This window comes from Methylobacterium sp. 13MFTsu3.1M2, assembly GCF_900112625.1.
Taxonomy (GTDB): Bacteria; Pseudomonadota; Alphaproteobacteria; order Rhizobiales; family Beijerinckiaceae; genus Methylobacterium.
In genome coordinates this window covers 113,194-157,511 of the sequence record NZ_FOMM01000019.1, presented here as the reverse complement: position 1 = coordinate 157,511, position 44,318 = coordinate 113,194, and the positions used below count along the sequence as shown (strand labels likewise).

General features: G+C 72.1%; 41 protein-coding genes, 1 tRNA gene and 1 riboswitch (1 of these 43 running past the window's edge). Of the genes, 27 read left to right on the top strand and 15 right to left on the bottom strand.

Annotation, left to right across the window (positions count from 1 at the left end; translation table 11 throughout):
• The coding region (locus BM314_RS19810) for a PAS domain-containing protein (RefSeq protein ID WP_139237844.1) at positions 1-176 on the bottom strand (176 nt) is incomplete at its 3' end.
• A 260-nt stretch (positions 177-436) separates the two neighbouring features.
• Between BM314_RS19810 and BM314_RS19805 the strand changes: the two genes are divergently transcribed.
• Positions 437-856, top strand: a complete 420-nt coding sequence (locus tag BM314_RS19805; protein ID WP_244539986.1) for an RNA polymerase subunit sigma-70 — start codon at positions 437-439, stop codon at positions 854-856.
• 383 nt (positions 857-1,239) lie between these two features.
• Positions 1,240-1,623, top strand: coding sequence for a hypothetical protein (locus BM314_RS19800; protein WP_020096299.1), 384 nt, complete (start codon positions 1,240-1,242; stop codon positions 1,621-1,623).
• A gap of 53 nt (positions 1,624-1,676) precedes the next feature.
• On the opposite strand, the gene BM314_RS19795 is transcribed toward BM314_RS19800, so the two are convergent.
• Both BM314_RS19795 and BM314_RS19790 read right to left on the bottom strand, forming a co-directional pair.
• The gene (locus BM314_RS19795) at positions 1,677-3,005 is read right to left on the bottom strand and encodes an alpha-amylase family glycosyl hydrolase (protein ID WP_091979698.1); all 1,329 of its coding nucleotides are present in this window, start codon (positions 3,003-3,005) and stop codon (positions 1,677-1,679) included.
• 270 nt (positions 3,006-3,275) lie between these two features.
• Positions 3,276-3,351 (bottom strand) — tRNA-Ala (locus BM314_RS19790).
• A 123-nt stretch (positions 3,352-3,474) separates the two neighbouring features.
• On the opposite strand from BM314_RS19790, the gene BM314_RS19785 reads away from it, so the two are divergent.
• Together BM314_RS19785 and BM314_RS19780 are read left to right on the top strand one after the other, a co-directional pair.
• A complete protein-coding gene (locus tag BM314_RS19785) occupies positions 3,475-3,777 on the top strand; it encodes a YggT family protein (RefSeq protein ID WP_020091350.1) in 303 nt (100 codons plus the stop codon).
• Positions 3,778-3,789: 12 nt separating this feature from the next.
• Entirely contained in the window at positions 3,790-4,833 is a 1,044-nt protein-coding gene (locus BM314_RS19780) for a MaoC family dehydratase (protein WP_043353002.1), read from the top strand.
• 52 nt (positions 4,834-4,885) lie between these two features.
• On the opposite strand, the gene BM314_RS19775 is transcribed toward BM314_RS19780, so the two are convergent.
• The 3 genes from BM314_RS19775 to BM314_RS19765 form a co-directional block, all read right to left on the bottom strand.
• Positions 4,886-5,518, bottom strand: coding sequence for an outer membrane protein (locus BM314_RS19775; RefSeq protein WP_091979696.1), 633 nt, complete (start codon positions 5,516-5,518; stop codon positions 4,886-4,888).
• 129 nt (positions 5,519-5,647) lie between these two features.
• Entirely contained in the window at positions 5,648-6,196 is a 549-nt protein-coding gene (locus BM314_RS19770; RefSeq protein ID WP_012321386.1) for a formaldehyde-activating enzyme, read from the bottom strand.
• Between the two features lie 154 nt (positions 6,197-6,350).
• Positions 6,351-6,914: a L,D-transpeptidase gene (locus BM314_RS19765; protein ID WP_020091347.1), complete on the bottom strand. Its 564-nt coding sequence runs from the start codon at positions 6,912-6,914 to the stop codon at positions 6,351-6,353.
• A 260-nt stretch (positions 6,915-7,174) separates the two neighbouring features.
• On the opposite strand from BM314_RS19765, the gene BM314_RS19760 reads away from it, so the two are divergent.
• From BM314_RS19760 to crcB, 9 genes are all read left to right on the top strand, one after another.
• Positions 7,175-7,603 carry a hypothetical protein gene (locus BM314_RS19760; RefSeq protein WP_091979693.1) on the top strand — a complete coding sequence of 143 codons (429 nt, stop codon included), beginning with the start codon at positions 7,175-7,177 and terminating at the stop codon, positions 7,601-7,603.
• A 156-nt stretch (positions 7,604-7,759) separates the two neighbouring features.
• The gene (locus BM314_RS19755) at positions 7,760-9,040 is read left to right on the top strand and encodes an efflux RND transporter periplasmic adaptor subunit (RefSeq protein ID WP_026604651.1); all 1,281 of its coding nucleotides are present in this window, start codon (positions 7,760-7,762) and stop codon (positions 9,038-9,040) included.
• Positions 9,041-9,058: 18 nt separating this feature from the next.
• Positions 9,059-12,217 (top strand): multidrug efflux RND transporter permease subunit, encoded by a 3,159-nt coding sequence (locus BM314_RS19750; protein WP_091979691.1) that lies wholly within the window; start codon positions 9,059-9,061, stop codon positions 12,215-12,217.
• A 351-nt stretch (positions 12,218-12,568) separates the two neighbouring features.
• Entirely contained in the window at positions 12,569-14,185 is a 1,617-nt protein-coding gene (locus BM314_RS19745) for an ABC transporter substrate-binding protein (protein ID WP_091979689.1), read from the top strand.
• A 10-nt stretch (positions 14,186-14,195) separates the two neighbouring features.
• Positions 14,196-15,176, top strand: coding sequence for an ABC transporter permease (locus BM314_RS19740; protein ID WP_042672011.1), 981 nt, complete (start codon positions 14,196-14,198; stop codon positions 15,174-15,176).
• A 175-nt stretch (positions 15,177-15,351) separates the two neighbouring features.
• Positions 15,352-16,323, top strand: a complete 972-nt coding sequence (locus tag BM314_RS19735; protein ID WP_091979687.1) for an ABC transporter permease — start codon at positions 15,352-15,354, stop codon at positions 16,321-16,323.
• A gap of 142 nt (positions 16,324-16,465) precedes the next feature.
• Complete coding sequence (locus tag BM314_RS19730) at positions 16,466-17,446, top strand: ABC transporter ATP-binding protein (protein ID WP_056524459.1); 981 nt, start codon at positions 16,466-16,468, stop codon at positions 17,444-17,446.
• Entirely contained in the window at positions 17,443-18,423 is a 981-nt protein-coding gene (locus tag BM314_RS19725) for an ABC transporter ATP-binding protein (RefSeq protein ID WP_091979685.1), read from the top strand. The genes BM314_RS19730 and BM314_RS19725 overlap by 4 nt, the downstream gene beginning before the upstream one ends.
• 64 nt (positions 18,424-18,487) lie before the next feature.
• Positions 18,488-18,549: riboswitch (Fluoride riboswitch) on the top strand.
• Between the two features lie 79 nt (positions 18,550-18,628).
• Positions 18,629-19,060, top strand: coding sequence for a fluoride efflux transporter CrcB (gene crcB / locus BM314_RS19720; protein WP_091979684.1), 432 nt, complete (start codon positions 18,629-18,631; stop codon positions 19,058-19,060).
• Between the two features lie 37 nt (positions 19,061-19,097).
• Here the strand turns inward: crcB and BM314_RS19715 are convergent, their stop codons facing one another.
• Positions 19,098-19,541, bottom strand: coding sequence for an MEKHLA domain-containing protein (locus BM314_RS19715; RefSeq protein WP_091979683.1), 444 nt, complete (start codon positions 19,539-19,541; stop codon positions 19,098-19,100).
• 6 nt (positions 19,542-19,547) lie between these two features.
• A complete protein-coding gene (locus BM314_RS19710) occupies positions 19,548-20,708 on the bottom strand; it encodes an SMP-30/gluconolactonase/LRE family protein (RefSeq protein WP_091979681.1) in 1,161 nt (386 codons plus the stop codon).
• Between the two features lie 308 nt (positions 20,709-21,016).
• Between BM314_RS19710 and BM314_RS19705 the strand changes: the two genes are divergently transcribed.
• Entirely contained in the window at positions 21,017-21,745 is a 729-nt protein-coding gene (locus BM314_RS19705) for a ParA family protein (protein WP_056524449.1), read from the top strand.
• Positions 21,746-21,764: 19 nt separating this feature from the next.
• Here BM314_RS19705 and BM314_RS19700 read toward each other — a convergent pair whose 3' ends face one another.
• A complete protein-coding gene (locus BM314_RS19700; protein WP_042672005.1) occupies positions 21,765-23,150 on the bottom strand; it encodes a M20/M25/M40 family metallo-hydrolase in 1,386 nt (461 codons plus the stop codon).
• 273 nt (positions 23,151-23,423) lie between these two features.
• Here BM314_RS19700 and BM314_RS19695 point away from each other — a divergent pair, with 273 nt between their 5' ends.
• From BM314_RS19695 to BM314_RS30680, 5 genes are all read left to right on the top strand, one after another.
• A complete protein-coding gene (locus BM314_RS19695) occupies positions 23,424-23,948 on the top strand; it encodes a (2Fe-2S)-binding protein (protein WP_091979711.1) in 525 nt (174 codons plus the stop codon).
• On the top strand, positions 23,945-24,952 hold the full coding sequence (locus tag BM314_RS19690) for an FAD binding domain-containing protein (RefSeq protein WP_091979679.1): 1,008 nt from the start codon (positions 23,945-23,947) through the stop codon (positions 24,950-24,952). The genes BM314_RS19695 and BM314_RS19690 overlap by 4 nt, the downstream gene beginning before the upstream one ends.
• A gap of 8 nt (positions 24,953-24,960) precedes the next feature.
• On the top strand, positions 24,961-27,213 hold the full coding sequence (locus tag BM314_RS19685; RefSeq protein WP_091979676.1) for a xanthine dehydrogenase family protein molybdopterin-binding subunit: 2,253 nt from the start codon (positions 24,961-24,963) through the stop codon (positions 27,211-27,213).
• A 204-nt stretch (positions 27,214-27,417) separates the two neighbouring features.
• Positions 27,418-27,855 carry an EamA family transporter gene (locus tag BM314_RS19680; RefSeq protein ID WP_091675525.1) on the top strand — a complete coding sequence of 146 codons (438 nt, stop codon included), beginning with the start codon at positions 27,418-27,420 and terminating at the stop codon, positions 27,853-27,855.
• Between the two features lie 75 nt (positions 27,856-27,930).
• Positions 27,931-28,086 (top strand): hypothetical protein, encoded by a 156-nt coding sequence (locus tag BM314_RS30680; protein WP_020091329.1) that lies wholly within the window; start codon positions 27,931-27,933, stop codon positions 28,084-28,086.
• A 25-nt stretch (positions 28,087-28,111) separates the two neighbouring features.
• Here the strand turns inward: BM314_RS30680 and BM314_RS19675 are convergent, their stop codons facing one another.
• The 3 genes from BM314_RS19675 to BM314_RS19665 form a co-directional block, all read right to left on the bottom strand.
• Complete coding sequence (locus tag BM314_RS19675) at positions 28,112-28,792, bottom strand: glutathione S-transferase family protein (protein ID WP_091979709.1); 681 nt, start codon at positions 28,790-28,792, stop codon at positions 28,112-28,114.
• Between the two features lie 73 nt (positions 28,793-28,865).
• Positions 28,866-30,350, bottom strand: coding sequence for a M48 family metalloprotease (locus BM314_RS19670; protein ID WP_091979674.1), 1,485 nt, complete (start codon positions 30,348-30,350; stop codon positions 28,866-28,868).
• 5 nt (positions 30,351-30,355) lie between these two features.
• The gene (locus BM314_RS19665; protein WP_244539985.1) at positions 30,356-31,063 is read right to left on the bottom strand and encodes a thermonuclease family protein; all 708 of its coding nucleotides are present in this window, start codon (positions 31,061-31,063) and stop codon (positions 30,356-30,358) included.
• 766 nt (positions 31,064-31,829) lie between these two features.
• Here BM314_RS19665 and BM314_RS19660 point away from each other — a divergent pair.
• The 4 genes from BM314_RS19660 (at position 31,830) to BM314_RS19645 (ending at position 36,534) form a co-directional block, all read left to right on the top strand.
• A complete protein-coding gene (locus BM314_RS19660) occupies positions 31,830-32,237 on the top strand; it encodes a helix-turn-helix domain-containing protein (RefSeq protein WP_012321411.1) in 408 nt (135 codons plus the stop codon).
• Between the two features lie 177 nt (positions 32,238-32,414).
• On the top strand, positions 32,415-33,593 hold the full coding sequence (metK, locus tag BM314_RS19655) for a methionine adenosyltransferase (protein ID WP_091979670.1): 1,179 nt from the start codon (positions 32,415-32,417) through the stop codon (positions 33,591-33,593).
• A gap of 315 nt (positions 33,594-33,908) precedes the next feature.
• On the top strand, positions 33,909-34,646 hold the full coding sequence (locus tag BM314_RS19650) for a tRNA (guanine(46)-N(7))-methyltransferase TrmB (protein WP_091979668.1): 738 nt from the start codon (positions 33,909-33,911) through the stop codon (positions 34,644-34,646).
• A 172-nt stretch (positions 34,647-34,818) separates the two neighbouring features.
• Entirely contained in the window at positions 34,819-36,534 is a 1,716-nt protein-coding gene (locus BM314_RS19645; protein WP_091979666.1) for a sensor histidine kinase, read from the top strand.
• Positions 36,535-36,559: 25 nt separating this feature from the next.
• On the opposite strand, the gene BM314_RS19640 is transcribed toward BM314_RS19645, so the two are convergent.
• Positions 36,560-37,414: a hypothetical protein gene (locus BM314_RS19640; RefSeq protein ID WP_091979664.1), complete on the bottom strand. Its 855-nt coding sequence runs from the start codon at positions 37,412-37,414 to the stop codon at positions 36,560-36,562.
• 299 nt (positions 37,415-37,713) lie between these two features.
• Here BM314_RS19640 and BM314_RS19635 point away from each other — a divergent pair, with 299 nt between their 5' ends.
• From BM314_RS19635 to BM314_RS19620, 4 genes are all read left to right on the top strand, one after another.
• Complete coding sequence (locus BM314_RS19635; RefSeq protein ID WP_020091320.1) at positions 37,714-38,313, top strand: superoxide dismutase; 600 nt, start codon at positions 37,714-37,716, stop codon at positions 38,311-38,313.
• A gap of 200 nt (positions 38,314-38,513) precedes the next feature.
• Entirely contained in the window at positions 38,514-40,040 is a 1,527-nt protein-coding gene (gene murJ / locus BM314_RS19630; protein WP_020091319.1) for a murein biosynthesis integral membrane protein MurJ, read from the top strand.
• A gap of 71 nt (positions 40,041-40,111) precedes the next feature.
• Positions 40,112-40,789, top strand: coding sequence for a haloacid dehalogenase type II (locus tag BM314_RS19625; protein ID WP_091979662.1), 678 nt, complete (start codon positions 40,112-40,114; stop codon positions 40,787-40,789).
• A 268-nt stretch (positions 40,790-41,057) separates the two neighbouring features.
• Positions 41,058-41,405, top strand: coding sequence for a hypothetical protein (locus BM314_RS19620; RefSeq protein ID WP_085986790.1), 348 nt, complete (start codon positions 41,058-41,060; stop codon positions 41,403-41,405).
• Positions 41,406-41,460: 55 nt separating this feature from the next.
• Here the strand turns inward: BM314_RS19620 and BM314_RS19615 are convergent, their stop codons facing one another.
• Both BM314_RS19615 and nhaA read right to left on the bottom strand, forming a co-directional pair.
• Positions 41,461-43,218, bottom strand: a complete 1,758-nt coding sequence (locus BM314_RS19615) for a carbamoyltransferase family protein (RefSeq protein ID WP_091979660.1) — start codon at positions 43,216-43,218, stop codon at positions 41,461-41,463.
• 177 nt (positions 43,219-43,395) lie between these two features.
• Positions 43,396-44,318: the 3' portion of a Na+/H+ antiporter NhaA gene (nhaA, locus tag BM314_RS19610; protein WP_091675543.1), read on the bottom strand. The gene runs 280 nt beyond the window's last position; only the last 923 of its 1,203 coding nucleotides appear in the window; its start codon lies off the right edge, out of view; the stop codon is at positions 43,396-43,398.

The window sequence follows — 44,318 nt, the reverse complement described above, 5'->3', positions numbered from 1 at the left end:
CGGTCGCGATAGGCGTCGACGGTGGAGCCGAGCTCGTCGAGGCTCTCGGCACCGTGCATCGCCAGGGCGGCCGCGTTGGCGTAGGCGATGGTCTGGTCAGGCTCGACCAGGATCACGCCCTCGCTCAGGCCGGCGATGATCTGCCGGAGCTCATGCCTGTCGACGCCCGCCGTCACAGCTTCTGCACCCCTTCACGCGGTCACTGCCCTGTCGGCAGCGGGGCACAAACGGGTTGCGCACAAGCCGGTTCCCTCATCTAAGTTATTTTCCTGGTATACGCGCACCATTGACGCGGGCGTTTTGAGCCAAAGATAAATGCTCGCAACGCCGCGACGCCGTTCCCGCGCGCTCTCGGCCCCCCTTCCCAGAAGACGTGGCCATGCCGACCGTGCAGGATATTGACCGACTAGTGCGGGGGACCGCGGAACACGGGGACGTGATCTCCGCCCCGGGTGCGACATCATGTACGAGTCGGCGCGAGAATTTTCCAGAAGTTGCAGAACTTGAGGAAATTTCGCGTCTAAGACGCCTGCTCGACCGCCTGTCGGAGGCCGCGGACGCCGCGGAGGCCGAGGGGCAGGTCCCGGTCGGCTTCGGGGCGGCGCTGGTCGACGCCGTGCCGGACCTGCGCCGCCGCGCGCTGACGCTGACCCGCGACGCCATCGCGGGCGATGTCCAGGGGGACGACCTCGTCCGGCTCACCCTCCTGAAGGCCTGGGAGCGCCGGTCGGCGTTCCGGCCTGGAACCGGGATGCCCGCATGGCTCGATACGTTCCTGCGCAGCCGCCCCGCGGGCGGCCGCGCCGGGCCGACCGGCCTGTCGCGGAACGGCGTGTCTACCGGGATGGCCCGCTGAGACATGTCGGCGCGTGGCATCCCGCGGAGCCGGTGAGAAACACGGCGTACTGGTAAAAATATCTCATTCCCACGAATGTGTTAGGCGCCATATCGCGATCGTGGAACGCGCCGCGCGCCGTCGGGCGCCGCCGGGTTCCGCGCCCCTTTTCCGAGGTTGTGCCGGGCGGATGGCCCTCTTGTCCGGCACGGCCGCGAGGCCGGGCGCCCGCGCCGCTCCGGGCGCGCGTCCGGCCCGTTGCCCTTTCACCCCGTGCTCCGGCTCCCGGCGCTCCGTCGGGCGACCGCACCGACTGACGGTCCGCCCGCGCGCCGTGCCGCGCGACGGGGTCGCCCGGCACGGAGGAATCCCATTCGAGATCCGAGACCATCACTGAGGAGACGATGACCCGACTTCGCGCCGCACGGCTCGCGCCCGCCCTGATCCTGACTGCCTGCACGACCGTCTGTGCCGCGACGGGAGCCTCCGCGGCCAACCGGTTCGACGGGTCCTGGTCGGTCATCGCCACCGCGGAGAGCGGGAGCTGCACGGGGCCCTACAGCTATCCCATCGTCATCCGGGACGGGACCGTGGACGACGTCGGCGGCAACGGCGTCGACGCCTCCGGCCGGGCCGGGCCGGACGGCCGGATCACCGGCACGATCCGCAAGGGGCTGGCCAGCGTCTCGGTCACGGGCCGCCTGCGCGGGTCCGCCGGGACCGGCCGCTGGACGCTGTCCGGGCTCGGTGCGTGCGCGGGGCGCTGGACGGCCCGCCGCACCGGCTAGGGAGAGCGGGCGGTCGGCCCCTTTCCGGCCCCTTTCCGGCCGAGGCGCGGCGGTCACACGGTCAGGACGGCCCAGCCGTGGGCCGGAAGGGTCACGCGGGCGCCGGTGCTGCCGGCCTCGGCGAGATCGCCGGTGCCGGCCTCGATCGCCCGGGCTTCCGGCACCGGCAGCGTCGCGTCCGCGTCGGCGAGGTTCAGGGCCGTCAGCACCCGCGCGCTCCCGTCGCCCAGCGCGAGCACGATCTGCGCGTTGGCGAGATGCAGCGCCCGCGCCCGCGCGCGGTGGAGCCCGGCGTGGCGCTGCCGGAGGGCGATCAGGTCCCGGTGCAGCCGGTAGATCGGCCAGCCGTAGGGAGCGAGATCCGCGGGCGTCGGCGGGAAGGCCGGCCGGATGGCGTCGTCGCCGCCGACCCGCTCCTCCTTCACGCCGCGGAAGGCCTGCTCGTCGCCGGCGTAGATCGAGGGCGTCCCGCCGCAGGTCAGCAGGATCGCCAGCGCGTGCGGCAGGTGCCGCTCGTCGGTGAGCCGGCTCGCGATGCGCGTCACGTCGTGGTTGCCCACGAAGGTCAGGGGCGCGAACCTGTCGAGAAGGCCGTTGTGCCGGTCCAGGGCGTGGGCCAGCTCGAACAGGTTGCGATCGTTGAGGGCGCTCCAGATCGCCTTCCAGAGCTCGTACTGGGTCACCGAATCCATGCCGGTGTCCTGCACGATGCGGGCGTAGTCGCCGTGGATCACCTCGCCGACGATGTAGGCCTCCGGATGCGCGAGGCGGACCTGCCGCAGCACGCGCGCCCAGAAGCGCGGCGGCACCGCGTAGGCCGCGTCCAGCCGCCAGCCGTCGGCGCCCCGGGCGAGCCAGTGGCCCATGACGGCGGCGACGTGGTCGGCGATTCGCGGGTCGTCGTGGTTGAGTGTGACGAGCTGCCGGTGCCCCTCGAAGCAGGCGTAGTCCGGCTCGATGCCCGGGCCGGAGCCCCGCGGCCAGGACAGCCGGAACCAGCCGGCCCGCTCGGATTCGGGCCCGTGCCGCAGGACGTCCTGGAAGGCCGGGTGCGCCCGCCCAACATGGTTGAACACGCCGTCGAGCAGGACGCGGAGGCCGCGGGCCCGGGCCGCCGCGACCAGAGCGTCGAAATCGGCCTCGTCGCCGAGGCGCGGGTCGATGCGGAAATGGTCGACCGTGTCGTAGCCGTGCGTGGAGGCCGCGAAGATCGGCCCGAGCGCCAGCCCGGACGCGCCGAGCTCGACCGCGTAGTCGAGCCAGCCGTGCAGGTGGGCGAGGCGGTGCGTGACCGGTGCGGCCGGGTCGGCTTCGTCGGGGGCTCCGACGAAGCCGAGGGGAAAGACCTGCCACCAGACTGCCTGTTCGATCCAGGACGCCACGCGACCTCCTCCGTCTCCGATCGGGACCGAACCCTGCCGCGCCGCGATGGTTGCAGGCTCGCCGCCGGCCCGGACGCGGCCTCGGCTCGCGGCGGGGGATCTCCGGGCAGCCCGGACCGAGACCTGGAGCCAGGCGCGGTCACGGGTCGGGATGTGGGATCGGGCAGGTGGCGCGGGGCGGGAAGAGATCTCCGCGGACCGGCGCTAAGTCCCGGCCGCGCCAGCGCTATCGCTGCGGAACCGGGACGCTGTCTTGTCACCAGGAAAGCCTGGTGGAGCTGAGGGGATTCGAACCCCTGACCTCCGCAGTGCGATTGCGGCGCTCTCCCATCTGAGCTACAGCCCCGTCGAGGCGCCGGCCTTGTAGGCGCGGGCGGCTCAGCCTGTCAATTCCCTGTTTCAACGTCGCCCGCCGCGCGCCGCTCCGGCGCTGGGGTGCGGGCGGCCCGAAGGATACGCGCGGACCCGCATGAACGCCCTGATCTGGCTCTTCGACACGGTCGTCCAGCTTTTCATCTACGTCCTCATCGCAAGCGCGGTTCTCAGCTGGCTCGTCGCGTTCAACGTGGTGAACGTGCGCAACCCGATCGTCGCGCAGATCGGCGAGGTGCTCTACCGGCTGACCGAGCCGGTGCTGCGGCCGATCCGCAACCTGCTGCCCAATCTCGGGGGCGTCGACATCTCGCCGATCATCCTCATCCTGCTGCTGCTGTTCATCAGCCGTCTGCTGCATGAATACGCCGTGCCCGCAGCTTACGTTTACACGCAGTAGGGTCGAACGCTCGTGAAGACGAATCCCGGCCGCTTCTTCGAGGATTTCCGCCTCGGCGAGACCATCCGCCACGCCACCCCGCGCACCGTGACGGTGGGCGACGTGGCGCTGTACACGGGCCTCTACGGGCCGCGCTTCGCCGTGCAGTCGTCGGACGCCTTCGCCCGGGCCATCGGCTACCCGAAGAGCCCGCTCGACGACCTGCTCACCTTCCACATGGTGTTCGGCAAGACCGTCCCGGACGTCTCCCTCAACGCGCTGGCCAATCTCGGCTACGCCGAGGGCGGGTTCCGGCGGCCGGTCTACCCGGGCGAGACGCTCTCCACCGTGTCGGAGGTGATCGGCCTCAAGGAGAGCTCGAACCGGCAGACCGGCGTGGTCTACGTCCGCTCGGTGGGCTCCGACGAGCGCGGCGAGACCGTGCTGAGCTATTGCCGCTGGGTGCTCGTGCGCAAGCGCGACCCCGAGGCGGCGATCGCCGAGGAGCACGTGCCGAGCCTCGCCAAGGTGGTCGACCCGCAGGACCTCGCGGGCGCGCTGCCGAAGCTCTCGGCCGCCGCCTACGACACCGACCTCGCCGGCAGCCCGCACCGCTTCGCGGATTACGCGGTCGGTGAGAAGATCGACCACGTCGACGGCATGACCGTCGAGGAGGCCGAGCACCAGATCGCCACGCGCCTGTTCCAGAACACCGCCAAGGTGCATTTCGACGGGCTGGCCGCCAAGGACACCCGCTTCGGCCGGCGCCTGATCTACGGCGGCCACGTGATCTCGCTGGCGCGGGCGCTGAGCTTCAACGGGCTCGGCAACGCCTTCGCCCTCGCGGGCATCAACGCCGGCCGCCACGTGGCGCCGCTCTTCGCCGGCGACACGGTCTATGCCTGGAGCGAGGTGCTGGCGACCGCCGATGTCGGCCGCGACGATGTCGGGCTCCTGCGCCTGCGCACGGTCGCCACCAAGAACCAGCCCTGCGGCGCCTTCCCGGACCGCGCCGGCGACGGCTACGACCCGGCGGTGATCCTCGATCTCGACTACTGGGCGTTCGTGCCGAAATAGGCGGCCGCGCCCCGGACGGCACCGCTCGGCGAGGCCGGCGGGGGGGCGCGCCTCAGCGGATCCCGCCGCCGACCACGCCCGCCTCGACCGCCAGCGACAGGCGGTCCGTGACCGCCCACTCGACGCCCACGCCGGCCACCGGCCGGACCGCGATGTCCTGGCGCGCGAACGGCAGCGACCCCGGGGTCGGCCCGACGCGCAGCGTCTGGTGCAGGGCCAGGGCGCCGGTCTTGGCGTAGACCAGCACGTCCCGCGCGACGAGGGTGCCGACCTTCACCTCCAGGGATCCGGCGAAGTCGTTGGAATAGGCGAGCCGCCCGTAGCCCGGCGTGAGGTTGCCGCCGAGGCCGGCGAGATAGTCGAACCCGCCGCTGATGCCGTAGAGGATCGGGCCCTCCTGCCACATCCGGCCGCCCTCGAACCCGATGGTCGGCCCCGAATAGCTGCCGAGATGCCGGGACGTGCTGACCGCGTAGCCGGTCGACAGGCGGGCGTAGGAGCCGGTCCAGCGGCCGTACGCGTCCTCGGGCATCTGCGGCCACGCGAAGGAGGGCAGCGGCGCGAAGCCGATGGACGGCCAGAACAGCGCCTGGGCGGCGGCGGGACCGGCCGGGAGCCAGCAGGCCCCGAGCGCGAGGCCGGCCGCGAGGCGGCGGAACGGACGGGAATCGGCACGTCTGCTCATGCCGCCATCCTACCCGAAGGCACCGGATCGCGACAGGCTTGGCCGTGGTCGCCCGCGGGATCGTGCGCGCCCCGCCCGTCGCTGACCGGGCGACGTGGCAGGGCGGTCGACCGCCGCGGCGCCGGGCCCTCAGATTTTTCCGTCGAGGCCCATCTGGTAGTACTTGTGGGTGATCTTGTCCTGGTTCTCGAGGAGCCAGTCGATCGAGGGCTCGTTGGTCATGGCCTTGCGGATCGCCTCGGTCATGCCCCGGCGCTGGATGTCGAACAGGGCCTTGTGGTCGACGTGCTGGGCCTCGATGACGCCGGGGCTGAGCCAGACCGAGCAGATGATGCCGAGGTCGTTGGCCTTGTGCTTGGGGATGTAGCCGGCGCGCACGGCGTCCAGCACGCCGTTGGCGATGGCGAACTGGACGGTGCCCATCAGGATCGAGGTGTACTTGCTCTCGGTGACGCTGACCTTGGACACGCACAGGGTGACCGGGCGGACCATGATGTCGGTGTTGAGCAGGGCGAAGACGCGGCTGTGGCCGACGACCTGATCGCCGGTCAGCGTGGCCAGGGCGGTGCCGACCGGCCCGTCGAGCTCGCCGATGATGACTTCGGGCTCGGAGGCGGTGTTGGGCGGCCCGCCCGCGACCAGGGCCTCACCGGCCCGCAGGATGATGCGCTCGTTCATGCTGTCCCTCGTGGCGGTCGGGCGATCCGGCTCTGCCCGACGGCGCGGCTCCTAACACCGGCCCGCCGCGCCTGTCGACGCGGGCGGGCGCACGCCACCGGCTGCGGCTCCGCGGCGCGGGAGGAGGGGGCGGCCGTCGCGGCCGCCCGCCCGGTCAGTCGCGCACGATGACCTTGGTGCCGACGCGGACCCGGTCGTAGAGGTCGGTCACGTCCTTGTTGGTCATGCGGATGCAGCCGGACGAGACCGCCGCGCCCATCGTCTCGGGCTCGTTCGAGCCGTGGATGCGGTAGAGCGACGAGCCGAGATAGAGGGCGCGGGCGCCCAGCGGGTTGTCCTGGCCGCCGGCCATGTACCGCGGCAGGTCGGGGCGGCGGGCCAGCATCTGCTGCGGCGGGCGCCAATCCGGCCACTCCTTCTTCATGGTGACGGTCTTGGTGCCGGACCACGAGAAGCCCTGCCGCCCGACGCCCACGCCGTAGCGGACCGCCGCGCCGCCGCCGAGCACGTAGTAGAGCCGGCGCTGGCGGGTCGAGACCACGATGGTGCCGGGCTTCTCCTTGCCGGTCCACGCCACCGTCTCGCGCGGGATCGCCTGGCTGCGGAAGATGTTGAGGAAGTCCGCGATCGGACCCCTGTCCAGCGGGTTGGCGGCCGCCGCCGGGGCGCTCCCGAGCAGCAGGCCCGCGAGCCCGAGTAGCGCGATCCGTCTCGCCATGGTCTTCCGTCCTCCGTTCGTCGCGGCGCGGGGACTCGCGGGTCTTCGCGGATCTCGGCGGGTCTTCGCAGATCTCGGCCAAGCCCGCGCGGAACCCCTGCGCGCATGGGGCGAGCCGGCCCGGACTTCACGGCAAGGTTGAGGCCGGGCCGCCGGTATGGCCACTTCCGGGCGCAGCTGTGTGCTGCGCGCAACACTGGGCGGGTGGCGCGACGCCGTGGGTGATTGCGCGCGGCGACAGCCGTGCTTATCTCAGACTCGTGATCCGATCCGCCGCTCTCCTGACCCGCCGCGTCGCGGGCCTGCCGGACCGCCTCGCCCGGGGCCTCGCCGCGCTGGCGCTGCTCGCGCTCGCGACGGCCGCGCTGGTGGCCGCGCCCGCGCGGGCCGAGGCCGCGCGCCCGGAGGGCCCGGCCTGCGCCATCGCGAGCCCGCGCCTGACGATCCTATCCGGCACGCCGGACGCGCAGCCCGAGGCCAAGCGGTCCGAGGCCAAGCGTTCGGTCTTCGGCCGCACCGATCTCTGCGCCGCCGACAGCGAGATCCTCACCGAACTGGGGCTGCCGCGCCCGCCGGTCGACGCGCCGCGCCCCCGTCACACTGTCAACGCATCGTTCGACTACAGGTCCGACAGCGTACCGGCCTCCGCGCCGGACGGTTCGCCGCACCGGCCTCCACGCCGGGCCTGACGCGCGCGCCGGTCTCGCGGCCGGCATGATGGCGCGCCCGTCCTGATCTTCGCCCGACCGGCCTCGTGACCGGTCCCGGGATCTGACTCGACGATGCGCGGGCCCACGCTCCGCGCCAGCCTCAGCAGACGCATGCTTTCAGGAGCGTCGGTAATCGTGACCCGCACTTTGTCCGCCAGAATCCCGTCGTCGTTCCGCGCCTCGGCCCGCGCGACCGCCCTCCTGCCCGCGGCCCTGCTCCTGCTGGGTGTCGCCGCCTGCAACCCGAAGCAGGTCGCCGCGCCGGCCCCGCCGGTGCCGGAGGTCGGGTTCGTCAAGGTGGAGCCCCAGGCGATCCCCTACCTGCGCGACCTGCCGGGCCGCGTCGCGCCGATGCGCATCGCCGAGGTCCGCTCCCGGGTCTCCGGGCTCGTGGTCAAGCGGCTCTTCGAGCAGGGCAGCCAGGTCAAGGAGGGCGACATCCTCTACAAGATCGACCCGGCACCCTACGAGGTCGAGCTCGCCAGCGCCGAGGCGGCCCTCGCCCGCCAGGAGGCCGCCCTGGTGCTCGCCCGCCAGCAGGCCGACCGGCTCGAGCAGCTCCTCTCCCGCGCCACCGCGAGCCAGGCGCAGTACGACGCCGCCTTCGCGGCCAAGAAGCAGGCGGAGGCCGAGGTGGCCGGCGCCAAGGCGACCCGCGACCGCGCGCAGCTCAACCTCGGCTGGACCGACGTGCGCGCGCCGATCACCGGCCGCATCGGCCGGGCGCTGCTCACCGAGGGCACGCTGATCGAGCCGGGCTCCACGGGGGCGCTCGCCACGATCCAGCAGCTCGACCCGATCTACGTCGACATCACGCAGTCGGTCGGCGAGCTGAACCGCCTGCGCCGGGACCTCGCGAGCGGCGAGCTGGCGCGGCTGGAGGACAACACCGCCAACGTCCACCTGATCATGGATGACGGCTCCCTCTACCCGCTGGCGGGCCGGCTGCTGTTCTCGGACGTCACCGCCGACCCGAGCACCGGCCAGGTGACGCTGCGGGTGCAGTTCCCGAACCCGCACGACGAGCTGTTCCCCGGCATGTACGTGCGGGCGCGGATCAAGCAGGGCATCGATTCCGACGCGATCGCGGTGCCGCAGCAGGCGATCCAGCGCACCGACGACGGCCGCGCCGAGGTCTGGATCGTGCGCGCCGACGAGACCGTGATGCGCCAGCCCGTCGAGGTCGGGCCGGTGGTCGGGCAGAACTGGCTGATCCGCTCGGGCCTCAAGGCCGGCGAGCGCGTCATCATCGACGGCTTCCAGAAGATCACCGTCGGCGCCAAGGTGAAGCCCCTCGACCAGACCCCGGTCCACGGCGAGACCGGACCGAAGCACGACACCGACGAGGCGCCCGACGTGCCGGGCGACAAGGCGGAGGTCACCCCGCGGGCCGCCGCCGTCCAGCAGCGCCACTGAGTCCGGGAGAGCCCGATCATGGCACGCTTCTTCATCGACCGCCCGGTCTTCGCCTGGGTGGTGGCGCTGTTCATCTGCCTCGGCGGCGCGCTGGCCATCCCGAACCTGCCGGTGGCGCAGTACCCGGTGATCGCCCCGCCCTCCATCGCCCTGTCCACGGCCTATCCGGGCGCCTCCGTGGAGAGCCTCTACATCGGCACGACCCGGCTCATCGAGGATGAGCTGAACGGCGCCGCCAACATCATGAGCTTCGAGTCGACCACCGACTCGTTCGGCTCGGTCAACATCACCGCCACCTTCCAGCCCGGCACCGACCCGTCGCTCGCCTCGGTCGAGGTGCAGAACCGGCTGAAGCGCGTGGAGGCGCGTCTCCCGGCCGAGGTGCGCCAGCAGGGCATCCTCGTGGAGGAGGCCTCGGCCGCGACCCTCAACATCATCACCCTGGTCTCCAAGGACGGGTCGATGGACGAGGTCGGCCTCGGCGACTTCCTGATCCGCAACGTCATCAACGAGATCCGCCGCATCCCCGGCGTCGGCCGCGCGACGCTCTACTCGACGGAGCGGTCGCTGCGCGTCTGGGTCGATCCCGACAAGCTGCGCGGCCTCTCGCTCAGCGCCTCGGACGTCACCGACGCGATCCGCAACCAGAACGTCCAGGTCGCCTCAGGCTCGGTCGGCGCGCAGCCCAGCCCGACCCGGCAGGCGCTCACCGTGCCGATCATCGTGAAGGGCCAGCTCGGCACGATCGAGGAGTTCGGCGCCATCGTGCTGCGGGCCAATCCCGACGGCTCGAACGTGCGCCTGCGCGACGTCGCCCGGATCGAGCTCGGCGGCGACGCCTACCAGTTCTCCACGCGCCTCAACGGCGGCCCCGCCGCCGGCATCTCGGTGACGCTCGCCCCCGACGGCAACGCGCTCGAGACCGCCAAGGCGATCCGCGCCAAGATGGTGGAGCTGTCCCAGTTCTTCCCGCCGGACCTGAAGTGGGACATCCCCTACGACATCACCCCGGCGGTGGAGGCCTCCATCGAGAAGGTGCTGCACACACTGGTCGAGGCGGTGGTGCTGGTCTTCCTCGTGATGTTCCTGTTCCTGCAGAACATCCGCTACACCCTGATCCCCACCATCGTGGTGCCGATCGCTCTCATGGGCACGGTCACGGTGATGTGGATCTCGGGCTTCTCGGTGAACGTGCTCACCATGTTCGGCATGGTGCTGGCCATCGGCATCCTGGTCGACGACGCCATCGTGGTGGTGGAGAACGTCGAGCGGATCATGAACGAGGAGGGGCTGCCCCCCAAGGAGGCCACCAAGAAGGCCATGGGGCAGATCACCGGCGCGATCATCGGCATCACCCTGGTGCTGATCGCCGTGTTCATCCCGATGGCGTTCTTCCCCGGCTCGGTGGGCATCATCTACCGGCAGTTCTCGATCGCGATGGTGACCTCCATCGCGTTCTCGGCGCTGCTCGCCCTGTCGCTGACGCCGGCGCTCTGCGCGACCTTCCTGAAGCCGATCGAGAAGGGGCACGGCCACGCCAAGGGCGGCGTGTTCGGGATGTTCAACCGCTTCGTCGATCGCGAGACCGCCCGCTACGGGCGCGGCACCGCGGCGTTCATCCGGAAGTCCGGCCGGGTGATGCTGGTCTACGTCGCGCTCGTGGCGGGCACGGCCTACGCCTTCGTCAACCTGCCGGAGGGCTTCCTGCCGGTCGAGGACCAGGGCTTCTTCACGGTCGACATCCAGACGCCCCCGGGTGCCTCCTACAACCGCACCCAGGAGGCGGTGCGCAAGGTCGAGGAGCACCTGCTGGCGCAGCCCGGCGTCGCCACCGTGACGATGCTCAACGGCTTCTCGTTCTCGGGGCAGGCCCCGAGCACCAGCCAGGCCTTCGTCACCCTCAAGCCGTGGAGCCAGCGCGACGCCAAGAACTCGGCCGCCGCGCTCGTGGCCGGCACCAACGCGGCGCTCGCCACGTACCGCGACGCCACGGTGGACGCGCAGGAGCCGCCGCCGGTCGACAACCTCGGCAACGCGGCGGGCTTCTCGTTCCGCCTGCAGGACCGGGCCAACCGCGGCTACGCGGCCCTGCTGTCGGCCCAGGAACAGCTCCTGAAGCTGGCCTCGCAGAGCCCGGTTCTCCAGAAGGTGAAGATCGAGGGCCTGCCGCCGACCCCGCAGGCGGAGCTGGTGATCGACCGCGAGAAGGCGGCCGCGCTCGGCGTGAAGTTCGAGGACATCAACAACACGATCCAGCTCAACCTCGGCTCGGTCTACCCGAACGACTTCCCCAACCGGGGCAAGATGCAGCGGGTCTACGTGCAGGCCGAGCAGCTCCAGCGCATGAACGCGTCGGACATCCTCAACTACGCGGTGAAGAACGCCACCAACACGATGGTGCCGATGTCGTCCTTCGCGGAGCTGAAATGGAGCATGGGGCCGAGCCAGATCGTCGGCTTCAACGGCTACCAGTCGGTGCGCTTCACCGGCGAGCCGAACCCCGGCTACACGTCGGGCGACGCCATCGCCGAGATGGAGCGGCTGATGCTGCAGCTGCCGAAGGGCTTCGGCTACGCCTGGACGGGTCAGTCCTACCAGGAGAAGCAGGCGGGCAGCCAGGCGAGCCTGCTGCTCGCCCTGTCGGTGCTGATCGTGTTCCTGTGTCTCGCCGCGCTCTACGAGAGCTGGGCGATCCCGGTCTCGGTGATGCTGGTGATCCCGCTCGGCGTCATCGGCGCGGTGGCGGCCGTGTACCTGCGCGGCATGCCCAACGACGTGTACTTCAAGATCGGGCTGATCACGATCATCGGCCTCTCGGCCAAGAACGCGATCCTGATCGTGGAGTTCGCCAAGGACCTCTGGAAGCCCGGCACCTCCGTGGTGCGGGCCGCGGTCGAGGCGGCGACGCTCCGGTTCCGGCCGATCGTGATGACCTCGCTCGCCTTCATCTTCGGCGTGGTGCCGCTGGCCATCGCCACCGGCGCCGCCTCGAAGAGCCAGCAGGCGATCGGCACCGGCGTGATGGGCGGCATGATCACCGCGACCGTGCTGGCGGTGTTCTTCGTGCCGGTCTTCTTCGTCGTCGTCATGCGCCTGTTCCGGCGCAAGGCGGTGGCGGAGGGCGAGGCGGCGGAGGCCGAGACGCGGCACGAGCCGGCGCGGGTGGCGGCCGAGTAGGCCGGCGCCGGCCGCGCGTTGCGGCGTCCGGTCGACGTCTTCGCTGGATGCCGCCCGCTCCGTCATCACGAGCGGACCGACGTGACCCAGGGCAGCGCGCCGTCGCGCGGCGCCGCCCTGGATGGCTTCGGTGCGCTCGCCAAGACGGGGCGCGTCGAAGCCGCGATTCTGTAACGGGGATGAAGCGGGGAAAACGCGCTTCGGAACGCGCTTCGGAAGACACGAGATGTCGCGCCCCCGCGACAGGCTCGGCCCTCGTCTTGTATACAGATGGTCCGATGCTTGCTGACGCCGCGGTGGACACCGCCGGGGCAGCCGGCCGGTGGCGCATTCACGGTCTCGGAGATCCGCTTGTCCCGCTCAGCCCTGAAGACCCTCGCCCGCGGCGTGGCCGCGAGCACGGTCGCGACGTTCGCGCTCGCCGCGCTGCCCGCGCAGGCCGCCAACGTCTTCCGCTTCGCCTTCCAGGGTGACCTGAAATCCCTCGACCCGTACTCCCTCAAGGAGAGCTTCACGGAAGGGATGCAGCAGGCGGCCTACGAGTCCCTCGTCACCCTCGACAAGAACCTGAAATTCGCCCCCGGCCTCGCGGAATCCTGGGAGACGCCCGAGCCGACCCGCTGGCGCTTCCACCTGCGCAAGAACGTGAAGTTCCACGACGGCACGCCGTTCACCGCCGACGACGTGATCTTCTCCGCCCAGCGCGTCCGCGCCCCGGGCTCGAACTTCACCACCAACGTGCCCGCCGACGCCGAGTTCGTGAAGGTCGACGACTTCACCGTCGACATGGTGCTGAAGAAGCCGAACCCGATCGCCATCGCCCAGTTCCCGACCTGGGTGATCATGTCGAAGGCGTGGTCCGAGAAGAACGGCGTCGTGCAGCCGACGCCCCCCAGCGCCACCAGCCCGAGCTACGCCACGCTGCACGAGAACGGGACCGGCCCGTTCGTGATCACCGAGCACCAGCCCGGCGTGAAGACCGTCTTCAAGAAATTCGACGGCTACTGGGGCAAGGTCGAGTCGAACCTCGACGAGGCGGTGCTGACCACCATCGCCAACCCGGCGACCCGCGTCGCCGCGCTCCTCTCCGGCGAGGTCGACTGGATCGACCCGGTGCCGCTGCAGGACCAGCAGCGGGTCAACGCCAGCGGCACCGCCACCGTGATGGCGGGACCTGAGCTGCGCACGATCTTCCTCGGCATGGACCAGGACCGGGACGAGCTGAAGGATTCGAGCGTCAAGGGCAAGAACCCGTTCAAGGACATCAAGGTGCGCGAGGCCTTCTACCTCGCCATCGACGAGGACACGATCGCCAAGCGCGTGATGCGCGGGCAGGCGGTGCCCTCCGCGCTGATGATTGCCCCGGCCCTCTACGACCGCGGCGCCGAGTTCAAGCGCCCGGCCACCGACCTCAAGAAGGCCAAGGAGCTGATGGCCCAGGCCGGCTACCCGGACGGGTTCTCGCTGACCATGGACTGCCCGAACGACCGCTACGTCAACGACGAGGCGATCTGCCAGGCGGTGGTCTCGATGCTTGCCCGCATCAACGTCAAGGTGAACCTGAACGCCCAGCCGAAGGCCAAGTACTTCGCCAAGGTGCTGGCGCCGGCCTACGACACCTCGTTCTACCTGCTGGGCTGGACCCCGTCCTCGCTGGACAGCCACAACATCCTCTACGAGATCGTCGGCTGCCGGAAGCCGGGCGACAAGTCGGGCCGGGGCAGCTGGAACCTCGCCGGCTACTGCGACCCGAAGATCGACGCGATCGCCGACAAGGTCGAATCCGAGACCGACAAGACCAAGCGCGACGCCCTGATCAAGGAGGGCTTCGACGTCCTCAACGCCGACTGGGGCTACATCCCGCTGCACCAGCAGGCGCTGGCCTGGGGCGTCTCCAAGAAGGTCCACCTGACCCAGCGCGCCGACAACCTGCTGCTGCTCTACTGGGTGTCGAAGGATCCGCAGTAGGGGCCGGGGCGTGCTCGCCTTCTTGCTGCGCCGGGTGATCCAGGCGGCCGCGGTCCTCGCGGTCGTCGGGCTCATCGCCTTCGCGATGTTCCGGTTCGCGGGCGACCCCGTGAACCAGATCGTCGGGCCCGACACCACCGTGGCCGAGCGGGCCCAGATCCGGACGGATCTCGGCCTCGACGACCCGGTCCTGGTCCAGTTCGTCCGCTACGCCGGCAACGTGGTGCGGGGCCAGTTCGGCATCTCGTACCAGTTCCGGCAGCCGGTCTCGCAGCTGCTCGCCGAGCGCATGCCGGCGACGCTGGAGCTCGCCTTCTGCGCCACGGTGTTCGCCCTCGTGGTGGGGATCCTGATGGGCGTCTACTGCGCGCTGCGCCGCGAGTCCTGGCTCGCCGGGCTGTTCCAGGCGGTCTCGCTGATCGGGATCAGCCTGCCGACCTTCCTGATCGGTATCCTGCTGATCTACCTGTTCTCGGTGACGCTGGGCTGGCTGCCCTCCTACGGGCGCGGCGACACGGTGCGGCTCGGCTGGTGGACCACCGGCTTCCTGACCGCCTCCGGGCTCAAGGCGCTGATCCTGCCCTCGGTGACGCTCGGCCTGTTCCAGATGACGCTGATCATGCGGCTGGTCCGCGCCGAGATGCTGGAGGTCTTACGCACCGACTACGTCCGCTTTGCCCGGGCGCGGGGGCTCACCACGCGCGCCGTCCACCTGCGCCACGCACTCAAGAACACCCTGGTGCCGGTGATCACCATCGCGGGGCTGCAGCTCGGCTCGGTGATCGCCTTCTCGATCATCACCGAGACGGTGTTCCAGTGGCCCGGCATGGGCCTGCTCTTCGTCCAGGCCGTGCAGAACGTCGATATCCCGATCATGTCCGCGTACCTGCTGCTCGTCGCGCTGATCTTCGTGACCATCAACCTCGTGGTCGACATCCTCTACACGGTGGTGGACCCGCGCCTGCGGCTGCCCGCCGGGCGGACGGCGTGAGGTCGGACATGACGGACTCCTCCGCTTGGCCACCCCGTCATCGCGAGCGCAGCGAAGCGACCCAGGGTAGCGCGCGTCCGGTCGGCGTGGCGCTGCTGGATTGCTTCGCTCCGCTCGCAAAGACGACAGGTGCCTCCCTGAGCTTCCCAATCGGACACGGCGTGAGGGGCGGCCGATGAGCGGATACGACCTCGACGCGGGCGACGCCCCGCCGGTCCCGCTGCCGGAGGCGAAGCCCTCGCGGCTCGCGCGCTGGCGCGACTCCGACCTGCTGGCGAACTTCCTGCGCTCCAAGGTGGCGGTGGCGGCGCTGATCGCCACGGTCCTGATGGTCGGTCTCGCCTTCGCGTCGCCGTGGATCGCCCCGCAGAACCCCTACGACCCGGCCCAGCTCGACCTGATCAACTCCAACCTGCCGCCGATCTGGCAGGCGGACGGGCAGGCGCCGTACTATCTCGGCACCGACGACCAGGGCCGGGACGTGCTCTCGGCGGTGCTGTACGGCCTGCGCCTGTCGCTGATCGTCGGCGTGCTCGGGGTGCTGACCTCCGGGATCCTCGGCATCGCGCTCGGCCTGATCGCCGGCTACGCGGGCGGGTTCCTCGACACGCTGATCATGCGGGTCGCCGACGTTCAGCTGACCTTCCCGGCGATCCTGATCGCCCTGGTGGTCGACGGCGTCGCCAAGGCGAGCTTCGGCAGCGCGCTGGATGTCGGGCCCTTGATCGGGCTGATCGTGGTGTCGATCGGCCTGTCCTTCTGGGTGCAGTACGCCCGGACCGTGCGCTCCTCCGTGATGGTCGAGAAGGGCAAGGACTACGTCCAGGCGGCGCGGCTGATCGGCCTGTCGCCGCCGGTGATCATGGTCCGCCACGTCCTGCCGAACGTCACCGGCCCGGTCTTCGTGATCGCGACGATCAACCTCGCGCTGGCGATCATCACGGAGGCGACGCTGTCGTTCCTCGGCACCGGCCTGCCGGAGACCATGCCGTCGCTGGGCACGCTGATCCGCACCGGCAACCGGTTCCTGTTCTCCGGCGAGTGGTGGATCGTCGCCTTCCCGGGGCTGGCGCTCGCCGGGCTCGTCATCGCCATCAACCTCCTGGGGGATTGGCTGCGCGACGCGCTCAATCCGAAGCTGCAATGATCGGGCATCGTCATCGCGAGCGCGGCGAAGCGACCCAGGGCAGCGCGACATTGGTGACCATGGCGCCGCTGGATTGCTTCGCTCCGCTCGCAAGGACGGGGGCGCCCGTACGACGCCCGGCTGCCGCGGGAGCCCGCACGCCATGACCGACACCATCCTCTCCGTGCGCGACCTGACGGTCGCCTTCGACACCCGCCGCGGGCCGCTCACCGCCATCGACCGGGTCTCGTTCGACATCGGCCGCGGCGAGATCCTGGGCGTGGTCGGCGAGTCCGGGGCCGGCAAGTCGGTGACCGGCTCGGCGGTGATCGGGCTGATCGACCGCCCCGGCCGGATCGCCGGCGGCGAGATCCGCCTGCGGGGCGAGCGCATCGACAATCTCTCCCCCGAGGCGATGCGGCGGGTGCGCGGCAAGCGCATCGGCATGATCTTCCAGGATCCGCTGACCTCGCTCGACCCGCTGTTCCGGGTCGGCGACCAGATCGTCGAGACCCTGCGCACCCACACCGACCTGTCCGCCAAGGCGGCCCGGACCCGCGCCATCGATCTGCTGGCCGAGGTCGGCATCCCGGCGCCGGAGCGGCGCATCGACGGCTACCCGCACGAGTTCTCCGGCGGCATGCGCCAGCGGGTGGTGATTGCGCTGGCGCTCGCGGCCGAGCCGGAGCTGATCATCGCCGACGAGCCGACCACGGCGCTCGACGTCTCGGTCCAGGCCCAGATCATCACGCTGCTGAAGCGCCTGTGCCGCGAGCACGGCACCGCGGTGATGCTGGTCACCCACGATATGGGCGTCATCGCCGAGGCCGCCGACCGGGTGGCGGTGATGTATGCCGGGCGGGTGGCCGAGATCGGCCCGGTCGCCTCGGTGATCGCCAAGCCGCACCACCCCTACGCGGTCGGCCTGATGGGCGCGATCCCGACCCTGTCGCAGGAGGCCGACCGGCTGAGCCAGATCCCGGGCTCGATGCCGCGGCTCACCGCCATCCCGAAGGGCTGCGCCTTCAACCCGCGCTGCCCGAAGGTCTTCGCCCGCTGCCGGGTCGAGCGGCCCGAGCCGATCCCGGTCGACGCGAGCCGGGTGGCCTGTCACCTGTACGATGCAGCGGAGCGCGCAGCGTGAGCGCCTACGTCGAAGTCACCGACCTGCGCCGCCAGTTCGACGTCTCGAAGCCCTGGCTCAACCGGGTGATCGAGCGCGAGCCGCGGAAATTCCTCACGGCGGTCGACCGCGTCGGCTTCGAGATCCGGAAGGGCGAGACCTTCGCGATCGTCGGCGAATCCGGCTCCGGCAAGTCGACGGTGGCCCGGATGGTGGTCGGCCTGCTGCCGCCCACGGCCGGCGAGGTGCGGATCACCGGCGTGTCGATGACCGACCCGCGCCAGGCCGCGGCGCGGCGGCGCCTGCGCGCCCGGATCCAGATGATCTTCCAGGACCCCTACGCGTCCATGAACCCGCGCTGGCGGGTGGGGAAGATCATCGCCGAGCCGATCCGGGCCTTCGACCTGATCCAGGGGGAGGGGGCGATCCGCGCCCGGGTCGGCGAGCTTCTCGGCCTCGTCGGCCTCCACGCGGATGATTCCAGAAAATACCCGCACGAATTCTCAGGCGGGCAGCGCCAGCGGGTGGCGATCGCCCGGGCGCTGGCGAGTCAGGCCGAGTTCCTGGTGGGCGACGAGCCGACCTCGGCGCTCGACGTCTCGGTGCAGGCGCAGATCCTCAACCTGATGCGCGACCTGCAGGACCGGCTGGGGCTGACCTACCTGTTCATCTCCCACAACCTCGCCGTGGTCCGCCACATGGCGACACGCGTGGGCGTGATGTATCTCGGCCGCCTCGTGGAGGTCGCGTCCGCCAGGGACCTGTTCGCGACGCCGCGCCACCCCTACACGCGGATGCTCCTCGACGCGGTGCCCGACCTCGCCCATGTCGGCCGCGCCCGGGTGCCGGTCTCCGGCGAGATCCCGAACCCGATCGACCCGCCGCCCGGCTGCACCTTCAACCCGCGCTGCCCGCTCGCCAACGACCGCTGCCGGACCGAGGTGCCGGCGCTCCTCGACGGCGTCGCCTGCCACGCCGTGCAGGAAGGGCGCGCCTGACAATCGGGCCCGGGGGGCGGCCCCGGGCGGCCGTTGCGCTCGGCCCGCGCAGGCGCTATGGGCCGTCCCCGATGGGGATGGAGTTCCCCGAAACCGCCCGTCAGGGCTGATGACTCCTACCGCGAAACCGGCGGTGGGAGTGCGTCTTGCAAGCACCCGCCGCCACGGCGGGTTTCCCATGCCCGCCCGACGAACTGGAGCGCGCATGTCCTTCACCACCTGCATTCTGGTCATGATCGGCGGTGCCCTTGGCACCCTGGCCCGCTACATCGTCTCGGTGCTGGCGCTGCCCATCAGCCGCGATCTGCCCTGGGGCACGATCCTCATCAACGTGACGGGCTCGTTCATCATCGGCCTGTTCGGCACGCTGACCCTGGCGCATGGCCGCTTCCCGGTCTCCGAGAACGTCCGCCTGTTCGTGATGATCGGGCTCTGCGGCGGCTACACGACCTTCTCGTCGTTCAGCCTCCAGACCCTCGACCTCATGCGGAACGGCGCGGTGGTCCGGGCCATGGTCAACGTGTCCGCCTCGGTGGTGCTCTGCGTCCTCGCGGTCGCGCTCGGGCACGTCGTGGCGGCCCACTGGAACGGCGGCGCCGTGCAGATCGCCCAGGTGAGCATCGAGGAGGACGGCTGACCGGGCGGCGGCCGCCCGCATCGGCGGGGTTCGGCCCTCACGCGTCGCGCCACTGCGCGAAGGTCGCGGCCTGCCCCACCGTCGCGCCGTCGCGGTCGAGCTGCCAGACCACGGCCTCGTCGATCCAGAAGCGCCGTCCGTCCTTGGCGATCCGCAGGCCGCGATAGCCGCGGCTGAAGCCGTCCCGGGTGACCGCGTCGAGGAGCCGCTGCCGCTCGGCCCGCTCGGGGGCCTCGGCCGAGAGCCGCGAGGGCAGGCCGACGAGTTCGTCCCACGCGTAGCCGAAGCAGGCCTGCGCGGTCCGGTTGGCGTAGACGAAGCGCGGATCCGCGCCGCCGTCATGGGCGAGCACCGCGAACGGGGCCGCCGCGTAGAGCCAGTCCGCGTCGGCCCCGGCCGGCACCAGGGATTCGCCGAGGCGCCGCGCGTAGCTGCCGGTGAGCAGGGCGAAGAAGTCCGGGTCGTGCGAGAGGTCCGTCATGATCCGCTACAGGACTGGGTCGGCGTCGATGCGCATGCGCAGGATCGCGTAGGGCGGCTGCTGCAGGTCCCGGCCGCGGTTGAATTCCGGCCGCCGGTTGACCTGGGCCGCCGAGATATAGAGCCACCGGTCCGGGGTGATCCAGAACGTGTCGGCCCAGACCAGCCGGTCGTCGGCGGCCAGCACCTCGACGGTGCCGTCCGGCAGGCGCCGGCCGACCGCGTTGTGCTCCTGCAGGCTGAGATAGACCCGGTCCTGGGAATCGGTGGTCAGCCCCCCGGTCATGCCCTTCTCGCCGAGATCCTCGACGGCGGCGGCCACGGCCGCGTCCGCGACGCCCGGATCGCGCAGGGCCGCGGTCTCGACCGCGTAGAGCCGGCGGCTCATCAGCGGCGCGTAGTAGAGGCGGCGGCCGTCGGGGCTGAGCGCGATGCCGTTGGCGCCGCCCTTCGGGCTCTTCTCGGGCGCGTCGCCCTTCCGCTCCATCACGGGGCGGCGCTCCACGAACTTGACCAGGCCCTCCTCGGACCGCGTGCTGACGTGGTCCGCGAGACGCCGCACCACCCGCCCGCTGTCGAGGTCGACCGCCAGGATCGCGCCCGCGCCGGACTGGCCCTGGTCGGTGACGTAGGCTAGAGCCCGCCCGTCGCGCACGTCGACCCGCAGGTCGTTCAGGGAGGAATCCGGGCCGATGCCCGCGTCGAGGGGGATCGTCCGGCGGACGCTGTTCCGGCCGATATCGATCGCCAGGATCTTCGCGCCGCCCGGCACCGGCCGCCCCTTGCCCGCGGGCAGGCCGGCATCGAGGATCCAGAGGGTGTCGTCGCGGTCGAAGACGCCGTTGGGGACGTGGAACAGCGACGCCTGCGGCGCCCCCGGATCCGGGCGGTTGGTCGCCGCGTCCGGGTAGGGCTTCACCGACCCGTCGGGCAGCACCTCGCCGAGGGTGATCGGCTCCGCGCCGGTGAAGCGCGGCATCATCACGAAGATCCGGCCGCCCCGGGCGATGGCGAGCCCCGTGGGGGTCGAGGGCGCGTCCGCCGCGATGGCGAGCTCCAGCGTCCCCACGGGCCGGCTCGTCGGGGGCGACGGCGTCGCGGCGCGCGCCGCGGGGGCGGCGAGGGCCAGGAGACCGGTTCCGAGCAGGCGGCGGCGGTCGAGGCGCATGGGGATCCTGTCGCGGAGCTTGTCGGGGCGAGGGTCTTGGCGCGCCGCTCAACCTGTGGGGATGCCGGCCCAACGCGCGGGCCCGGCGCGCGATCCCGCGATGCGGTATCGCGGCGGCCTCGCGGCGGAATTCCGGGACCGGTCCGCGGTCCCGGTGATCGGGAGCCGCCTCGGGGCGGTCCACAGGTGCCGGGGCGCGACGCTGGCTCCGGCCCACGCCGTCACGCTAAGCACGGTCGTGCCGGGCGTTCGATTCGGCGCCGCACGGGCCGCGGCCCGGCTGGCAGATGTGGAGAGGTGGGACACGCATGGATCCCGAAGGATCCGAACCGGCGCCGGAGACCGCGCCCCGGCCCGCCGCTGGGCCGCTGCGGGTCCTCGCCCTGGCGGTGCAGAAGGGCGGGACGGGCAAGACCACCCTGGCGGCCTCCCTGGCGGTCGCCGCCGCGGAAGCGGGCGAGCAGGTGACCGCCCTCGATCTCGACCCGCAGAGCTCGCTGGCCGGCTGGGGGGCCCTGCGCAAGGCCGACGGCAGGAGCGACCGCGCGCGCGACGCCGTCGCGGTCGACCGGGTCCAGCCCTGGGAGATGGGCCAGCTCTCGGAGATCCTCGGCATCCTCGCCGAGCAGGGCACGACCCTCGCCGTCCTCGACACCGCCGGCAGCGCGTCCGGCCTCGCCCCGGCCCTGAAGGACGCCGATTTCGTCCTGATGCCGGTCCGCCCCTCCCGGCTCGACATCGTGGCCGCCCGGCCGACGCTCCAGGCGCTGGTCGGACTCGGCCTTCGGGAGCGGCTGGCCCTGGTGCTGAACCAGTGCCCGCCGCCGCCCTCGCCGCGCACCAGCGCCTACGCGGCGCAGCTGCGCGCCCTGGGCGTCCTGGCCGAGCCCGGCATCATCCACCGGGTCGACCACCAGGACGCCCTGGCGACCGGGCTCGGCGTCACGGAATTCGCCCCCGGCAGCCAGGCCGCCGAGGAGGTCCGGGCGCTCTGGGCCTGGGTCGACGGGAAGATGCGGGCGGCGCCCGCCCGCTGAGATCGGCCTTCCGCCGGGATCAGCCCTGGCCGAGGGCCGCGAGGATCCGCGCCCAGGAGCGCGTGCCCTTGTGGAAGCTCGTCAGGTCGTACTTCTCGTTCGGCGAGTGGATCCGGTCGTCGTCGAGGCCGAAGCCGATCAGCAGGGTGTCGCGCCCCAGGATCCGCTTGAAGTCGCCGACGATCGGGATCGAGCCGCCCGCGCCCACGGTCACCGCCGGCACGCCCCACTCGTCTTGCAGCGCCGCCTTGGCGGCGCCGAGCTGCGGCATGTCGAAGGGCAGGCTGATCGCCCGCGAGCCCTTGTAGGTGATGACCTCGACCTGGCAGTCGGCCGGCACCCGCGCGCGCACGAAGGCCTCGAAGCTCTCGGCGAGCCGCTTCGGGTCCTGGTCGTCCACGAGGCGGAACGAGACCTTGGCGGAGGCGGTGGAGGCGATCACCGTCTTGGTGCCCTCGCCCGTATAGCCGCCGATGATGCCGTTGGCGTCGCAGGAGGGGCGGGACTGCACCAGCTCGATCGGCATCCGCCCGCGCTCGCCCGCGGGCTCCTTGAGGCCGATCGGCCCGAGCAGCGTCTCCGGCGTCAGGCCGAGGCCGCGCCACTGCTCCAGCACCTCCGGCGGGCGCTCGTGCACGCCCTCGTAGAAGCCCGGGATCGTCACGCGCCCGTCCGCGTCGTGCAGGTCGGCGATGATCTTCGACAGAACGTGGATCGGGTTGCGCGCCGCGCCGCCGAAGAAGCCGGAATGCAGGTCGCGGTCGGCGCAGGTCACCTTCACCTCGAAATAGGCGAGCCCGCGCAGCGACGACGTGATGGCCGGGGTCTTCCGGTCCCACATGCCGGTGTCGCAGACCAACACCACGTCGCAGCCGAGTCTCTCGCGATTGGCCGCGACCCATTCGGGCAGGCCTTGTGATCCACTCTCCTCGGCGCCCTCGATCAGGATCGTGACGCCGCAAGGCAACTCGCCGTGCATGGCGATATAGGCCCGGCATGCCTCCACGAAGGTCATCACCTGACCCTTGTCGTCGGAGGCGCCGCGCCCGACGATCGTCTTGCCGCCCTGGCCGTCGTCAGCGATGTGCGGCTCGAAGGGCGGCGTCTTCCACAGGTCGAGGGGATCGACCGGCTGCACGTCGTAATGGCCGTAGAACAGGACGTGCGGCGCGCCCGGCTTCGGCCGGTGGGCCAGGACCACCGGGTGGAGCGAGGTCTCCTCCACCGAGGTCTCGAAGCCCAGCGCGGTCAGGTCCTGGGCGAGCCAGGCGGCGGCCTCGCGGCAATGCCCGGCATAGGCGGGATCGGTGGAGATCGACGGGATCCGCAGGAAGGCGAACAGCCGCTCCAGGGCGTTCTCCAGGTCCGTGTCGATGTCGTTGAGGATCGCGTCGAGCGCGGCCATCGGTGGCTCCGGGGTGCGGCGTGGACTCTGCGGGAAGGAGGGTTAGCCGAGGCGGGGTGGGGCCGGCAATGTCGGACGGTGCGGCGGCCGATATGCGCGCCGCAGGCGCGCCACCCTCGCTCACGGGTTGAGACGGCGCGCTCCGGAACAGGCGCAGATTGGAATGGTTATCGACCGGAAGCCCAGGCCGCGGCCCGCGCGTCGCTGCCGGTCGCTGCCCCGGACCGATCCGCTCCCGCCCGGCCCCGGCCGGCCCAGACCGTGGACGACATCATGCGCCTCGAGACCCAGCCGCCGGTGTCGGCGGACACGCCGATCGGCATCACGCTGACGATCAACGGGCAGCGGCGCGAACTGCAGGTCGCGCCGTGGACCACGCTCCTCGACCTCCTGCGCGAGCGGCTCGACCTCACCGGCACCAAGAAGGGCTGCGACCACGGCCAGTGCGGGGCCTGCACGGTGCTGGTGAACGGCACCCGGGTGAATTCCTGCCTGACCCTGGCGGTGATGAAGGACGGCGCCGAGATCACCACGGTCGAGGGGCTGGCCGCCCTCGGCGACCGGGCGGGCAGCAACGCCCTCCACCCGATCCAGGAGGCGTTCATCGAGCACGACGCCTTCCAGTGCGGCTACTGCACGCCGGGCCAGCTCTGCTCGTCGGTCGGCCTGATGAATGAAGGTCACGCGACGACGCGCGACGAGATCCGCGAGGCGATGAGCGGCAATATCTGCCGCTGCGGCGCCTACACCAACATCGTCGACGCCATCGAGGACGTCATGCAGGGAGGCGCCCGATGAACCGCTTCGACTACGTCCGTGCCGGCACGGTGGCGGAGGCGGTGCAGGCCTTCGGGGCCGGGGCCCGCTTCATCGCCGGCGGCACCAACCTGATCGACCTGATGAAGTACGAGGTCGAGAAGCCGGGCCGGCTGATCGACATCACCCGCCTGCCCCTCGACCGGATCGAGGACAGCGGGGACGGCCTGCGGATCGGGGCGCTCGTGACCAACGCCAAGGCGGCCTACGACGATCGGGTCGCGGCCCGGTACCCGCTCCTGCGCAACGCCATCCTGGCCGGCGCCTCGGCGCAGCTGCGCAACGCCGCCTCCACGGGCGGCAACCTGCTCCAGCGGACCCGCTGCTACTATTTCTACGACGTGGCCACGCCCTGCAACAAGCGTGCGCCCGGCTCCGGTTGCCCGGCGATCGGCGGGATGAACCGCATCCACGCGATCTTCGGGACGAGCGCGCACTGCATCGCCACCCACCCCTCCGACATGTGCATCGCGCTGGCCGCCCTGGAGGCCACCGTGCGGGTGAGCGGGCCGCAGGGCGACCGGTCGATCCCGTTCTCCGAGTTCCACCGCCTCCCGGGGGATTCGCCCGAGCGGGACACGAACCTCGCCCCCGGCGAGATCATCGTGTCGGTGGACCTGCCGGAGAGCCGCTTCCCGCAGCACTACACCTACCTGAAGCTGCGCGACCGCCTGTCCTACGCCTTCGCGCTGGTCTCGGTGGCGGCGGCCCTGGAGCTCGACGGCGACCGTGTGAAGACCGCGCGGCTGGCGCTCGGCGGCGTCGCCCACAAGCCCTGGCGCAACCGCGCGGCCGAGGCCCTGCTGGAGGGCCGGCCCGCGACCCGCGAGAGCTTCCAGGCGGCGGCCGACCTGATCGTCGCGGAGGCCAAGCCCCAGTCGGAGAACGGCTTCAAGATCGATCTCGCCCGGCGCGCCATCGTGCGCGGCCTCGAGCAGGCCGCCGCCGGCACGCCCCAGTCGCTCAGCGACAAGCGCATCCAGTAGGGCCCGCCATGACCCAGACCTTCAGCTCCACCGGCCGCGACACCTTCGTCGGCAGCCCGCGCAGCCGCATCGACGGGCCCGCCAAGGTCACCGGGCTCGCCAAGTACGCGGGCGAGTTCGCCGCGCCCGACCTCGCCTACGGCGTTGTCGTGTCGAGCTCGATCGCCAAGGGCCGGATCACCGCCATCGACTCCGCCGAGGCCGAGGCGGTACCGGGCGTCCTCAAGGTCCTCACCCACGAGAACCGGCCGCGAACCGCGTGGCGGGACAAGAACTTCCAGGACCAGGTGGCGCCCCCCGGCTCGCCGTTCCGCGCCCTCTACGACGACCTGATCGTGTTCAGCGGCCAGCCGGTCGCCCTGGTGGTGGCGGAGGATTTCGAGACCGCGCGCTACGCCGCGTCCCTCGTCCGCGTGAGCTACGCGATGGAGGAGCCCGGGACCGACCTGGAGGCCCTGCGCGGCACCGCCTACGACCCGCCCTACAAGCGCACGGGCATCAAGCCGCCGCCGGAGCCCTGGGGCGACGCCGACAAGGCGTTCGGCAGCGCGCCGGTCCGCGTGCAGGGCGCCTACAGCCTCGCCGACGAGCACCACAACCCGATGGAGCCGCACGCCTCCACGGTGGTGGTCGAGCAGGACGGCACCTACACGGTCTACGACAAGATCCAGGGCGTCTCGAACAGCCACCAGTATCTCACCAACGTCTTCGGCCTGAAGCCCGATCAGGTCCGGGTGCTCAACCCCTATCTCGGCGGCGGCTTCGGCTCGGGCCTGCGCCCGCAGTACCAGCTGTTCCTGGCGATGCTGGCCGCCCAGGAGCTGAAGCGCTCCGTGCGCGTGACCCTGACCCGCGACCAGCTTTGGAGCTTCACCTACCGGTCGGAGGCGCTGCAGACGATCGCGCTCGGCGCCGAGCCGGACGGGAGGCTGACGGCCCTGCGCCACGACGCCGTCCAGGGCACCTCGCAGTACGAGGATTACCAGGAGGTCGTCGTCAACTGGTCGGGCGTCCTCTATCGCTGCGACAACGTCGCCCTCGGCTACCGGCTGGTGAAGCTCGACACGCCGACCCCCGGCGACATGCGCGCGCCCGGCGCGGTGACCGGCGTCTTCGCCATCGAGACCGCGATGGACGAGCTCGCCTACGCGACCGGGCTCGACCCGATCGAGCTGCGGCTGAGGAACTACGCCGAGTCCGACGCCACCGCCGAGGGCAAGCCCTTCGGCTCGAAGGAGCTGAAGAGCTGCTTCCGGCAGGGCGCCGAGCGGTTCGGCTGGGCGAAGCGCAGCCCTGAGCCCCGCTCCATGCGCGAGGGCCGGGAGCTGGTCGGCTGGGGCGTGGCCACCGGCATCTGGGAATCGATGATGATGCAGTCGAGCGCCATCGCGACCCTGACGCCGGACGGCCGCCTGACGGTCGGCAACTCCACCGGCGACATCGGCACCGGCACCTACACGATCCTGACGCAGATCGCGGCCGACACGCTGGGCCTGCCGATGGACGCGGTCACCACCAAGCTCGGCGACACCCGCCTGCCGGAGGCCCCGGTCGCCGGCGGCTCGTGGACGGCCGCCTCCTCGGGCACCGCCGTGATGAAGGCCTGCCGCAACGTCGGCGCGCAGGTGTTCAAGCTCGCCCGCGCCATGGAGAACTCGCCGCTGGCCAACGTCGACTTCGACCGGGCGGTGTTCGCGGACGGCCGCATCGCGGTCGCGGGCGATCCGGGCCGCAGCGTGTCGCTCGTCGAGGTGCTCCAGGCGGCGGGCGTCGACAAGGTCGAGGCCGTCGAGGAGGCCGGGCCCGACAAGGACTTCAATCAGAAATACGAGGCCTACACCCACTCGGCGATCTTCGCCGAGGTGAAGGTCGACGAGGAGCTGGGTCAGGTCCGGGTCACCCGCATCGTCTCGGCGATCGCGGCCGGCAAGGTGCTGAACCCGAAGACGGCGCGCAGCCAGATCCTCGGCGGCGTCGTGATGGGGATCGGCTCGGCCCTCGAGGAGGAGTCGATGCTCGACCACCGCATCGGCCGGTTCATGAACCACAATCTCGGCGAGTACCACGTGCCGGTCCACGCCGACATCTACGACATCGACGTGATCTTCGTGGAGGAGGAGGACAAGGCGAACCCGCTGGGCGTGAAGGGGCTCGGCGAGATCGGCATCGTCGGCACCGCGGCCGCGATCGCCAACGCGGTCTTCCACGCCACCGGCAGGCGGGTGCGCGACCTGCCGATCACCGTCGACAAGCTCCTGTGAACAGCGGATGTTTCACGGGAAACATTGACGGTTCGGCAAGGAGTCGTGCGGGTCACGCTGGGCCGTGCCGTCAGCGCGCGCGCAGCGAAGCGACCCAGGGCGGCGCGACGTCGTCGAGCGTGGCGCTGTCTGGGTTGCTTCGCTGCGCTCGCAAGGACGAGGATGCGTCCGAGCCCTGCGAATAGGGACGGCGTGGAAATTTCCGTGAGCCCCCTGCTGGAATCCTGGCGCTTCTGGGCGCTCGCCGCCGCCGGCTTCGCGGCGCTGACCGCGATCCTCGCCAAGGTCGGGGTCGCGGGCGTGCCGTCGGACGTCGCGACCTTCGTGCGCACCGCGGTGATCCTGGTCTTCGCTGGCGCGATCGTGGTCGCCTCCGGGCAGGCCGGCGGCCTCGCGCAGATCTCCGGTCGGAGCCTCGTCTTCCTCGTCCTGTCGGGGCTCGCCACCGGGGCGTCGTGGCTCTGCTACTTCCGCGCGCTGTCGCTGGGCGACGCTGCCCGGGTCGCGCCGATCGACAAGCTCAGCGTCGTGCTGGTGGCGATCCTCGGCGCCACCCTGCTCGGCGAGACCCTCAGCCTCGCCGCCTGGGCCGGCGTCGCGCTGATCGCGGCGGGCGCGGCCCTCGTCGCCTCCGGACTGTGAGATCGTGCGCGCTGGCGCACCGATCCCTTAACGCGATGCGCGCATCCTGCGGTTGCCTCGCGAAAGGGGACCGTCATGGAATGGGTTTATCGCGGCTTCGAGACCTCGATGCTCGGTCTCGCTCTCTGTCTCGGACTCGGCGCCTGCCTCACGCTCGGCACCGCGCGCGTGCCGGCCGGAACGCTCTCCGTCACCCTGCCGATGCTCACGGTGACCGCCCCCGCGCCCTGAGGCGCGGGACCGGTCCGGCGGGGCGTCAGGCGGCGCCCTTCACGGCACGGAACATGAAGCCCCGCGCCTCGGCGTCCATCTCCGCCTTGAAGGCGTGGCGGCCCTTCAGCGCCTCGGCGGCCTGGGCGGCCGGCCGCGCGTTGAGCGCGTCGAGGTGGCGCTTGACGTTGGGCAGGTCCCCGAAGGCGCCCTCGCCGAGGACGAAGGGCACCATCCGGGCCCAACCCCAGACCGCCATGTCGACGATCGTGTAGGTGTCGCCCAGCACGTAGGTGCGGTCGGCGAGGCGCTGGTCGAGGATGCCCCAGTGCCGGCGCGCCTCGAAGGCGTAGCGCTCGGTGGCGTAGGCGCCCCCGTCCTGCGCGAAGTGGCGGAAATGCACGCACTGGCCGGAGAACGGCCCGATGCCGGTCGCCACGAACATCAGCCAGGACAGCATCTCGCCGCGGACCGGCTCGCCCTCCGGCAGGAACCGGCCGGTCTTGCCCGCTAGGTACATCAGGATCGCGTTCGAATCGAACACGGTGACGTCGCCGTCGACGATCGCCGGCACCTTCCCGTTCGGATTGACGGCCGTGTAGGCCGGATCGAACTGCTCGCCCCTGCGGGTGTCGACCGGCACCGGCTCGTAGGTCAGCCCCATCTCCTCGAGGCAGAGGGCGACCTTCATGGGGTTGGGGCTGAGATTGTAGAAGAATCGAATCACGGCGCTCTCCCTGAACGACCCGGGCAGGATGTCCGGGCCCCGCGCCCGCACGAGGCGCGGCCGCGCAGGGCGGCTATTCCGCGACGATCTTGTAGCCGCGTCCGGGCACCAGCGCGGCGCCCCGCTCCAGCCCGTTGAGGACGAGGAACCGGTCGAGCGCCCGGTCGGGCACCGCCATGCGGCGGGCGAGGTCCTCGGCGCTGGTCGAGGTCGCCTGGACCACCTGCAGCCGCAGGGGGCGCAGGACCGCCTCGTCGGGCGACACGGCGACGAGGGTCGCGGTCCAGCGGCGGAAGGCCGGGTCGGGATCGGTGGCGCCCTTGGCGGCCATGATCATCCGGTAGGTCGAGTCGCCGATCCGGATGGCCGCGAGGCGGAAGGTCCACTCCTTCCCCCGCGACAGCGCGAAGGCCGCGGGGTGGCCCGCGACGTCCCGGGTCTCGAAGCCGGCCGGGTCGAGGGCGTCGTTCCAGCTCGCCTTGAGCACCGCCTCGAGGGGCTGGCCGTCCTTGGCCTCGATCTGGTCGAACAGCAGGCGCCGGGCGCCGTCCGGGGTGGTCCCGAGCACCGCCGAGCGGGTGTTCTCCAGGGTGAAGCCCTCCGGTACCTCGAAGGCGATGCCGAGGCCGGGATGGATGAAGCGGTGCCCGCGCACCGCGCCGTCGCGCGGGTTGTCGCCGTAGGCGAGCCCGTCCACCGCCGCGAGGTAGGCGGCGCGGTCGTCGGTGCCGATGCCCGGCGCGCCGATGCGGCGGGCCGCGCGGGTGACCTGGGTGATGCGCTCGGCCGTGCCCGGATGGGTCGCCAGCATGTCGGGCGCGGCGGCGCTGCCGGCCTTCAGCCCTGTGGAGCGGTTGAGCGCGGCGAGGAAGCGCCCGGCCGCGAACGGGTCGTAGCCGGCCTTGGCCAGGGTGCGCACGCCGGTGGCGTCCGCCTCCAGCTCCTGCTCGCGGGAGAACCGGGCGAGGGCGAAGCGCGACTGGCTCTGCAGCTGCGCGCCGGTATCGGGGTCGTTCAGCACGTCGGCCACGACGCGGCTGACGAGCGCCGAGCGCAGCTCGAGCTCGCTGCGGGCCGTGGCGTGGTTGAGGGTCACGTGGGCCATCTCGTGCGCCAGCACGGCGGCCACCTCGGAGGTGTCGCTCGCCAGGGCGACGAGGCCGCGGGTGACGTAGAGCCGCCCGTTCGGCAGCGCGAAGGCGTTGACCACCGGCGAGTCGAGGAGCGTCACCGTGTAGGCCTGGTCGGGCCGGTCGCTGGCCTTCACGAGGCGGTCGGTCACCTCCGTCAGCATCCGCGTGACGTTGGGGGCCCGGGCCTCGCCCCCGAAGGAGGCCACGAGCTTGAGGTGGTCGGCATCGGCGGCGCGCTCGCGGCCGGTGGTGCGCGGCGCCTCCGCGGGCACCCGCACCACGGCCGGCCGCACGGTCGCCTCAGTCTGGTCGGCCACGCAGGCGCCGAGCAGCAGGGCGAGGCCGCCCAACGCCGCCGCGCCGAGGGTGCGCCGCCCCGCCGCGCGGGTCCGCCCCGCGCTGATGTGCCCCGTGATCCCGCCCATCGCGATCAGCGCCGCAATCCCCGTTCCCCCTCCGGATCGGCCTCCGGCCGGTCCGTCTCCTCGAGCGTCTCGAGCCCGTCGAGGGCGACCTCCAGGGTCGGGCCGCGCCGGACTTCCAGGAGGCCGCGCACCCGCACGCGCCGGCCCTCGAGCGAGGCCGCACTCAAACCACGGGCGCGCATCATTCGCCAAGTGCGTTTCGATACTGTCACCGTGAGGCCGTCCGTGCCGCGGGCCGCGAAATCGAGATAGGTGCGCGCGCCGCGCTCGCCGACATGGCGGATTCGGCCCTCCGCGACGACGAAATGTCCGACCTTCTCCCGGAGCGCCGGGCCGTCCCCCGCCGCAGGGCGCGCCGCGCCCCAGAGGCCGAGCCCGCGCGCGCGGGCGGCCGCCTCCACGAGGCGCAGGCCGGGCCGGCAGAGCGAATCGGCCTCGTTCGCGTCCGCGTACGCGAGGCCGGCCCCGATGAGGCCGCCCGCCAGATCCGCGCCCGCCAGATCCGCGCCCGCCAGATCCGCGCCCTCCGCGATGTCGCCCTCCGCGACCAGGAGGTCGGCCCGCGCGCGCTCCCACCGGTCGGGCTGCCCGCGGGGAACCACCGTGACACGGGCGCCCCGCCGGGCCTCGAGCCAGGCCCGCGCGGCGGACGCGGCCTCCGGCGTGTCCGGCCAGCGCAGCGAGTCCAGCACCGCCCGGAGGCCCGAGACCATACGGATCTCCCCGCGGGGCCCGATTTCCGCCACCACCTCGTCGCGCGCCGGCCCGGTCGCGCACGCCGACGGCCCGGCGCCAGGCGCGGCGCGTGCCGGACAGGGCGCCGCCGCGGCGAGCGCCGCCGCCATCAAGGTCGCCATCGAGGTCGCCAGCGGGCGTCCCCGCATGACCGCCGCGCCCCCGCGCATCGGTTCCCCCCGCGATCGCGGGCTCCGGCACCGCGCCGCCCCACCGGTCGCGGTTGGCCTCGGCCGGCGAGAATGCTATGGAGCGCCGGTCGTCTCCGTAGCTCAGCTGGACAGAGCACAGGTTTCCTAGAAGGTTCAATTGGGCGTCGCGCCGGGAAACCGCGCGACGGATCCGCTCAAAGTCGGGGAAAGCTTCCGGCATCGACGCGCCGCCGTCCGATGCTCTGCCGATCCCGAGCCAAGCCCGCGCGGCGCCCCGGCGTTCTGTGGGAAGGTGTAGAGACTAGACGGGCGGCACCTACCGGTTGGATGCAGTCCAGCCCACGGTGAAGGGATAGTCCAGGCCACGAACGCGGACCTTCGGGGCGCGGCGGCGAAAGCCGAAGTGGTATGAAACCTGGGGTCGCAGGTTCGAGCCCTGCCGGGGACACCAAGTTGTCTATTCTTGCAGATCTCCCGGCCGCAGAGCCGTGAGCAAATCGTCCACCACGTCGAACGCCTGCCGGTGACAAGTACCGAGGGGCGCGCTAAGCTTTGCCGCCAGGATTCATGGCAGGGGGTGGACGAGCACTTCATGGCGGGCCAGAAGACCGATCAGCGCGACGTCTATGTCGGGCAACGCATCGCCGAGCAGCGCCGCAAGGCATCGCTCACACAGCGCCGCGTCGCGCAGAGCTTCGGTATGTCTGCAGCTCAGCTCCAGAAGTACGAGAAGGGAACCAACCGGATCAGCGCCGTCCATCTCGACATCTTCTCGCGCATGACCGGCGTGCCGATGGATTACTTCTTCAAAGGAATGCCCCGGAACGATGACTTCATCGCGCCGGGCTTCAGCGAGCGCGAGCAGTCGACCCTGTCGGAAGCCGGGCTGAAGGGGCTGGCGGAAGTCGTCGGCCGCCACATCACCGAGAACTTCTCCGAGGAGGCGCGCCGCGACGTGGCCGACGCCATCCGGGCCCTCGAGAGCAAGCTCGGCGGCTGAGGGCGAGGGCAGGGCCCGGGGCGTCGCGCGATCGTTTTTCCGGTCGCTTCGTCCGGTATAGCGGATCCGTTCGTTCCTCCATCTTGACCGGCCCCCGGCCGGGTGCGAGAACCCCGGCCCCATGAAGGGTCAAACGCCGCGATCGCGACGGCGTACCTCTGCAGCCGAGGCCGTCCGATGCCGCGTTCCAACTACCTGTTCACCAGCGAGTCCGTGTCCGAGGGACACCCCGACAAGGTCTGCGACAGGATCTCGGACACCGTGGTCGACGCCTACCTCGCGGCGATGCCGGAGGCGCGGCTCGGCGTCGAGACACTCGCCACGACCAACCGCATCATCATCGCCGGCGAGGTGCGCGGACCCGATTCGGTGACCTTCAAGGACCTCGAGGCCCTGACCCGCGAGGCCGTGAAGGACATCGGCTACGAGCAGTCGGGCTTCCACTGGAAGAACAACGACGTCGCGATCCACCTGCACGCCCAGTCGGCCGACATCGCCCAGGGCGTGGACGCGGCCGGCAACAAGGACGAGGGCGCGGGCGACCAGGGCATCATGTTCGGCTACGCCGCCGACGAGACGCCCGAGCTGATGCCGGCGCCGATCTTCTACGCCCACAAGATCCTCAAGGACCTCGCCGACGCCCGCAAGGCGAAGCAGGGCGACGCCGCCAAGCTCGGCCCCGACGCCAAGAGCCAGGTCACGGTCCGCTACGAGAACGGCCGCCCGGTCGAGGTGACCCAGATCGTGCTGTCGACCCAGCACCTCGACGAGTCCCTCGATTCCGCGGACGTCCGCGCCATCGTCGAGCCCTACATCCTGAAGGCGCTGCCGCAGGGCTGGGTCAACGAGGGCACGGTCTGGCACGTGAACCCGACCGGCAAGTTCGTGATCGGCGGCCCGGACGGCGACGCCGGCCTCACCGGCCGCAAGATCATCGTCGACACCTACGGCGGCGCGGCCCCGCACGGCGGCGGCGCGTTCTCCGGCAAGGACCCGACGAAGGTCGACCGCTCGGCGGCCTACGCGGCGCGCTACCTCGCCAAGAACGTGGTGGCCGCGGGCCTCGCCAGCCGCGCCACGATCCAGCTCGCCTACGCGATCGGCGTGTCGAAGCCGCTCTCGATCTACGTGGACCTGCACGGCACCGGCACGGTCGACGAGGCCAAGCTCGAGGCCGTGCTGATGGACGCCATGGACCTGTCGCCCCGCGGCATCCGCACGGCGCTCAGCCTGAACAAGCCGATCTACGCGCGCACCTCGGCCTACGGCCATTTCGGCCGCGCCCCCGAGGCCGACGGCGGCTTCTCGTGGGAGCGCACCGACCTCGCCGGCAAGCTGAAGTCGGCGCTGGCCTGAGGGCGGCCGCCGCTCGGCCCCGGGCCGACGCGCGGGCCGGAGATCGGCGGCGCGCCGGGGTGACCTGAAGGCGGTGCGGGCGGTGCTTTGAGCGCCGCCCGGTCCCGGACGCTCCGCGGTCCCGCTGCCCGTGTTCCCGATCGGGCGCTGGCGGCGCGGTGCGTTCGGCGCCGCGGCGACCGCGCGGGTGCCGCGCCACCCGATCGTGCCGCGTCGCGGCGTGCCGGGCGTGCTGTCCCGGACGGCATCCCACCGACGCGCCCCGTCTCCGGTCGTGACCCGGGACGCGTCCCATCTCCGAGGTAGACTGAGCCGGTGGACACCGACGCCCCTGGACGCTCCGACCACCCGGTCGAGGAGCCGGAGCGCGCCTTCTTCGGGCGCCGCAAGGGCAAGCGCCTGCGCGGGCAGCAGGAGCGCCGGCTCGCCGAGCTGCTGCCGAGCCTGCGGGTCGACCTGCCGCCGGGCGACGCGATCCTCGATCCGCGCGCGCTGTTCCCCGCCATGCCGGCGCCGCCGGAGGCGCTGTGGCTGGAGATCGGCTTCGGCGGCGGCGAGCACCTCGCCGCCCAGGCGGCCGCGCATCCGGCCGTCGGCATCATCGGCGCCGAGCCCTTCGTCAACGGCGTGGTCAAGCTGCTGGCGGCGATCGAGGCCCGGGCGCTGCGCAACGTCCGCATCCGCGACGAGGACGTGACCGCCCTGCTGGCGCGCCTGCCGGATGCCTGCCTCGACCGGGTCTACCTGCTCTATCCCGATCCCTGGCCCAAGCGGCGGCAGCGCAAGCGCCGGTTCGTCTCCGACGCGTCGCTCGCCGAGATCGGCCGGGTCCTGAAGGACGGCGGCCTGTTCCGCTTCGCCAGCGACATCGACGACTATGCCGGCTGGACGCTCGTCCGGGCCGCGCGGTGCCCGGTCCTCGCCTGGACGGCGCACGACGCGCGGGACTGGACGCGGCCGTTCCCGGGCTGGCCCGGCACGCGCTACGAGGCCAAGGCGCTGGCAGCGGGCCGCCGGCCCACCTATCTGGAATTCGCCCGCCGCCCCCGCTGAGAGCCCCCGCGGTCGGGTCGCGCGGGTGCCCGGTCGCCGCAGGCGGAGCGGAACGCCTTGCCACAGTCACGCTCGGGCGCCATCCTCAGGGCCCGCCGCGATCCGGGATCGTGGCGGGAGGGGGCTCATCTCCGGCGGGAGCGCGCTACGGCGCGTTCGAGGATTCTTCCGAGTGAATGAGAGGGTGGGTCAGGACCCGGCGGCGGAGGACCCGTTGCGCGCCGGCTTCGACGAGGCCGCGATCGGCCTCGCCGTGCTGTCGGCGGACGAGGCGGGGATCGTCGCCGCCAACCGGGCCCTGCACGATCTCGCCGGCTGGCCGCCCGGCACCCTGCCCGGGCGCGCGGCCGCCGAACTCCTGGGCGAGGGGCCGGAGGGGCTCCGGGACGGTCTCCAGGTCTGGCGCCGGGCGGACGGCACGCCCCTCGACGTGCGGGTCCGGCGCGCGGGCCGGACCCTGGCGGTCGAGACGGTCGATGTGGACGCGGCGGCCCATTCCGAGGCGAACCGCGAGGCCCTCGCGGCCGCCGGACTCGGGGAATGGCGCTGGGACCGCGCGACCGGCCTCCTCACCCTGTCGCGCCGCGCCGCCCGCATCCTCGAGCGGCCGCCGGGCCGCTCCGTCTCGTGGGAGGAGCTGAAGGCCGGCCTGTCGCCGACGGAGCTCGCGCGCCTGAGCGGGCTGATCGCAGAGGCCGACGGGACCGACGAGCCCTACCAGTTCGACACGGCCACGACGGTGGCCGGGCGGACCGTGATCCTGCGGGTGCGGGGGCAGGCCGTGCCGGGCCCCGACGGCGCGCCGATCGGCATGGTCGGCGTCCTCCAGGACATCACCACGCGGGTCGAGGCCCGGGACGAGATCCTGTCCCGCGACCAGCGCCTGCGGGTCGCCACCACGGTCGCCCGGCTCGGCATCTTCGAGTGGCACATGCTCGAGGACCAGGCGATCTGGGAGAACGAGCACATGTACGAGATCTTCGGGCACGCGCCCGAGGACGGGACGATCGGCAAGACCGAGTTTCTCAACGACATCCTCCACCCGGACGACCGCCCCGCGGTCCGGCGGGCGATCTCCAAGGCGCTGCGGGAGGACGGGGACCTGCACATCAGCGGCCGGATCCGCCGGAAGTCCGACGGCGTGTGGCGCACCATCGACATGGCCGGCCGGTTCGAGCGCGACGCCCCCGGCCGCCTGCCGCGCCGCCTGATCGGCGTCGTCGCGGACGTGACCGACCGTCGGGTCGCGGAGGAGCGCCAGAGCCTGCTGATCCGCGAGCTGCACCACCGGGTGAAGAACACACTGGCGACCGTCCAGGCCATCGTGGGCTCCACCGCGCGGACGGCGTCCAGCATCGAGAGCTTCTACGAGGCCTTCGTCGGGCGGATCAAATCCCTGGCGCACACGCACTCGGTGCTCACCGAGGACACGTGGCAGACGGCGTCGATCGCCAATCTGCTGCGCAACGAGCTGAAGCCCTACGCGGAGGTGGCCCCGGACGGCGCCGCCGAGGGGCGCATCAGCCTCGACGGGCCGGCGATCGACCTGCCCTCCGAGATCGCGGTGCCGATCGGCATGGCGATCCACGAGCTCACCACCAACGCGGCGAAGTACGGGGCCCTGTCGAACCGCACCGGCCGGGTGGCGGTGGAATGGTCCCTGGAGCCCGGCGGCCCGGCCGGGATCCTGCGGTTCTCGTGGCGCGAGACCGGCGGGCCGCCGGTCGCGCCGCCGAGCCGCCAGGGCTTCGGCTCGCGCCTGCTGCAGCGCGTCCTGATCACCCAGGTCCAGGCCGAGGTGACCACCGACTACGCCCCCGGGGGCTTCTCCCTGACCATGCGGGCTCCGATCCCGCCGCGCAACGACAGCCTCAACCCGCTGGTGTGACGCCGCTGCCGCCCTCGGGGCGGGTTCAGGCCGCGCCGCGGGTCCCGGACTCGCCCCCGCCGTCCACGAAGGCCTTCAGCTCGTCGAGGGACGCGAAGGTGAAGCGACCCTGCGGCGTCTCCGCCTCGATCGAGCCGTCCTCGAACATCACGTAGGTGTTGCCGCCGGAGGCGTAGCGCCCCACCACGGTGCGCGGGGCGGCCGGTGGGGCCGGCTCCGGCTCGGGGGGCGTGTCGAGGCTCGGGCGCAGGGCCGGCGCCTCGTCCGCGGCTGCCTTCTCGGGCTCTTCCCGCAGCGGCGGCTCGGGGGCGGCGAACAGGTCGTCCTCGGGCGCGATCGCGCGCTCGGTCGGCGCGTCCGGCTCGGGGCGGCGGTCCGCCTCCGGGACGAGGACGGGCGGGACCGCGTGCGCCGGCTCGGCCGGAACCGGCTTCGGCGCTTCGACCGCGCCGGGTTCCGAGAAGGGGGCGCGGGCCTCGTCGGCCCGGAGCTCCAGGCTCGGCTCGATCCGGGGCCGCTCGGGATCGAAGGACGGCTCGACCACCGACGGCACGATGAAGGCGGGCGCCGCCGGCAGGACCGGCGGCAGCCGAGTCCGGCCCTCGTCGACGGGGGCCGGTGCCGATGCCAGTGCCGGCGCCGCGGCGGGGGCCGGCCGCGCGCCGGCCGCCGGGACGCGCCCGAGCGCGCGCTCCACCCGCCGGAAACCGAGCGCCACGACGCCGAGGCCGAGCAGCACCGCGCCCGACGAGGCCGCGACCGATCCCGCGATCACCATCGCGAGCCCGCTCTCCAGACGCACGTACGGGAAGCCCTGGATCACGGCGGCGCAGCCCCCGATGATCATGGCGGCGGCGAGCGCGAACAGCGCAGCGATCATGGTACTCTCTGACACGGGCCGGCTGACGGCCGGCGCTCAAGGCGTGCCGCACAGTAAGGCCTAGCCGTCATATTGCAAAACTCGGGACCGAGATGCGGGGGAAACCGGAATAGTCCGGATCTGCGCCGGCTATCTCCGGGCCGGCCGAGCCGCCGCGTGCCGGCGATCTGCGGAACTTCCCGCGCCGCCGTGGCGGAACGGCGTTGCCGTCCCGCGGCCACCGACTTACCTAGCGGGCTCTCGACTCGGGAGCCCCCGCCGGGGACGAGGCCGCCCCCTGCTTAGCGGAGATAGACGCGATGACCTTCACCCTGCCGGAACTGCCCTACGCCTACGACGCGCTGGGGCCGTACATGTCGAAGGAGACCCTCGAGTTCCACCACGACAAGCACCACAAGGCCTACGTCGACACGGGCAACAAGCTGCTTGAGGGCACGGATCTCCAGGGCAAGAGCGTCGAGGAGATCGTCAAGGCCGCCTACAACACGAATCAGCCGCTCTTCAACAACGCCGGCCAGCACTACAACCACATCCACTTCTGGCAGTGGATGAAGCCGAACGGTGGCGGCGCGATCCCGGGCGCGCTGGCCAAGAAGATCGACGAGGATCTCGGCGGCGCCGAGAAGTTCAAGGCGGACTTCATCCAGGCGGGCGTCGGCCAGTTCGGCTCGGGCTGGGCGTGGCTCGCCGTCAAGGACGGCAAGCTCGCGATCATGAAGACCCCGAACGGCGAGAACCCGCTGGTCCACGGCGCCAAGCCGATCCTCGGCGTCGACGTGTGGGAGCACTCCTACTACATCGACTACCGCAACCGCCGTCCCGACTACCTGAAGGCGTTCATCGAGAACCTCGTGAACTGGGAGCACGTGGAGAAGATGTACGCCGAGGCGACCCGCTGAGGCGTATCGCCGGTGCCGCGGATCCTGTGTCCGCGGCACCCTTGAGGTGGCGCACGAAACCGGCTCTTGATGCGCGCGACGCCGGCTGACCCGGTGCAGATGGGGCCGGCCATTTCCTCTCGATCGACACGCGCGACGCTTCGACCGTGCTCCCGCCCGCCCCCGTTGCGGGGGGAGGTGGTGGGCGAGCGCCCCAACCCATGATCCGCTCGATCCTGTCGGTCGGCGGCTGGACCCTGGTCTCCCGCGTCACCGGCTTCGCCCGCGACGTGGTCATGGCCGCCGTGATGGGCGCCGGGCCGCTGGCGGACGCCTTCGTGGTCGCCTTCCGGCTCCCGAACCATTTCCGCGCGATCTTCGGCGAGGGCGCGTTCAACACCGCCTTCGTGCCGGCCTATGCCGGGCTCGCGGAGGCCGGCGAGCCCGGGGCGGCGCACCGCTTCGCCGACCGCGTCTTCACCCTGATGCTGATCGTGCAGCTCGTGCTGCTCAATCTCGCCCTGCCGGCCATGCCCTGGGTGGTCCACGCCCTGGCGCCGGGCTTCGCGGAGGACGGCGAGCGCTTCCAGCTCGCCGTGGCGCTGACCCGCATCACCTTCCCGTACCTGCTGTTCATGACGCTGGTGACGCTGCTGTCGGGCATCCTGAACGCCCACCGGCACTTCGCCGTGGCGGCGGGCGCCCCGGTCCTGCTCAACCTCGCCATGCTGGCGGCCCTGGGGTTGAGCTTCCTGTTCCCGAACGCGGCCTACGCCGCCGCCTGGGGCGTCGCGGTCTCGGGCGTGCTCCAGTTCGGGCTGCTGTGGTGGGGCTGCCGCCGCGTCCGCGTGATGCCGGACCTCGCGGTGCCGCGCCTCGATCCCGCGCTCAAGCGCTTCTTCGTCGTGCTCGGGCCCGCGGTGATCGGCTCGGCCGGCTTCCAGATCGCGGCCTTCGCCGACACGATCATCGCGAGCTGGCTGCCCACCGGGGCGGTCTCGGCGCTCTACTACGCCGACCGGCTCTACCAGCTGCCCTTCGGCGTCATCGCCATCGCGGCCGGCACCGTGCTGCTGCCCGAGATGAGCCGCCGGATCGCGGCCGGCGACGTCGCCGGCGCCCACGCGGCCCAGAACCGGGCCGCGGGCTTCTCCCTGGCCCTATCGGCGCCGTTCACCGTGGCGTTCCTGACCATCCCGGGCCTGATCATGGCGGCGCTGTTCCAGCGCGGCGCCTTCAGCGCCGAGGACGCGGCGCGGGCGGCCTCGGTGCTGGCGGCCTACGGCCTCGCCCTGCCGGCCGTCGTGCTGGTGCGCAGTGCCGTGGCGAGCTTCTACGCCCGCCAGGACACCAGGACGCCGCTCTGGGCCTCCCTGACCGCGATCGGCGTCAACGTCGCCCTGAAGCTGTGGCTCACCGGCCCCTACGGCGTCACCGGCCTCGCGCTCGCCACCGCGGTCGCCCAGTGGGTGAACCTGCTGCTGCTGCTCGTCCTGGCCAAGCGCCGGGACTGGACGGCGCCGGGGCGCACGCTCGGCCTCACCGTCGCGGGGGTGGCGCTGGCCTGCCTCGGGCTCGCGGCGGTCGCCGTCTACGGCCAGGGGCTCGTCCAGGCGCTGGTGCCGGCCCTGCCGCACGGGCGCGACCTCGTCGTCCTGGCGGTGCTGGGGCTCGTCGGGGCCCTGGTCTACGGCGGCCTGCTGGCGGGCCTGCTGCACCTGTTCGGCCTGCGCCTGCGCCGGGCCTGAGTGACCCGGCCGGGCTCGCCGCCGCGCGGGTCCGGCCCCAGATCGGGCGAGAGCACCCAGTGAGGACCGCCATGACCGACGCACCGAATCCCCTCGCGGGCGTGAAGGCCGCGGTGTTCGACGCCTACGGCACGCTGTTCGACGTGAACGCCGCGGTCCAGCGCTACGCCGAGGCGGTGGGTCCGGACGCCGCCCACCTCTCCGAGGTCTGGCGCAACAAGCAGCTCGAGTACAGCTGGACCCTGTCGCTGATGGGCCAGTACGCCGCCTTCTGGGACCTCACCGTGCGGGCCCTCGACTACGCCCTGGCGGTCCACCCGAACGTCGATCCCGGCCTGCGCGAGCGGCTCCTCGACGCCTACCGGGACCTCGAGGCCTACCCGGAGGTCCCGGGCGTGCTGGCGGCCCTGCGCAAGCGCGGCATCCGCACCGCCGTCCTCACCAACGGCAACGCCGCCATGGTCGACCGGGCGGTCGCCTCCGCGGGGATGGCCGACCACCTCGACGCGGTCCTCTCGGTGGACGACGCGCAGGTGTTCAAGACCCATCCCGACGCCTACCGGATCGCCCTGACCCGGCTGGCGGTGGGGCAGGGCGACGTGCTGTTCTGCTCGTCGAACCGCTGGGACGTGGCGGGGGCGGGGGCCTTCGGGTTCCGGACCGCCTGGGTCAACCGCAGGGGCCTGCCCGACGAGTACGCGGATCTGGCGCCCACGACGGTGGTGGGATCTCTCGACGGGCTGCTCTGAAGGGGGATCTGCGGCAGCCGCGTCCGGCGCGGGAAGTGTCCATTCCGTCCTTGCGAGCGCAGCGAAGCAATCCAGGGACACGGCTACATCCGGGCAAAGCGCGCTGCCCTGGGTTGCTTCGCTGCGCTCGCAAGGACGGCAGCGCCTCGCCTCGGGCCGGAGCGACTGCGGGCCGCCTTATCCGGCACACAATTCAATTGGCCCACTTCGCGGATTCTTAATCCTCCCGGTGTTGGATCATCCTCAACACGAACGGGAGATGTTTCGCGTGTCCTTGAACGGTTCCTTCACGACGATCCGCGCTGGGGCCGCAGCCCTCGCGGTCACCCTGGTGCTCGGGGCGGTCGCCCCGGCCACCGCCCGCGACCAGACCGGCGCCATCGTCGGCGGCCTCGCGGCCGGCGTCGTCGGCGGCATGGTCGGCAGCGCCCTCGTCAACGGCGCGAACCCGCCGCCCCCGCCGCCGCCGGAGTACCGCCCGCGCCGGGTCGTGGTCGAGGAGCCCGAGACCATCGTGGTGCGCGAGCGCCGCGGCCCGATCTGCCACTACGAGCGCCGCAAGGAGTGGCTCGGCGACGGCGAGTTCACCTACCGCCGCGTCGAGGTCTGCGAGTAAATCGCACGCGCGGTTATCGGACCGGCGCCGCGTCCCCCAGGGGGCGCGGCGCGTCTCATTTCACGACCAGCCAGTCCTCGACCACGAGGGCGTCGAGGCCGGTGGTGTAGAACATCAGGATCGCGTCCTCCGCGCCGTGGAGGATCGGCTTGCCCATCACGTTGAAGCTCGTGTTGAGCAGGATCGGCACGCCGGTGATCGCCGCGAAGGCGCCGATCAGGGCCGCGTAGGCCGGGTTGCGCGCCGCCGTGACGCTCTGGAGCCGGCCGGTGCCGTCCGCGTGCACCACCGCTGGTACCCGGGCGCGGACCGCCTCGCGCCAGACCAGGGTCCGCTCCATGTAGGGGCTGTCGGCGTAATCCTCGAACCAGTCCGGCCCGGCCTCCGCCAGGATCGACGGCGCGAACGGCCGGAACGCCTCCCGGTACTTCACCTTGGCGTTGAGGGCGTCCTTGGCGCCCTCCGGCCGCGGATCGGCCAGGATCGACCGGTTGCCGAGCGCCCGGGGCCCGAACTCCGCCCGGCCCTGCACCCAGCCGACGAGGCCGCCCTCGGCCAGGATCCGCGCCGCCGCGCGGGTCGCCTCCGCGTGGCCGACGCGCCGGGCCCGGGGCTCCTGCTCGGCGAGCCGCTCCATCGGCGCCGTGGAGACCCGCGAGCCGAGATAGGGCGTGAGCGGCCGGGCGGCGGGCGGCGGACCGGCCCAGTCCGGATGGTCCTCCGCGTAGGCGAGCCACGCCGCGCCGACCGCGTTGCCGTCGTCGGCCGGGGCCGAGGGCACGTGCAGCCGGGTGAAGCCGGAGCGGCCGAGCACCCGGCCGTTGTAGGAGGAGTTCAGCCCGCAGCCGCCCGCGATCACGAGGTTCTCGGACGGCGCCAGCGCGTGGGCCTCCGCCACCAGCGCGTCCATCAGCGTCGCGAACAGGTCCTGGCCGCAGCGGGCGAGGTCGGGCCAGCCGTTCTCCAGGGCGTCGGCGGGGCGGCGGGCGCGGATCTCCGCGGCGACCGCCCGGATCGTCTCCGCGTCGGCGTAGCGCAGGCGGTGGCCCTCGACCGTGCAGAGCCGGCCGAGCAGGGCGGCGAGGTCCGGGTCGGGCCGGCCGTAGGGGGCGAGCCCCATGATCTTCCACTCCTCGCCCTTCACCTGATCGAAGCCGGCGAGGTCGGTGATCAGCCCGTACAGGAAGCCCAGCGAGCCGCGCCCGCGGTGGCGGCGCAGCTCCGTGATCCGGCCGCCCTCCAGGCGGTAGATCGCCGCCGCACCGGTCTCGCCCATGCCGTCGACCACCAGGGCGGTGGCCGTCTCGAAGGGGCTGCCCCAGAGGCCGTAGGCGGCGTGGCACAGGTGGTGCGGGTAGCGCCGCTGCCCGGCGATCGTCGCCCGGGGCGCCGCGCCGCTGATCCGCGCCTCCTGGTTCAGAGCCAGCAGGGTGCCGTGGCCGGCCCGCTCCTGCGCGCCGTGGAGGTCGGCGATGAACACCCGCTCGGCCTGCTCGGGCACGAAGGAGCGGTTGAGCGCCGTGGTGTGGGCGGCGAGCGCCATCAGGTCGAAGGCCCCGGCACCGGCCTGGCCGCGCAGGAAGTCGGTGAATTGCGGGCCCCAGGTCGAGGCGACGACGAGTTCCGAGCCCGGCGGGACGTGCGCCTTCAGGAGCGCGGCCATCTGCGACGGGGCGTCCGGCTCGCAGTTCGGCGCGCGCTTGTACTGCAGGGCGCGCTCCGCCGCCTCGGCGAAGAGCAGGGTGCCGTCGGGCCCGACCAGGGCGAGGGCCGGGTCGTGGAAGGTGGTGGCGAGGCCGAGATAGAAGCGCATGCCCACGGGGGGTAGCGCATTTTCGCGCCGGACGGAGCCCGGCACGTGGAAGAGGTGCCGTCCTTGCGCCGCCGTCATTGCGAGCGGAGCGAAGCAATCTAGACGGCGCCACGCTTCCCGATGTTCCGCTGCACTGGGTTGCTTCGCTGCGCTCGCAATGACGAAGCGCGCCGCCCGCTAGTGCGGGGCGACGCGGCGCTTCGCGACGAGGAGGATCGCCGCGCCGGCGAGTCCCGACAGGGCCGAGCCCGCGAGCACGCCGAGCTTCACGGCGGTCTCGTGCTGCGGGTCCGGGAAGGCGAGGCCGCCGATGAACAGGCTCATGGTGAAGCCGATGCCGCACAGGACCGCGACCCCGTAGACCTGCCCCCAGCCGGCCCCGGCCGGGCGCTTGGCCCATCCCAGCGCCACGGCCAGCCGCAGGCTCGCGAACACGCCGGCCTGCTTGCCGAGGAACAGGCCCGCCGCGATGCCGAGCGTCACCGGCTGGAGCAGGGCCTCGGGGGTAAGGCCGGAGAGGTCCACGCCGGCATTGGCGAAGCCGAAGACCGGGACCACCCCGTAGGTGATCCAGGGGGCGAGGGCGTGCTCCAGCCGGTGCAGGGGCGAGTGCGCGTCCTCCGGCCGGCCCGGGCTGACCCGGATCGGGATCGTGAGCGCGAGCAGCACGCCCGCGATCGTCGCGTGGATCCCGGAGCGCAGCACGAGGACCCACAGCACGAGGCCGAGGAGCCCGTAGGCCGGGAGCCACCCGATCCCCGCCCGGTTGAGGCCGTAGAGGGCGGCCAGCACCGCGGCGGCGAGCGCCAGCATGGTGAGGTCGAGGCCGGAGCTGTAGAACAGCGCGATCACCACCACGGCGCCGAGGTCGTCGACGATGGCGACCGCGCTGAGGAAGATCTTGAGGGAGACCGGCACCCGCGACCCGAGGAGCGCCAGGACGCCCAGCGCGAAGGCGATGTCGGTGGCCGCCGGGATCGCCCAGCCCCGCAGGGTGCCGGCCCCGAGATTGGTGAGCGCGTAGAATGCGGCCGGGACCGCCATGCCGCCGAGCGCCGCGACGCCGGGCAGGACCCGGTCGGGCCAGGTCCGCAGCCGCC

Excerpts from the sequence above, each read along its gene's own strand:
- BM314_RS19800 (WP_020096299.1), top strand. The coding sequence starts at position 1,240 with ATGACCCGACTTCGCGCCGCACGGCTCGCGCCCGCCCTGATCCTGACT.
- BM314_RS19785 (WP_020091350.1), top strand. The coding sequence starts at position 3,475 with ATGAACGCCCTGATCTGGCTCTTCGACACGGTCGTCCAGCTTTTCATC.
- BM314_RS19775 (WP_091979696.1), bottom strand. The coding sequence starts at position 5,518 with ATGAGCAGACGTGCCGATTCCCGTCCGTTCCGCCGCCTCGCGGCCGGC.
- BM314_RS19770 (WP_012321386.1), bottom strand. The coding sequence starts at position 6,196 with ATGAACGAGCGCATCATCCTGCGGGCCGGTGAGGCCCTGGTCGCGGGC.
- BM314_RS19765 (WP_020091347.1), bottom strand. The coding sequence starts at position 6,914 with ATGGCGAGACGGATCGCGCTACTCGGGCTCGCGGGCCTGCTGCTCGGG.
- BM314_RS19750 (WP_091979691.1), top strand. The coding sequence starts at position 9,059 with ATGGCACGCTTCTTCATCGACCGCCCGGTCTTCGCCTGGGTGGTGGCG.
- BM314_RS19735 (WP_091979687.1), top strand. The coding sequence starts at position 15,352 with ATGAGCGGATACGACCTCGACGCGGGCGACGCCCCGCCGGTCCCGCTG.
- BM314_RS19730 (WP_056524459.1), top strand. The coding sequence starts at position 16,466 with ATGACCGACACCATCCTCTCCGTGCGCGACCTGACGGTCGCCTTCGAC.
- crcB (WP_091979684.1), top strand. The coding sequence starts at position 18,629 with ATGTCCTTCACCACCTGCATTCTGGTCATGATCGGCGGTGCCCTTGGC.
- BM314_RS19715 (WP_091979683.1), bottom strand. The coding sequence starts at position 19,541 with ATGACGGACCTCTCGCACGACCCGGACTTCTTCGCCCTGCTCACCGGC.
- BM314_RS19710 (WP_091979681.1), bottom strand. The coding sequence starts at position 20,708 with ATGCGCCTCGACCGCCGCCGCCTGCTCGGAACCGGTCTCCTGGCCCTC.
- BM314_RS19705 (WP_056524449.1), top strand. The coding sequence starts at position 21,017 with ATGGATCCCGAAGGATCCGAACCGGCGCCGGAGACCGCGCCCCGGCCC.
- BM314_RS19700 (WP_042672005.1), bottom strand. The coding sequence starts at position 23,150 with ATGGCCGCGCTCGACGCGATCCTCAACGACATCGACACGGACCTGGAG.
- BM314_RS19695 (WP_091979711.1), top strand. The coding sequence starts at position 23,424 with ATGCGCCTCGAGACCCAGCCGCCGGTGTCGGCGGACACGCCGATCGGC.
- BM314_RS19690 (WP_091979679.1), top strand. The coding sequence starts at position 23,945 with ATGAACCGCTTCGACTACGTCCGTGCCGGCACGGTGGCGGAGGCGGTG.
- BM314_RS19685 (WP_091979676.1), top strand. The coding sequence starts at position 24,961 with ATGACCCAGACCTTCAGCTCCACCGGCCGCGACACCTTCGTCGGCAGC.
- BM314_RS30680 (WP_020091329.1), top strand. The coding sequence starts at position 27,931 with ATGGAATGGGTTTATCGCGGCTTCGAGACCTCGATGCTCGGTCTCGCT.
- BM314_RS19670 (WP_091979674.1), bottom strand. The coding sequence starts at position 30,350 with ATGGGCGGGATCACGGGGCACATCAGCGCGGGGCGGACCCGCGCGGCG.
- BM314_RS19665 (WP_244539985.1), bottom strand. The coding sequence starts at position 31,063 with ATGGTCTCGGGCCTCCGGGCGGTGCTGGACTCGCTGCGCTGGCCGGAC.
- BM314_RS19660 (WP_012321411.1), top strand. The coding sequence starts at position 31,830 with ATGGCGGGCCAGAAGACCGATCAGCGCGACGTCTATGTCGGGCAACGC.
- metK (WP_091979670.1), top strand. The coding sequence starts at position 32,415 with ATGCCGCGTTCCAACTACCTGTTCACCAGCGAGTCCGTGTCCGAGGGA.
- BM314_RS19640 (WP_091979664.1), bottom strand. The coding sequence starts at position 37,414 with ATGATCGCTGCGCTGTTCGCGCTCGCCGCCGCCATGATCATCGGGGGC.
- BM314_RS19635 (WP_020091320.1), top strand. The coding sequence starts at position 37,714 with ATGACCTTCACCCTGCCGGAACTGCCCTACGCCTACGACGCGCTGGGG.
- murJ (WP_020091319.1), top strand. The coding sequence starts at position 38,514 with ATGATCCGCTCGATCCTGTCGGTCGGCGGCTGGACCCTGGTCTCCCGC.
- BM314_RS19625 (WP_091979662.1), top strand. The coding sequence starts at position 40,112 with ATGACCGACGCACCGAATCCCCTCGCGGGCGTGAAGGCCGCGGTGTTC.
- BM314_RS19615 (WP_091979660.1), bottom strand. The coding sequence starts at position 43,218 with ATGCGCTTCTATCTCGGCCTCGCCACCACCTTCCACGACCCGGCCCTC.